This window comes from Lentzea sp. NPDC036955 (assembly GCF_055608005.1).
The window spans coordinates 56,065-110,169 of sequence record NZ_JBVJRC010000008.1 but is presented as its reverse complement, the minus strand read 5'-3'; the positions used below and the strand labels follow the sequence as shown (position 1 = coordinate 110,169).

Sequence of the window (54,105 nt, the reverse complement as noted above, 5' to 3'; positions counted from 1 at the left end):
GCGGACAGCAGGAACGCCACGCGCCAGCCCCACGACATGAACGCCGCGTCGGACAGCGCCACGCCGAGCAGCGCGAGCACGCCGTTGGCCATCAGGTTGCCGGCGGGCGGCCCGATCTGCGCGGCCGACGCCCAGAAGCCGCGTTTCGCCGGGTCGCCGTACTCGCTGGACAGCAGCACCGCGCCGCCCCACTCACCGCCGAGGCCGACGCCCTGGGCGAAGCGCAGCAGCACGAGCAGCACACCGGCCGCGGGGCCGATCGCGGAGTGCGTGGGCAGCAGGCCGATGAGCAGCGTCGCGATGCCGGTGATCAGCAACGTGGTCACCAGCACGCGTTTGCGGCCGATCTTGTCGCCGAGCCGGCCGAACAGGAACCCGCCGAGCGGCCGCGACAGGTAGCCGACCGCGTACGTGGAGAACGCGAGCAGCGTCGCCGTCAGCGGCTCGGAGCTCGGGAAGAACAACGGACCGAGCACCACGGCGGCGGCCACGTTGTAGATGGCGAAGTCGTACCACTCGAGCGCGGTACCGGAAAGCGAGGCCACGAACGCGCGGACCAGCGCGGAACGCGGTACGTCTGTCGTTGCTGAAGCAGGCGGCATGCGGTAATACTGCCTGTATACAACTCGTATGCGCAAGGAGTACCGCATGTCCACCGCTTGCACACTGTCCTTCGAACTCCCCGACGGCACCGTCACCGAGGTCGCGGTGACGACCCTGCTCAACGGCGGGTACGCCGGCCGCAGCCAGGAAGACGTGGCCGCTCACGTGCGCGAACTCGCCGAACTGGGCGTTCCGGCGCCGTCGGTCACGCCGAGTCTCTACCCCGTTTCGCCCTACCTCGCGCAGCAGACCGCGGTGGTGCCCGTGCAGCACGCACGCACCTCCGGCGAGGCCGAGTGGGCGTTGGTCGTGACCGATGACGACGTGCTGCTGACCGTCGCGTGCGACCACACGGACCGCGCGCTGGAGGTGCACGGCGTCGCGTGGAGCAAGAACGCGAGCCCGGACGTGCTGGGCCGCAGGGCGTGGCGGTTGTCCGAGGTCGCCGACCGGATCGACGCGATCGAGCTCACGGCGTGGGCCGACGGCGTGGAGATCCAGCGCGGCACGCTCGCCGAGCTGCTGACGCCGGCCTACTGGGTGGACCGGCTGCGCGAGCTGGGACTGCTGCGGCCCGGCACGGTGCTGCTGTCCGGCACGATCCCGATGCACCACGGCGTGCAGCAGTTCGCGTCGAAGTGGCGCGTCGAGCTGCGCGACCCGGCGACCGGTGACGTGCTGGACTGCGACTACGAGGTGGCGCCGCTGCCGGAACCGATCGGCTGAGCCGCGCGCGCCGGTATGCGTCCCCGGAACCAGGTCGAAATCCCCGGCGCGCAGTCGACGCAGGGGTGACTGACCGACACAGGGGAGGCACCCGACATGGGCAAGGTCTACACCGGCGCCAGCACCTCGATCGACGGCTACGTCTCGGGCCCGGACTTCTCCGGCTTCGACCGGCTGTTCCGCTGGTACGAGTCCGGCGACGTGGCGTACACGATGCCGACCGGCGCGATGACCGTCCACCTGACCCCCGCCAGCGCCGCGCACTTCGACGGCCTCATCCGGGCGACCGGCGCGTTGGTGGTGGGCCGCAAGCTCTACGACCACACGAACGCATGGGGCGGCCGGCACCCGATGGGCGTGCACACCGTCGTGCTCACCCATCGGCCGTTGGAGAACACCGAGCACTTCACGTTCTGCAGCGACGGCATCGAGAAGGCCGTCGAGATCGCCCGGTCGCACGCGGGCGACAAGGCCGTCGGCCTGAACTCCGGCGAGGTCGCCCGGCAGGCGATCGACGCCGGGCTGGTCGACGAGATCTGGCTCGACCTGGTGCCCGTGCTGCTCGGCGGTGGCACGCCGTTCTTCGCACCGGGCCAGGGTTACCAGCTCGAAGGGCCGCTCTCGGTCGTCGAAGGCGTTGAGGTCACGCACCTGCGCTACAAAGTGCACTACGCGGAAGCCGGGTGAGGACGACGCGGTGGGGCGCCGCGGCGGCCTGGGTTCACCGAGGCCGCCGCCGCACTCCCCCTGCGCGCCGGGACTGACATCTCTCAGGCGGAGAGCGCGGCTTTCACGGCGCGGGTGCGCTCGTCGGCCAGCACCTCGTCGTCACCGTTCTCAAGCGCCCGCAGCACCTGCGCGACGACGTCCTGCGGGGTGATCTTGGGCGCGTCGATACCGGTGGTCAGGTCGGTGTCGATGAACCCGGCGTGCACGCCGATCACGCGCGTGCCCTGCTCCCGCAGCGCCTCACGGGAGGACTTGGTGAACGACCAGCCCGCTGCCTTGGAGGCCGCGTAGCCGCGCCACTCCGCCCTGCCGACGAACGACAGGATGCTCAGCACGTTGACGATCGCGCCGCCGCCGTTGGCCTTCAGGACCGGCGCGAACGCGTCCGTCGTGCGGACGAGGCCGTAGAAGTTGACCTCGAACTCCGCCTTGATGCTGTCGACGTCGTCGCCCGCGACGAGGACGCCGGCGTTGTTGACCACGATCGTGGTGTCACCGAGCTCCTTGGCGGCCGCCACGACCGACGCGTCGTCGGTGACGTCGAGCCGCACCGGGACCACGCCCTCGTCGGTGATGGTCTCGACCTTGCGCGCGCCGCCGTAGACCTTCGCGCCCGCCTTGACGAGCTCCTGCGCGAACGCACGGCCCAGTCCGCGGTTCGCGCCGGTCACGAGCACCGTCTGACCCTTGAAGTCCATGACAACCTCCTAAGTTGGTATTTCAAACCAACTGTGGCAGGCCGAGTTTGATTTCCCAACCGACTGATACCGTGGTCACATGGCTCCGCGAACCTGCTCCGTTGCGAACGCGCTGGAGGTCGTCGGCGAGCGCTGGTCGCTGCTGGCGCTGCGCGAGGTCTTCTTCGGCAACCACCGCTTCGACCAGATCGCCGCGAACACCGGCGCCTCCCGCGACGTGCTGACCGCGCGCCTGAAGAAGCTCGTCGCGTGCGGCGTGCTGGAGCGGCGGCAGTACTCCGAGCACCCGCCGCGCCACGAGTACGTGCTGACCGAGTCGGGCCGTGCGCTGAACAACGTGTTGCTGATGCTCAAGGAGTGGGGCGACACCTACGTGACCAAGGGGCCCCTCCCGCTCGTGTGGGAGCACTCGTGCGGCAACGTGCTGGAACCACTGGTCGTGTGCGCGCACTGCGGCCGTGAGGCGACGCCGGAGTCGTTGACGCGGGCCGCCACGACACCGGGCGATCCGATCTCGGCGACCTAATCCGGAACCCGTGGTCGCGCACCGGTCGCCGGTCGCTGTCCGTGTAGGTTGACGACCATGAGTGAGGACGACGAGGACGAGTTCGCCGAGGACGACGAGTTCGAGGACGAGGAAGACCCGGACGACCTCTTCGCCGTCACGCCGGAGCCGCGCACGGTGTGCCATCTGTGCGGGGGCGCGAGCTACATCGCGGCGCCGACGCTGGCGATCATCGGTGGTGCGCCGCGGACCGTCGACAACGGGCGCGAGTGCCCGCACTGCAACGGCGCGCGGACGTTCACCGGGCTGGTGCCGCCGCTTTAGCGCTTGACCGTCACGCGCTGGACGTGGTCGACGAACTCCGCCACCGGGTAGCGGGCGATCTCGTCGCCGATGACGTCGAGGGCCAGGTCGGCGGCGCGGGTGAAGCGCACGCAGGACTTGCCCATGTCGAGCTTCTTGCCGGTGGCGAGGTAGCGCTCGCGGAACGACTCCCCCGGCGCCATGGCCGTGGTCAGGTAGAGCGAGCAGTGGCGTTTCTGGGCGGCCAGCGCGACGTAGCTCAGCGGCTGCCCGTTGTAGGTGGGGCCGCTGACCTCGATCGGCACGTACCAGGTGATCATCCCCCAGAGCACGCCCTCGGCGTAGCCGGCGGGGAGGTGCGCGACGACGACGTCGCGCACGGCGGTGATCTCGGCGCGCTGCTCTGCGGTCAGCTCGTCGAGGTACTCGTCGACCGTGGCGGCCTTGCTCTGCACCATGCGCGTACGGTAGCCGCTCGTGGAGGTCCTGACCCGAGCCGAATGGCATGAGCTGCGCGACCGGCACGTCGCGCGCATGAGGCGCTTCACCGGCCCGCACCTGGAGCGGAAGGCCGGCAAGGAGAAGCACCCCGTCATGGACTTCCTCTTCACTTATTACAGCCATCGGCCCGTGCGGCTCGAACGGTGGCATCCGGGGCCGGGGATCGTCCTGGAGGACGCCGGCGAGTACCTGGAGTTCCCGCACTACCGGGCCACGAGCGGCGGCGTGACGCTCGACGTCGGCAGTTTCGCCGCTCAGCGGGCCAAGACCATCGACTTCGTGCGCGAGCTGCTCACGGCGACGATGCGGCGGCCGGCGCGGCTGGGGTGCTTCGGGCTGCACGAGTGGGCCATGGTCTACCGGCAGCAGCCCGAGGAGGTGCGGCACAACGCGTGGCCGTTGCGCCTGGGCAGCGACGGCACCGACCAGGTGGTCGAGGCCAGCAAGATCCAGTGCGGGCACTTCGACGCCTTCCGGTTCTTCACCGGGCCCGCGCGGCCGCTCAACACCCTGCTGCCCACCCGTGAGGGGCAGGTCGAGAACGAGCAGCCGGGCTGCCTGCACGCCAACATGGACCTGTTCAAGTGGTCCTACAAGCTGGAGCCCGCGACACCGTCCGACCTGGTCGCCGACTGCTTCGAGCTGGCCGTCGACGTGCGGGAGCTCGACATGCGGGCCTCGCCCTACGACCTGGCGGGACTCGGGTACGAGCCGGTCAGGATCGAGACGCCGGAGGGCCGCGCGGAGTACGTGCGCAGGCAGGCGGAGTTCGCCGCGAGGTCGCGGCCGCTGCGAGAACGACTCGTCACCGTGTGCCAGTCGGTACTGGGAGTGACTTCACATCGCTGACCGTTCTCTCCTGTTAGCGTGGCTGCCGGTCGTCGGGGGCCGCTGAGTAGTTGTGAGAGGGATCGATGTCTCGACACCGCTCGCTGCGCGCGAAGGTGCGGCGCGGGATCGCCAAGTGGCCCGTCGCCATCGTGGCCGTCGTCGTGCTGATCGCGCTCGGCTGGGGCGCCTGGTCGTGGATCGGCGGCGTGCTCGACAAGCGGGCGCAGGCGCAGGCCCAGGACTGCAACGAGGGTGACGCGGTGCTGCGGGTGTCCGCGACACCGAGCGTGGCCGAGGCCGTCGCGGAGGTCGCGCGGGCCTGGAGCGCCACGCGGCCCGTCGTCTACGACCACTGCATCGCGGTCGAGGTCACCTCCGCCGACTCCTCCGCCGTGCTCGACGGTCTGACCGGGACCTGGGACGCCGAGAAGCTCGGCCAGCGACCGCACGCCTGGGTGCCGGACTCGATGTTGTGGGCGAACCGGTTGTCCGCGCTCAACGCCAAGCTGGTCGGTGGCACGCCGAAGTCCATCGGCACGTCGCCGGTGCTGCTCGCCGCACCCGAGGCGGGTGCGCCAGTGCTGAAGGACTTCCGCTGGACGGACATGCCCGAGGTCACCGACTGGCAGAGGTTCGGCCCGAACTGGGGCCGGTTCAGCGTCGCCATGCCCGACCCGGCCGCGAACACGGCCTCCGCGCTCGCGATCCAGTCCGCACTGGCCGGCGGCAAGGGCCCGGTCACCGCGGACACGCTGAACTCCGACGCCGCCAAGGCGACCCTGACGAAGCTCGCGGCCACCGTGCCACCCGAGGTGCCCACCACGACGCGCGAGGCGTTGCGGCGGCTCGGGGACAGCGCGACGGTGAACGCGGCGGGCTTCAGCGTGACGCCGGTGTCCGAAGTGGACCTCTACAAGCACAACACCGGCAAGGAGGCACCGTCCAAACCGCTCGTCGGCGTGCTGCCGGTCGGTCCGACACCGGTGGCGGACTTCCCGTACGTGGCGCTGTCCGGCCCCGAGGTCGGTGAGGCGGAGGAACGCGCGGCGCAGGCGTTCCGCGAGTTCATGACCGAGCCAGACCAGCAGAAGATCTTGGCGCACGGCGGTTTGCGTGTCGAGTCCACTCAGGACCGACCGTCCCCCTCTCCTGGTGTGTCGTGGGCGGCGGTGACCGAGAACCTGGTCGCCGCTGACGCGACGACCACGCAGCAGCTGTCGGCGGCGTGGGCGTCGGCGGACCGCGGCGGCCAGGTCGTGACCGTGCTCGCGGACGTGTCCACCTCGATGAAACCGAGGCTGGACAAGGTGAAGGCCGCCCTGCGCGGGCAGGTGGACAGGTCGGTGTCCGGGTCGTTCGGGTTGTGGGAGTTCGCGCGGTCCGTCGACGGCGCCAAGCCCTACAAGCAGCTCGTGGGCACCGGTCCGGTGGTGGAGAAGCGCGAGGCGTTGCGCAGGGCGATCGACGGGCTCAAGACTGTCGACGGCTCCCAGCTCTACACCGCGCTGGGGGCCTGTTATGAGGCGGCGCACGACGGTTTCGTGGCCGGGCGGGTCAACCGGGTCGTGGTCGTCACCGACGGCACCTCGGACGGCGGCATCGACCTGGCGGCGTTGAAGTCCCGGCTCAAGGGCAAGGACCTGCCGGTCAGCTTCATCGCGATCGGCGGTGAGGTGGACAAGGCGGCACTGACCGACATCGCGGAGAGCACCGGGGGCAGCGTGTCCGTGGTGGAGGACGAGAACGGTGTGGAGGCCGCGCTCGGGCAGGTGCTGTCGACCACCGCCTGAGTGGTTGGTTCGGGTTGTGGGATGAGGGCATCGGGGCTGGCGCGGGCATCGGGCGGGCGCGGGCGTCAGGGCGGACGCGGGCGGGGGCGTCGGGGTGGGCGCGGGCGGGGGCGTCGGGGTGGGCGCGGGCGTCGGTCCAGGTTGTGGGCAAGGGCGTCGGTCCGGGTCGTGGATGAGGGTGTCGGGGCTGGCGCGGACGGGGACGTCGGCGCGGGCGTCGGTCCAGGTCGTGGACAAGCGCGTCGGGGCGGGTCGCGGACGAGGGCATCGCGGTAGCGCGGACAGGGACGTCGGTCCAGGTCGTGGACGAGGGTGTCGGGGTGGCTTGGGCGACGGTGGTCGTCGCGCGGTTGGGTGCGGTGGCGGGTTGCCACGCGGGCCCGGCGAGGCCGGGATTCGGCGTCGGGCTGGGCGCGGGCGACGGTGAGTCGTTGCGTGGTTCGGGTGCGGTGGCCAGGTGGTGCGCGGCTGGTGCGGTGGCGGGTTGCCACGCGGGTCCAGCGGGGCCGGGATTCGGCGTCGGGGTGGATGCGGGCGACGGTGAGTCGTTGCGCGGTTCGGGTGCGATGGCGGGTTGCTGCGCAGGTCCGGCGGGACCGGCGTTGGGTGTCGGGGTGGGTGCGGTGGCCAGGTGGTGCGCGGCTGGTGCGGTGGCGGGTTGCCACGCGGGTCCAGCGGGGCCGGGGTTCAGCGCCGGAGCTGGAGTTCGGCGGCGCGGCGGCCTCGCAGGCGCGGCGAACAGTGCCTGAGTGGCCAGGCCAGGACGCTGAAGACGGCCTCCGCGCGGTTCCGTTCGACGGTCAGCTGCCACGCCGCCTCGGCGATGTCGTCGGGGTTCAGCGTGGGGATCTCACCGTACTGGCCGGGGTTTGCGGTGATCATGCGGTGGATGTCGCCGCGCTCGATCAGACCGCCGATGGTGAGCGTGCCCGCGTAGATGCCTTTGTCGGCCAGTGCCGCGTTGAGCGTCACCGCGTAGTTGCGCAGGGCTGCGGCGTTGATCGTGAGCGCGCCTAAGCCGGGCATGGGCACGACTGAGCTGAGGCCGCCTGCGAACAGCAGCGCTCCGCTGCCGCGGTCGAGCATGCCCGGCAGGACGTGGCCCACGACGTCGAGGGCCGGGTACAGCCAGGTCAGCGCCTTCTGGGCGTCCGCGGCGGTGATCTCGGTGATCGGCTTCATCGGCAGGTCTGGGTCGGCCGCGCCAGGGCCGTAGTAGAGCACCTCGACCTCGCCACCGATGCGGTCCAGGGTGGACAGGAGCTGGTCGCGGTCGCGCACGTCAGCGGTGAACGCCTCTGCCTTCACGCCGGCCTGCGCCAGCTCGGCGAGGTAGCGGCTGTGCCGGGTGTCGGTGCGGGACACCAGGGCCACGTCGTGGCCCTCTCGTCCAAACCGGTGCGCGATGGACATGCCGAGACCGGGGCCGACGCCGATGACTGCTGCGAGGGACATGAGCTGCACCTTCCGGCTAATTCGAGGGTGTCCTCGACTTGTGGGAGTGACGGTATCACAGAAGTCGAGGGGAGGCTCGACTTAGGGGGCGTTTGTAGAATGCCGCCATGGCAACCAGGCCCCTGCGCGCGGACGCCGCCCGCAACCGCGCCAAGCTGCTCGCGGCGGCCGTCGACGTGTTCGGTGAGCAAGGGCTCGATGCGGCGCTGGAGCACATCGCCCGCAGGGCCCAGGTCAGCATCGGCACCCTCTACGCGCACTTCCCCACGCGCCAGGTGCTCATCGACTCGATCTTCCCGAGCCGGCTGGCGGTGCTCGACGACATCGGCGCGGCCGCGCTGGCCGCGCCCGACCCGTGGCGGGGTTTCGCGGACTTCGTCGAGGGCACGGTGGCGTTGCAGGCGCAGGACCACGGGCTGAACGACGCGATCGCCCGGCGGCTGGTGCCGTCCGAGGAGGCCACCAGCGCGTGCGGGCGCGGCATGGGGCACGCGGAGCGGATCATCCAGCGCGCCAAGGACGCCGGGGTGTTGCGCGCGGACTTCGAGCTCGCGGACCTCGTGACGCTGACGTGGGCGATGTCGCAGGTGATCAGGGAGTCGGTCGACACCGAACCGGACCGGTGGCGGCGGTTCCTGCGGTTCTACCTCGACGGGCTGCGCACGGCCGGGTGAACCGCGCCACCGGGGACACCGGTGGCTCGGCCGGTGCGGTCACGCGACGTTGAAGCGGTCCGGGTCGGGGCCGGTGCGGGTGCCGTTGTCGAGCTCGGCGATCACGGTCATGTCGTCCTGGGCCAGCTCGAAGTCGAAGATGTCGATGTTCTCCCTGATCCGGTAGGGCGTGACGGACTTGGGGATCGCGACGTTGCCGAGCTGGACGTGCCAGCGCAGCACGATCTGGGCCGGGGTCTTCGCGTACTTCTCGGCCAGGCCGGTGATCTCCGGGCGGCCCAGCAGCGCACCCTGGGCGAGCGGTGACCAGGCCTCGGTGACGATGCGGTGGGTCACGTGGACCTTGCGCATCTCCTCCTGCTGCAGCAACGGGTGCAGCTCGATCTGGTTCACCGCCGGGGTGGTCGGGAACTCGTCGAAGAGGCGCTGCAGGTGGCGGGTGTGGAAGTTGGAGACGCCGATGGCCCGCACCCGGCCGTCGGCGTAGAGCTGCTCCAGCGCGCGCCACGTCTCCGGGTACAGCTCGCGCCGCGGGGTCGGCCAGTGGATGAGGTAGAGGTCCAGCACGTCGCGCCGCAGGCGGCGCGTGCTCGCGTCGAACGCGCGCAACGTCGAGTCGTAGCCCTGGTCGGAGTTCCACAGCTTGGTCGTGACGAACAGGTCCGGCACGCCCGCGATCGCGTCGCCGACACCGGACTCGTTGCGGTAGGCGGCGGCCGTGTCGATGCTGCGGTAGCCGGCCTCGATGGCGGTCGTGACCGCACCGGGCACCTGGTCCTCCGGCACCTGGAAGACGCCGAAGCCGAGTTGGGGGATCCGTACTCCGTTGTTCAGCGAGATCAGCGGAACCATGCGGGTAGCTTCGCACCGTTGTAGAGCCGGTGCATCGCCTCGATCGCGGCCACGACCTCGCGGCGCAGCTCGTCGGGTGCCACGACCTCCACGTCGGGGCCGAACTTGAGCAGGTCGGGCAGGGCGTGCCGGAGCGACTCGGTCGGGAAGCCGAACTCCTCCCCCGGCTGCGGTGCGAGCTGTGCGACGACCCGGGCCTGGTGGCCGCTGAGCAGGTACCGCGCCTTGTCGAGACCGGCACTGGTCATGCGCACGGTGACGCGTTCGCCGTACATGCGGGCCTCGAACTCCTCGGACCACCCGGCCCAGAAGGCGGCGAGGTCGAAGTCGTCCGGCCGGTCGAACGTCTCGTCCAGGACCTCCAGCTCCAGCACCCGCGACACCCGGTAGGTGCGCAGGCTGCCGACGAAGTACCAGGTGCCCGCCTTGAGGACCAGACCGAGCGGGTCGACCTCGCGGGTGACGGTCTGCTGCCCCCACCGCCGGTAGGTCATGCGGACGCGGCGCTGCTCCCAGACGGCGTCGGCGATGGTGGCGAGGTGCGCGGTCGGTTCGTCGCCGCGGAACCACGTCGGGGTGTCCAGGTGGAACCGCTGCCGGATCTGCTCGGCCCTGGCGCGCAGCTCGGTGGGCAGCGCGGCGAGGAGCTTGAGCTGGGCCGCGGCGGCGAACTCCTGGAGGCCCAGCTCCTGGGCGGGACCGGGCAGGCCGGTGAGGAACAGCGACCGCGCCTCACCGGAGGTCAGTCCCGTGAGCCGGGTGCGGTAGCCGTCGACGAGCCGGTAGCCGCCGGCCGGGCCGCGGTCGGCGTAGATGGGGACGCCGGCGGCGCCGAGGGCCTCGACGTCGCGGTAGATGGTCCGGGGCGAGACCTCCAGCCGGGCCGCCAGCTCGTCGGCGGTCATCCGGCCGCGGGACTGCAACAACAGGAGCACCTGGATGAGCCGGCTCGACTTCATGCCACAAACCTGACACGAACTGTCAGGTTCTGCCAGCAGGGTGGGGTCCATGAAGGCAACCGGAACCATCGAAGTGAAGAGCTGGGACGAGAAGACCTGGGACGGCCGGTCCTACCGGGACGTCGAGGGCCGCAAGCTCACCGAGGCGCACGTCCAGTTCGGGTACGCGGGCGACATCAGCGGTACGGGCAGTTGCCGGTACCTCATGTACTACGGCGACGACGTGGCGTGGACGACCGCGATCGAGGAGGTCACCACGGACGAGGGCACGCTGGTGCTGCGGCACGTCGGCGCCTACCGGTCCGCTGTGGAGGGGTCGATCGAGGTCGTCGACGGCACCGGGCGGTTCCTCGGCGCGAAAGGTGCGGTGACCGTGGACTGGGCGGAGGATGGCAGCGGCACCTACGCGCTGGAGTACGAGGTCTGAGCCCATGACCAACGCCCCCGTCTACGACGCCGCCCAGCAGCGCATCACCGAGCTGGTGCGCGGCCGGGACCCGCAGACGCCCGTCGCGGCGACCCCCGGCTGGTCGGTCAAGGACGTGGTGGCGCACCTGGCCGGCGGTCTGCGCGACTTCGCGGACCGCCGGTTCGACGGTGTCGAGTCCGGCGAGTGGGGTGAACGGCAGGTGCGCGACCGCCGCGGCAACTCGCTCGACGACGCCTTCGCCGAGTGGGACGCGAACCGGGAGCTGGCCGCTCCGCTCTTCGACACGCCCATGGGCTCGGTGCTGATCGCCGAGGTCGTGGCGCACGAACACGACCTGCGCGCCGCGCTGGGCGTGCCCGGCGACCGGGACCCGCAGGTGGTGCGTGCGGCGTTGACCCGGCCGTTGCAGCAGCTCGACCAGCGGATGCGGGAGAACGACGTGCCCGCGCTGCGGGTGGTGCTGGAGCACGGCGACCGCGTGCTCGGGCACGGCGAGCCGGAGGGGACGCTGCGCACGACGTCGTTCGAGCTGATGCGGGCCATCGGCGGGCGGCGGTCGGTGGACCAGATCAGGGCGATGGACTGGGACGGTGACCCGGACACGTGGATCTCGTCGCTGGCGTTGTCCGGAAGGCACCGCGCGGAGCCGTTCGAGGAGTAGGTTCCCGGCGTGACCGACTGGCTGGCAGACACCCGCGAGTCCTACGACACGGTCGCCGCCAGTTACGCCGACTACACGCGCGGCCTGCTGGACGGGATGCCGCACCTGCGGGCGGCGTTGCGGCTGTTCGCCGAGGAGGTGGACGGTCCCGTCGCCGACGTCGGCTGCGGCCCCGGCGACGTCACGGCGCTGCTGCACGGGCTCGGCGCGGACGCGTTCGGGATCGACCTCTCCCCCGCCATGGTCGCGCTCGCCCGGCGGAACCACCCCGGGCTGCGGTTCGAGGTCGGGTCGATGACCGACCCGCTCGGCGACCGGGTCGGCGGGGTGCTGGCCTGGTGGTCGCTGATCCACGTGCCGGACGAGCTGGTCCCGGTCGTGCTCGGGCACTTCCGGGACGCGCTGCGGCCGGGCGGGCTGCTGCAGCTGGGTTTCCACGTCGGCGACCGCACGAACCTGAAGACGCGGGGTTACGGCGGGCACCCGATGCGCGTGCACGTCCACCTGCGCCGGCCGGAGCGGGTGGCGGCGTGGCTGCGCGACGCCGGGTTCGCGGTCGAGGCGCAGTGGCTGCTCGGCGAGGACGGCGCGGTGCTGTTCGCCCGGCGCGGATGAGACCATTCCACCGTGGCAGAGGAACAGACGTGCCAGCGGTGCGGTGAGGCCGTGGAGCTGGCCCCGGAGGACTTCGAGCTGTTCGAGCGGATGCACCCGGACTGCTTCCACTTCGCGTTCGAGCACGACCTCACCAGGCCGGGCATCACCGAGCAGGAGAACTGCGGCGACGAGACCTGTCCGGTCGGAGCGTGAGAGGAGGGGCGCGCCCCTGGGTGCGCCCCTCCTCCGCGGTGTGGATCAGCTGCTGTAGGCCTCGAGGGGCGGGCAGGAGCAGACCAGGTTGCGGTCACCCTTCGCGCCGTCGATGCGGCGGACCGGCGGCCAGATCTTCGGAGCACCGGTACCGGCCGGGTACACGGCCTCCTCGCGGGTGTACGGGTGGTCCCACTCGCCGACGGTCACGCAGGCCGCGGTGTGCGGTGCGTTGCGCAGCGGGTTGTCCTCGACGGGCCACTCGCCGGCGCCGACGCGGTCGATCTCGCGCTTGATGGCGATCATGGCGTCGATGAACCGGTCGATCTCGGCCAGGTCCTCGGACTCGGTGGGCTCGACCATCAGGGTGCCGGCGACCGGGAACGACATGGTCGGGGCGTGCAGGCCGTAGTCGGCCAGGCGCTTCGCCACGTCGTCGACCGTCACGCCGGTGGCCTTGGTGATCGGGCGCAGGTCGAGGATGCACTCGTGGGCCACGAAGCCGCCCTCGCCGGTGTAGAGGACCGGGTAGTGCTCGTCCAGGCGGCGCGCCACGTAGTTCGCCGCGGCCACGGCGGTCAGGGTCGCGCGGCGCAGGCCGTCGCCGCCCATCATGCGCACGTACGCCCACGAGATCGGCAGGATCGACGCGGAACCCCACGGGGCCGCGGAGATCGGGCCCACGCCCGTCTCGGGGCCCGCGGTGGGCTGCAGCGGGTGGTTCGGCAGGAACGGGGCGAGGTGGGACTTCACGCCGATCGGGCCGACGCCGGGGCCGCCGCCGCCGTGCGGGATGCAGAACGTCTTGTGCAGGTTCAGGTGCGAGACGTCCGAGCCGAACTTGCCGTAGCGGGCCAGGCCGATCAGCGCGTTGAGGTTCGCGCCGTCGACGTACACCTGGCCGCCCGCGTCGTGGACCAGGCCGCAGACCTCGCGGACGGTGTCCTCGTACACGCCGTGGGTCGACGGGTAGGTGATCATGATCGCGGCCAGGTCGTCGGCGTGCTCGGCGACCGTGGTGCGCAGGTGGCCCATGTCGATGTTGCCCTTGTCGTCGCACTTCACGACGACGACGCGCATGCCGGCCATGACGGCGGACGCGGCGTTCGTGCCGTGCGCGGACGACGGGATCAGGCAGACGTCACGGGCGGAGTTGCCGTTGGCGCGGTGGTAGGCGCGGATCGCCAGCAGGCCGGCGAACTCGCCCTGCGAGCCGGCGTTCGGCTGCAGCGACACGGCGTCGTAGCCGGTGACCTCGGCCAGCCACGCCTCCAGGTCCGACACGATCGTCAGCAGGCCCTTCGCGTCCTCGACCGGCGCGAACGGGTGCAGCGTCGAGAACTCGGGCCAGGTGATGGACTCCATCTCCGCGGTCGCGTTCAGCTTCATCGTGCAGGAGCCGAGCGGGATCATGCTGCGGTCCAGCGCGACGTCCTTGTCGGACAGTGCGCGCAGGTAGCGCAGCAGCGCGGTCTCGGAGCGGTGCGCGTGGAACACCGGGTGGGTCAGGTAGTCCGAGGTGCGGCGCAGGTCCGACGGGATGCCGTCGGCGGTGTCGGTGTCGATCGCGTCCACATCGGACCCGGTCACGCCGAACGCCTCCCACACGGCGACGACGTGCGCACGCGTGGTCTTCTCGTCGCAAGCGACCGCCACGACGTCGGCGTCCACGAGGCGCAGGTTGATGCCGAGCTCGCGGGCCTTCGCGACGACCTCGGCGGCACGGCCCTCGACGCGCACCTGCACGGTGTCGAAGAACTCGCCGTGCACGACGTCGAGACCGGCCTCGCACAGGCCCGTCGCGAGGACGGTGGCCAGGCGGTGCACGCGGGTCGCGATGGCGCGCAGGCCCTCGGGGCCGTGGTAGACCGCGTACATCGACGCGATCACGGCGAGCAGCACCTGCGCGGTGCAGATGTTCGAGGTCGCCTTCTCACGGCGGATGTGCTGCTCGCGGGTCTGCAGCGCCAGGCGGTAGGCCAGCGAGCCGTCGACGTCGACGGAGACGCCGACGAGGCGGCCGGGCAGCTGGCGCTCCAGGCCGGAGCGGACGGCCATGTAGCCGGCGTGCGGGCCGCCGAAGCCGATCGGCACGCCGAAGCGCTGGGTGGTGCCGACGACGACGTCCGCGCCGATCTCACCGGGCGGGCGCAGCAGCGTCAGCGCCAGCAGGTCGGCGACGACGACGGCCTGCGCGCCGGCGGCGTGGATCTCCTCCACCAGCGCGGCCTGGTCGCGGACCACACCGGACGCACCGGGGTAGGACAGCAGCACGCCGAAGAAGTCACCGCCCAGGCCCAGGCCCTCGATGCCCTGCGACAGGTCGGCGACGACGACCTCGATGCCCAGCGGCTCGGCGCGGGTCTCGATCACGGCCAGCGTCTGCGGCAGCGTGTCGGCGTCCACGACGAACTTGTTCGACTTCGCCCTGCCCGCGCGGCGCACCAGGGTCATGGCCTCGGCGGCGGCGGTCGACTCGTCCAGCATGGACGCGTTGGCCATCGGCAGGCCGGTCAGGTCGCCGACCATCGTCTGGAAGTTCAGCAGCGCCTCCAGGCGGCCCTGCGAGATCTCCGGCTGGTACGGCGTGTACGCGGTGTACCAGGCGGGCGACTCCAGGACGTTGCGCAGGATCACGCCCGGCGTCACGGTGTCGTAGTAGCCCAGGCCGATCATCTGGGTCATCGGCCGGTTCTGGGAGGCGAGCGCGCGCAGCTCGGCCAGCGCCTCGGTCTCCGTGGCGGGCGCCGGCAGGTCCAGCACCAGGTCGCGCTCGTGGATGGACGAGGGCACCGCGTGCTGCGCCAGCTCCTCCAGCGATCCGACACCGATCACGTCGAGGATGCGGGCGAGCTCGGCGGGGCGCGGGCCGACGTGCCGGTCCGCGAACGGGGTGCCGTGCTCGAGAGCGGCGAGCGGAATGCGGTCCTGCGTCATCTAACGCCTCCGGGGGGCTGCGGGCACACGTGTCCTGGTGCCCTCCCCGCTCTGTCCGTACCCGGCATCGGGCGCCTGAGAGGTTCACCCGCCACGAGAGCGGGCTTTCACCGTCGGCGGGATCTCGAGAGATCCGCTTTCCAGAGGCGTCTCGCTCACGCGGTCCTGGGTGCCTGAGAGGTTCCCGGGGAGGAACTTGCTCCTTCGGCGCCGGGTGCAGCACCCGGTCTCTCCCGCCTGAGTTCAGCGACTACCCGTGAAGAGTACCCGCAGGCAGGCCCGCCAGTCCCCACCGACGCGACCTACGTCTCAGCGACGGAACCGGCTGAGCCGGCGACAGCGGGTCAGCCGGTGGCGCGCTCCCGGCGGCGGCGGGTCAGCTCGTCCTCGGTCATCGGCGCGATCTCCACGCCGTCCGCACGTTCGGCCGGGAACTCGTGGATGGTCCCGCTGATCTCCCGCATCGCACCGCTCACCGCGATGCCGAACACGCCCTGCCCGCCCTGGAGCAGGTCGACGACCTCCTCGGGGGAGGTGCACTCGTAGACGGTCGTGCCGTCGGAGAAGAGCGTGATCCGCGCCAGGTCCTGCACGCCGCGGCGGCGCAGGTGGTCGACGGCGACCCTGATGTTCTGCAGCGAGACCCCGGTGTCCAGCAGCCGCTTCACGACCTTCAGGACGAGGATGTCCTTGAAGGAGTAGAGCCGCTGGCTGCCGGAGCCGTGCGCCATCCGCACCGTCGGCGCGACCAGGCCGGTCCTGGCCCAGTAGTCGAGCTGCCTGTAGGTGATCCCGGCGATCTGGCACGCCGCGGGTCCCCGGTAGCCGACGAGTTCGTCCGGCAGCGAGGAGTCCGGGAACAGCTCACCCTGCTGCCCGGATTCGGCCCGCAAGGGCGCTTCCTCGACCACGCCTGCCTCCCCTCGCCAACGGCCACGAAAGTCGGGGCCGTCAAGCCGCCTGGTCCACTCGCGCAGACCGGCGACGTCCACTCGAGTTCGACGGTAAGACCGCTCCGAGGGCAGGTCAACGCGACGCGCGGGGAGTGTTGGCCCCCAACCTGAGGCGGGGGTCCGCACCGTCACCCGAACTAGGACGTTCAGGTGACGTTTAGTGATTGTTTAGCGGCCATGATGTGCGGAAAGTAGTCCGATCGAGGGACACCCCACCGATCGGCGCCGGGTCCGAACAAGACGGTCAGCGACAGTCGGGGGAACTCAGGTGTCGGCGCCCCGGAAGTCCTCGGGGGACACGGAGTCGAGGAACTCGCGGAACTTCTCGACCTCGTCCTCCTGCTCGTCCGGGATGATCAGACCGGCCTCCGCCAGCACGGACTCCTCCGCGTGGATCGGCACGCCGACGCGCAGTGCGAGGGCCACCGAGTCGGACGGGCGGGCGGACACGCGCACGTCGCCGTCGAACACGAGCTCGGCGAAGAACGTGCCCTCCTGCAGGTCGGTGATCCGCACCTGTTCGAGGTTGCGGCCCAGCGCCCCGATGACGTCCTTGAGCAGGTCGTGGGTGAGCGGGCGGGCCGGTCGCACGCCCTGCTGCTCCAGCGCGATCGCGGTGGCCTCGACCGAGCCGATCCAGATCGGCAGGTACCGCTCACCCTCGGTTTCGCGCAGCAGGAGGATCGGCTGGTTCTGGGGCAGCTCCACCCGGACGCCCACGACACGCATCTCGCTCATCGGGTCTCGCCTCCCTCTGACTCGTTGGGGAGTACCCGGAACGTCTCCGAGCATCCCCCGGCACACGCGTTCGACGCTACCCGCCAAGCGGGCCGTGTGCTCAATCGTTGCGGGCAGAACGTGATCAAGACGATGGCCGCTCGAACCCGCTCTTCCCCGCACCGGGTACAACGAGCGGAAGAGGCCGGCCGATTCCCGGAAAGCACGGCGAACCGGCAGGAGTTCCGCGCAAAGGCGGTCAGCGCACGAGTGCGTTCGGGCTCGACGCAGGAAAACTCCCGCGGAGCGCGGCGAACTGCTCAATGGCGCAAAACAGTGGAGAAGACGGCAACAGCACTGCACGGTGGAACTCGGGGCGGAGCTGCGTGAGCACCGCCCCGACGCTCGTCATCCCGCAGACCCGGGACCGGCAGGCCCCGGACCGTCAGGCTCCCGCGGAGCCGGGACCGGTCAGGAAGACCAGGCGGAACTTGCCGATCTGGACCTCGTCGCCGTTCGCGAGGACGGCCTGGTCGACCGGCTCGCGGTTGACGTAGGTGCCGTTGAGGCTGCCCACGTCGATCACGACGAACTCGCCGCCCTCCCGGCGGAACTCTGCGTGGCGGCGCGAGACCGTCACGTCGTCGAGGAAGATGTCGCTGTCGGGGTGGCGCCCCGCGCTCGTCGTGTCGCGGTCCAGCAGGAACCGCGAACCGGCGTTCGGGCCGCGCTTCACCACGAGCAGCGCGGAACCGGCGGGAAGGGCGTCGACACCGGCAACGGCCGGCTCCTGTGCGGGCGCCTCGGCGCCGCCTTCCATCTCCTGGAGGAAGTCCGCCCGGAAGACGGAGGTCCGCTCCGGGGACTGCTCCGGCGGAACGCCTGGGCCGTCGTTCGTGCTCACCTGAGCTCTCCTCCTGCTGCTGGGTCCGTCGTTTCCGGTAAAACCTATCGCGTTCGAGTCGCCCCCCGAGGAGCGCCTCCCCTTCCGGCCGAAGATCCGGCGAAAGATCGACGTCACTCCTTCTCCACCAACGCCTTGTACCCGTCGGCGTCCAAGAGCCCCTCGACCGCCTCGGGGTCGTTCAGGCGGAGCTCGACCATCCAGCCCTCGCCGTACGGGTCGGAGTTGATGGACTCCGGCGACTGCACCAGGGCGTCGTTGATCGCGACGACCTCACCGTCGAGCGGCGAGTAGAGGTCCGACACGCTCTTGGTGGACTCGACCTCGCCGAACGTGTCGCCGGCCGAGACGGTGTGGCCGACCTCGGGCAGCTGGACGAAGACCACGTCACCGAGTTGTTCCTGGGCGTAGTCGGTGATGCCGACGCGCACGGTGTTCTCACCTGTTGTGGCGACCCACTCGTGTTCCTCGGTGTAACGAAGCTCCTCGGGAATCAACTGACTGCGCTCCTCGTGCTGAACCTGTATGGGGTGATCTTTTCACGCGGCCTTTCCGGGAGTGACCCGCAGGGCCGAGAAGAACTGGTAGACGTACAAAAGCGCCGACCACAGGTACAGCGCTGCACCCCACGCGGTGAACGCGTAGGCGAACGGGAGTGCGAGCTGCGCCCACGCCGAGTCGCCCTGCGCGAGCAGCAGCAGGGGGAACGCGTACAGCAGGTTGAAGGTCGCGGCCTTGCCCAGGTAGGTGACCTCGAACGGGCCCCAGCCGCGCTGCCGCAGGACCAGCAGGCAGATGCCGACGACGACCTCGCGCCCGACCAGCACGAGTGCGATCCACAGCGGCACGATGTCCCTGACCACGAACGCCAGCAGCGTGCAGAACACGTAGAGGCGGTCGGCGGCCGGGTCGAGCAGCGCGCCCAGCCGGCTCATCTGGTTCAGCCAGCGGGCGAGCTTGCCGTCCAGCCAGTCGGACAGGCCCGCGAAGACGAGGACGAGCAGCGCCCAGCCGTCGGCGCGGGGTCCGAGCAACAGGTACAGGAAGAGCGGAACACCGGCCAGCCGCAACACGCTGAGCAGGTTCGGAATCGTCAGCAGGCGATCAGCCGGGTCACGCACACCCGCACTCTAAACGAGTGGCCGCGCACGGGCTGCCGGATGGCGTCACGGCACGCGGTGCGGGTGGTCGCAGGAGCTGCGCGGCCGGTCGGGGGACGGGGCCCGGTGGGGTGGGGGGAGCTCAGGCCGTCCGGGTGAACGTCCAGCCGCGGCGCTGCATCTCGGCACCGGTGAGCGAGCACGGGCGACCGCGGTCGTCGCGGCCCACCCAGCGGGCGCGGAAACCCTCGAGCACGTACGCGTGACCCCGGCTCCACACCACGCTGCACGGCGCGGTGGGCAGCTGCTCGGCCGGCTGCGGCTCGGTCTCCATGGCGGTTCTCATCTCAGTCCCTCCGTGACATCAGGGATGTCGGCCACCGGGGCTCCGGCGTTATCCCTGTGAACGAATTCTGGCTGACTGTGGTTCAGAACACGTGTCCGTTCCGGGTCCGGAGCGTTAACTGGATCAAATGCCGCGCCGAGCTGTTCGGGGCCGAAGCGCGGCGGATGGCCACGTCGTTGCTCGCGCAACCGTTCGTCGTGCGCCGATGACCACCCATCTCGTCAGTCCGATCGGCGCGGCCTAACGTGTCCGCGTGGACCAGGTGAAATTCGGGCCGGAGCTCCTCTCCCGGTTGCTCGACCACCTCGGCGCGCAGCTCGACGGCTGCCGCGGGGTGGGCCTGTCGGTGTGGCCCGACGGGGCGGTGCTGCGGGCGGTCGGCGTGGCGCAGGAACTGGACCGGGCGCAGGTGGAGGCCGGGGAGGGACCACTCGTCGACGCCTCCCGCGACGAGCGGCAGGTGACCGCCGAGCTCGGCGGTCACCACGTGGTGGCGGTGCCGGGGAGCTGGGGTGACAGCGGACCGATAGTGCTGACGGTTTACCTGGACCACCCGGCTGGCATCGAGGACCTGAAGGTGGTCGAGGAGATCGAGCCGCTGCTCGCGACGGCGGCCGCGGTGGTGCAGTTCTGCGCCGGCGAGGTCCTGCGGGCCGACCAGATGGTGCGGATGGTGCAGCACCGGCGCTACATCGAGCAGGCCAAGGGGCTGCTGGTGGGTGCGCGGGGATGCCGGCCGGGCGAGGCGTTCGAGCTGCTCGTGCGGGCCAGCCAGCACGCGAACGTGAAGCTCCGCGACGTCGCGGCGGCCCTGGTGCTCGTGGTCGGCGGGGACCTGGAGGACACTGGTGAGGACGTCACGGTGCCGCCGCGGACCGCCTATGACACCGCTCGCGAACTTTGGGCGGAGTTGCAGGTTTGAGTCTTCGGCGACCGGGGTACGGAAGCGGCGACCTGTCCTGTCGAGCGACCTCTCCCGTACGGTGATGTCGCAGCGGTTGAGCCAGCAGCCGCGTGGTGGGGACCGCTGCTGTGGCGGCTCCCCGTGGTCCGAGTAGGGAGAAGATCGGTGACTGTGCAGGACCCGCAGACCATTGAGCTGTCGGCCCGGCAGCCGTCCGACGGCGTCACGGTGCTCGCCGTGTCCGGCGAGGTGGACATGGTGTCCGCGCCGACGCTGCGCGACGCCCTCGTGAACGGCCTCACCGACGGTGGCACCTTCGTGGTGGACATGACCGGCGTGACGTTCCTGGGTTCCGCCGGACTCGCCGTGCTCGTCGAGGCGGCGCGGCTGGCCCCCCAGCGCAACGCGACCCTGAAGGTCGTGGCGACCAAGCGCGCGGTGACGCGTCCGCTGGAGGCCACCGGGCTGGGCGAGGTGCTCGCCGTGCACGACTCGGTGGACGCCGCCCTGAGCTGAGACCACCTGACCTGGGACGAACCCGGCCCGGGACGACTACGACGACTGCGCGTGCCGGCCTGAGCCGAGACCCATCGGGCTCAGGGGGCTTGCGGGGCTTCCGGCACCACGGTGAGCCGGTTGCCCGCCGCGGCCAGCGCCGACGCGACCTCGGCCAGTGCGTGCGCGATGCCTTCGCGCCGCGGGCCGAGACCGCTCAGGTCGACGGTCAGCGGCACGGTGCCGCCGCGCGCGGCGGTGACCAGCCTCCGCCGCAACGACGGTCCCGCCTCGGCGGGCGCGTCACCGCGGACCACCGCCACCACGCCCGAGGAGGTCTCGTAGGCATGCACGTGGCAGTCGGGTGCGGTGTCGTACGTCGCGGGCACGGGCGACCGGGTTCTGCGCAGCCGCACGGTGGTGCCGTTCGGCGAGCGGTGGATCTCGACGTCGTCCACGCTCTCCCGCATGAGCAGGAGTCCCCTGCCGCGCGTGGTGAGCGCGGGTGGTGGCACGCGCCACCGGCCGTGGTCGATGACGTCCACCACGGTCGTGCCGTCGCTCTCGATGCGGGCGCGCACCTCGACCGTGCCGTGCTCGGAACCGGGGTAGGCGTGCTCGACGGAGTTGTTGACCGCTTCGCTCACCGCGAGGACGAGGTCGTCGGCCTCGTCGTCGGTGAACCCGCCGCCTCGCAACCAGTCACGCAGCCGGTGCCGAACGGGCCCGACCTCGTGTGCGTCCGCGGGGAAGCGGAGGGCCAGGAAGTCCTCTCGCACCAGCACGACTCTCCTCCCCTTGAGCTCCTGCCTCCAGCAGGTGATTTCCCTGGGCACGGGGTCAGTACACGTGTGAAATGAGATCGGTTCGGGTAAGGCAGTGACATGCCGGCCCAGAGAGCCTTCAGAGCAGAACGGACTACGAGGTGGGTGTGACGCAATTGTCAGGGGTCGAACTGCGGATGGCAGTGGACCCGACGCAGCTCTCCATCGCGCGCGCGGTAGCCGCGGACATCGCGATGCGGCAGGACTTCGACCTCGACGCGATCGAGGACCTCAAGCTCGCGGTCGACGAGACGTGCTCCACGTTGATCACGCTCGCCGCCGACGACGCGGTCCTGAGCTGCCACTTCGCGGTCGACGCCGCGGGTGCGGTCCGGGTGAGCGCGAAGGTGTCGGCCAAGGCGGCAGCGGGCCCGGACGAGGGCAGCTTCGGCTGGCGCGTGCTGACCGCGCTGGTGGACTCGGTGGAGACTTCCGTGAAGGACGACGCCGCCGAGACCGAGGGGTTCGTGGTCCACATCGACCTCGTGAAGTCCTCGGCAGGGGCGGTGGATGAGTGACCGGCTCCGAAGAGGCGACCGCCACGGCCTCGGAGACCGCTGAGAACGCGCAGGGCACGGCGGCCACGACCGAGCCGGCCGAGGTCGCCGAGTCCTCGACCGGGTCGACGAGCGGCAAGGGTGGCGACTACGACCACCTGGCGCCGTTGTTCGCCGAGCTCGCCGCGACGCCCGCCGGCCCGAAGCGCGACACGTTGCGGGACCGGCTCGTCACCGAGCACCTCCCGGTCGCCCAGCACATCGCGCGCCGGTTCGGCCACCGCGGTGAGCCGCACGAGGACCTCGTGCAGGTGGCGACGGTCGGCCTGATCAACGCGGTCGACCGGTTCGACCCCGAGCGCGGCAGCGACTTCCTGTCGTTCGCGGTGCCCACGATCATGGGTGAGGTGCGGAAGTACTTCCGCGACTCGTCGTGGTCGGTGCGGATGCCGCGGCGGCTCAAGGAGCTGCACCTCGCGATCAACGCGGGCACCTCGCGGCTGTCGCAGTCGCTGGGTCGCGCGCCGACGCCGTCCGAGCTGGCCGAGCACCTGGGCCTGAGCCGCGAAGAGGTCCACGAGGGGCTGGCGGCCGGCAACGCCTACCAGAGCGCGTCCCTGGACGACATGCTGATGTCGGACGACTCGTCGATCTCCCTCGGGAACACGATCGGCGAGGAGGACCCGGAGATCGCGATGATCGAGCAGCGGGAGGCGTTGCACCCGCTGCTGCAGAAGCTGCCCGAGCGCGAGCGCAAGATCGTGATCATGCGGTTCTTCGGCAACATGACCCAGACGCAGATCGCGCAGAAGGTCGGCATCTCGCAGATGCACGTGTCGCGGCTGCTGGCGAAGACGCTGCGGCAGCTGCGCGACGTCCTGGAGGAATGACCGGTTACAGCTGTTGTTCCCACGGCCCCGCGTCCTCGTTCCGAAACGAGGGCGCGGGGTTTCGTCATCACTTGCCCCGGAAGACGCAAAGCAGACTTGCGGTCGCGGCGAAGCTAGGCGGCGCGGACACGGCGGCGGGCCGCCGAGATGATCTGACGGCGTTCGTCCTCGCCCATGCCACCCCACACGCCGTAGGGCTCCTGGGACTCGAGGGCGTGCGCACGGCACTGCGCGAGCACCGGGCAGTGCGAGCAGATGGCCTTGGCCTTCTCCTCACGCGCTGCCCTGGCGTACCCGCGCTCGTTGTCGGGGTGGAAGAAGATGGCGCTGTTCTGGCCGCGGCACAGCCCCTCCATCTGCCAGTCCCACACGTCGGTGACCGGTTTGGGCAGGCGGGTCGTGCAGGTCATCGCGACTCCCTAAGGCTGGGGCGGAAGAGTTGCGATCACTGCGTACCTCTGCTCGTGCGGCGGTAAACCTGTTCGGCCCAGGTCACAACCGCTCGGGGGCGGAAATTCCGAGCAGGTCGAGACCCAGGGTGAGCACGCGGCTCGTGAGGGCGAGCAGGTGCAGGCGCGAGTCCTGCAGCTCCTGCGTCTCCGCCTTCATGACCGAGCAGGTCTCGTAGAACGTGGACAGCGCCGTGGCCGTGTCGAACAGGTAGGCCGTCAGCTTGTGCGGCGCCAGGTCCTCGATGGCCGCCCTGACCGCCGTGGGCAGCTGCAACAGCTTCAGCGCCAGGTCGCGTTCGGCCTGTTCGGCGAGCGTGATGGCGGCGTCCTGCGGGGCCGTACGACCGACCTTGCGCGCGATGGAGTGCGTGCGCGCGTTGGCGTACTGCACGTACACGGACGTGTCGCCGGTCTTGGCCAGCATCTTCTCCCACGAGAAGACGTAGTCCTTCTCGCGGTCGTTGTGCAGGTCGGCGTACTTCACCGCGCCGATGCCGAGGACGCGGGCGAGCTCCTCGCGTTCCGCACCCTCCACTTCGGACGTCTCCGGGATGGCCTTCTCGGCGTGCTGCACGGCTTCGGTCAGCAGGTCGACGAGCTTGATCGTGCCGCCGGCGCGGGTGCGGATGGTCTTGCCGTCCTCGCCCAGGATCGTGCCGAACGGCGTGTGCACCGCCGTGTGCGCGTCGTCCAGCCACCCGGCCTGCCGGGACGTCGCGAAGATCATCTGGAAGTGCAGCGCCTGCGGCGCGCCGACGACGTAGATCAGCTGGTCGACCTCGCGCTCGCGCACCCAGTACCGCACGGTCGCGAAGTCGGTGGTCGCGTACCCGTACCCGCCGTCGCTCTTGCGCACGATCAACGGCTGACGGTCGCCCTCGCGCCCCTTGAAGCCGGGCGGGAACACGCACAGCGCGCCGTCGGACTCCTCGACGAGCCCCTTCTGCCGCAGCTCGGTGATCGTGTCCGCGAGGAACGGGTTGTAGAAGCTCTCGCCGTAGGTGTCGGCGGCGGTGAGCTTGATGCCGAGCACGTCGTAGATGTGGTCGAAGTGCCGCTGCGACTCCGCGACGAGCTCCCGCCACAGCTTCAGCGTCGCCTCGTCCCCGCCCTGCAGCAGCACGACCCGCCGCCGCGACCGGTCGGCGAACGCCGGGTCGCTGTCGAACTTGACCCGCGCTGCCTGGTAGAAGCCGTTGAGGTCGCTGATCTCGAACTCGTCGTCGAACCCGAGGTCCACGAGGTGCTCGATCAGCATGCCGAACGGCGTGCCCCAGTCGCCCAGGTGGTTGTGCGGGATCACCTCATGGCCCGCGAACGCCAGCAGCCGCGACAACGCGTCCCCGATGACGGTCGACCGGACGTGGCCGACGTGCATCTCCTTGGCCACGTTCGGGCTGCTGTAGTCGATCGCGATCCGCCGCGGCTCCTCCACGACCGGCACACCGAGCCGGTCGTCCCCCTTCAGACCCGCGACCTGCTGCTCCAGCCACCCGCGGGTGAGCCGCAGGTTGATGAACCCCGGCCCGGCGATCTCCGGCGTCTCCACGGCGTCGGCCGAGTCGAGGTGCTCGACGATCAGCTGCGCCACCTCGCGGGGGTTGCGGCCGACCTTCTTGGCGAGGCTCATGGCCACGTTGCACTGGTAGTCGGCACCGTCTCGGTTGGACGGTCGGATCAGCGCTTCCTCCGCGGTGATGTCCACGTCCAGGGCGGCGCGCAACGCCCGCGCCACCCGCTGGCCCAGCTCGAGCCCGACATCCCCACGCAGCACTGAACCCACCTCTCGACCGCGGCTTTGCCTCCCAGTATTTCACCCGCCGCAAACGAGAAGGGCACCGAGGCTTCCGGCTGCCCGCGCGTCACCACCGCCCGAGCAGCAGCGCCCCGCCCCCGACCAGCGCCGCCAGGCTCACCGCCCCGAACACCGTCACCCACCCGAGCGCCGGCACGCCGGTCAGCCACGCCAGCACGTCCGCGTCGGAACGCGGAGCCTGCCGCCGCCAGCGCTTCACCTGCAGCTCCCACACCGGGCGCACCCCGCCGAGCAGCAGGAACCACGCGAACACGTACGCGGCGGTGTCGCGCACCTCGGGTGGGGCGTAGAAGGAGATGAAGAAGAACGCGCCGCCGGTGACCACGACGGACAGCACGCCGAAGACGTTGCGGATCATGATGAGCATCGCCGCGAGGAACGCGATGGTGATCCAGAGCATCAGGCGGATCTGGTCGTTGGTGATGAGCAGGGCCGCGCCGAACCCGAGCAGGGACGGGGCGGTGTAGCCGGCCAGTGCGGTGAAGACCATGCCGGGGCCGCGGGGTTTGCCGCGGGAGACGGTGAGGCCGCTGGTGTCGGAGTGCAGCTTGATGCCGCTGAGGCGGCGGCCGGTGAGCACCGCGACCAGTGCGTGGCCGCCTTCGTGGGCGATGGTGATGACGTTGCGGGTGAGGCGCCAGACCGCGGACGGGGCCACGGCCAGGAACGCGGCCAGCGCGGTGCCCCACGTGATCAGGACCTCGTGCGTGAGCAGTTCGTCCGAGAGCATCGCGACATCGAAACAGACGCGCCGTGAGAGCCGCATGTGGGCTGCTCACGGCGCGTCGGCTCCGGACAGTGCGTGTGGGAGTCCGTCCGTCCGGATGGGAGTTGTGGCTAGTGCTTGATCCGGTCGGAGATCTTGTCGCGGTCCACGCGGTCGGTCTTCGGGTCCACCACGGCCTGCTCCTTCGTGATGGGCTCCTGCGTGCGCGGGCTGACGGCCGGGTCGACGGGCTCGATCCGGCGGTCGTCGCCGAGGTGGTCGTGCGCAACCGTGCCGGGGACGTGGTCGTGGCGGTTGTCGTGCGCCTCGCGCGGCTCCGGCAGCTCGGGCTCCTCCTCGATCAGCTTGCGGCGGGCGGGCATGACCGCGAGCAGCAGGCCGAACAGGGCGAGGCCGAGGTGCAGCCAGTTGTCGTTCGTGTTGAGCGCCAACGGGTTGCCGGCCGCGGACACGGGGTTCTGCGCGACGATCCCGGTGATCATCAGGCCCCACACGAACAGGGCGCCGTAACCGAGGAAGAGCAGCCACCCGTACAGCCGGGCGAGGCCGGAACCGAGTGCCATCACCAGGCCGAGCACGCCGACGACCACGTGCACCAGGTTGTGCAGCGCGTTCACGGAGAACCCGAGCACGAACGAGTGCGCGGTCCAGTCGCCGATCCCCGTGCGGGTGAAGCCCACGACGCCGAACACGATGAACGCGATGCCGGCGAGCGCCGCCAGCACCTGCACCGGTTGCAGACCGGCGACCTTGACAGTGACGCGGTGGGTCATGACGCCCTCCAGGCTCCGTACTTGGTCGCCGGAGAACTACCCCGCCATCACCTCGGCCAAACCGTGCGCGGAGACGCCGGGCACCCCGTTGCGCGGCACCACGACGTTGCGCTTGGCGACGTGCACGACGCGCGCACGCGCGGGGTTGACCAGCACGGTCGCCTCGGCGTCGAGGTCGGTGTGGACGCGGACCTCGACCTGCGAACCGCGTGCGGCGGCGTTGCGCAGCGCGGCGGCGAGGGTGTCGAGGTTCCACGGTTTGACGAGCCGGAACTGGAACTCGTCGACGTGCAGGACGGCCCACAGCTCGGTGCCGGTGGGAGGATCGGTCGGGTTCATGCGGCGGTCTCCTCGGTGGTGGGCCCCGCGTGACGCGGCTGAGGTGCAACGGCTCCGGTGCGCGCGGCGAGCAGCGCGTCCTGCCCGTCGATCGCCGCGTCGTCAACGTCGATGCCGACTCGCACGTACTCAAAGAGGACAGCACGGGTCGTCAGATACGGCCGGGCACCGCCTGCGGCTTGCGCCCGATGCCCGCGTACGCGCCAGGGACCACGCACGGCGCCTCGACCTCCAGCCCGTCCAGCAGCGCCTCGACCGGCTGCGGGTGGGAGACGACGAGGAAGCCGCCCGCGGGCAGCGCGTGCCGGTAGCGGCGGACCACCCGGCCGGGGCCGGTGGCGTCGTCGACGTAGCGCAGGACGTCCACCATCAGCACGGCGTAGGGCTCGCGCAAGTCCAGGTGGGACAGCACGCCGGGGTGCCGCAGCACCTGCTCCGGCCGGCGCAGGTCGGCCTGGATCGCGCACGCCCGCGGCTCGCCGCGCAGCAGGCCGCGGGCGAACGTGGCGGTCACCTGGTCGGAGTCGACGTAGACCACGCGGGCGTCGGGCAGCGTCTGGTGCGTCGCGCCGCACGTCGGGATGCCGGAGCCCAGGTCGAGGAACTGGCGGACGCCGGACTCCCAGCAGTGCCGGACGGCGTGGCGCAGGAAGAGCCGGTGGGCCCTGGTGACGAGCGGCAGCTCCGGGTCGATCCGGACCGCCTGCTTGGCGAACGCGCGGTCGGCGGCGTAGTTGTGCGCGCCACCCAGGTAGTAGTCGTGGATCCGCGCGGCGTTCGGCCGACGTACGTCGACCTCGTAACGCGCGAAGGCGGGGACCGCAGCCATTCGCAGAGCGTAACTGGCGCCTAGACCATTCGGGCGAAGTTTTCGAAGATTCTTTGGGTCCGTCTGACATTCACCCGGTTGACGGCGGGCCCGGTCCACCCCACGGAGACCGGGCCACGTAGCGCGCACGGGAATCGAACCCGTGTTTCCGGATTGAGAGTCCGACGTCCTGACCACTGGACGAACACGCCGAGGACGAGCATTAAAAGAAATGCTCGAAGGTAATTCGTAGAAGGCGTTTCAGCTGCTCACAGCTTGGCCGGAGCTCCGGTCCATTCATCTGCTCGGATCATGCAACAATCATGACCGACCACCTGACGGCGCCGCAAAGGAATTAATCGAGCCACGTCAGCGCGAGCCACAGCGCGGCACGCGCGTCGGCTGACCCGAGGTCGCGGCCGAGCAGCCGTTCGACGTGGGCGATGCGGTGCCGGACGCTGTTGCGGTGCACGCCGAGCACCTCGGCGGTGCGGTCCCAGCTGCCGTGCCGGCCCAGCCAGGCCCTCAGCGTCTCGACCAGCTCCGGCCTTCCGAGCAGCGCCGCCAGCTCCCTGCGGGCGAACGCGGCCGCCACCGCCGGGTCCAGCAGGGACGTCAGATCGGACGCGGGCAGGGCGGGGGAACCGGTCGCCACTGCGCGTGCCAGCAGCCCCGAGGCCTCGGCCGCGGCGGCACCGAAGGCCGCGGCGGACGGCACGCCGGCGGGCACCGGCGAGGAGACGCCGACCGGACCGGACACCGCGAACCCGGCCGGCACCAGCGCGAGGAACCCGTCCCCGAGCTTCGACACCAGCGGCCCGTACCGCCGGGCCAGCACGTCGTGGTCCTCCCGCGACCGCCCCGCCACCACCCGGTGCGGGCCAGGCCCCAGCACGTCCTCCACGCCGGTGGCCTCCGCGCGCAGCAGGGCCGCCGCCGCGAGGCGCGCGATCCGCCCGCGCTCCCCCTCGACGTCGCGGCGCAGCAGCCCCAGCAACGCGAGCGCGACGGCGACGACGGCCCGTTCGGCCGGCGAGAGCGCCACCGGTCTGCGCACCACGAGCACCGCGGCCTCGACCGGGTCGAGCGTCACGTGGTCGTCACCCACCCTGGTGGAGGCAGAACGGGGGCCGGTGCCCGACGCGACCCGGTCCACGAGGGACGCCACGTCGTCCGGTGCGGTCGCGGGGTCCACCAGCTCGGCGCGGCACCCCAGCACGGTGGCGAGCACGGCCAGCACCGACTCCACCGGCCGCACGCGGGTCGCGGCACGGGTGAGCGCGCGCTGGCCCTCGGCCAGCATCCGCTGCTCCCGCACGGTGATCTCCGCGAGCAACGCGCCCAGCGCCCGCGACACGGCCAGGAACGGCGTCGACGGCGGCACGGCCAGCAGCGGCATCCCCTGGTCCGCACAGGCTCGCACCAGCGACGGCGGCACCGCCGGGAACTCCGGTTCGACGCCGAACCCGATCGCGGTGACACCGGAGGACACCAGCCCGGCCACGTAGGCGGGCACGTCGCCTGGGAACCGCACCCCGGCCGTGAGCAGCAGCTCCTCGCCGACCAGGTACGGCGCCGGGTCGGCCAGCTCGGACACGTGCGCCCAGCGGACCGGCCGGTCCAGCCCGGACGATCCGCACAGGACGGTCAGCCCGAGCTCGGCACGCGCCACGAGCGCCCGCAACGGGACGGTTTGCACAACCACAAGCCCGGGATTGTGCAGAGCAACCGCTTACCGGCGCCAGCCCGCGTTCCTACTGTTGCAACCCGAGGAGTTCCGGCAGTGGACCTCGACCACGCGGTGATCGCCGCTCACGTGCTCGGGATCTCCGGTGGGTGGCAGGACGCGCAGCAGGGAAGGAACTGGTGAAGCCATGATCGGCCCCGTCGACTCCTCGCAGGTCCCCCGGTACGCGGGCCCGGCGACCTTCGCCCGGCTGCCGCGCCTGGACCAGGTGGCGCACGCGGACGTCGCGGTGGTCGGGGTCCCGTTCGACACCGGTGTCTCCTACCGGCCGGGCGCGCGGTTCGCCCCGGCGGCGGTGCGAGAGGCGTCCCGGCTGCTGAGGCCCTACCACCCCGGCCTGGACGTGTCGCCGTTCGAACGCGTGCAGGTCGCGGACGGCGGGGACATCGCGGTCAACCCGTTCCACATCGGCGCGGCGATCGAGACGATCGAGGGCGCGGCATCGGCGTTGCAGGCCGAGGGCACCCGGCTGGTGACCATCGGCGGTGACCACACGATCGCGCTGCCGTTGCTGCGGGCGGTGTCGCGCATCCACGGACCCGTTGCGCTGCTGCACTTCGACGCGCACCTCGACACCTGGGACACGTACTTCGGCGAGCCCTACACGCACGGGACGCCGTTCCGCCGCGCGGTCGAGGAAGGGGTCCTCGACACGGAGGCGATCTCCCACGTCGGCACGCGCGGGCCGTTGTACGGCAAGAAGGACCTGGAGGACGACCGGCGGCTCGGGTTCGGCATCATCACGTCGTCGGACGTCCTGCGGCGCGGTGTCGACGAGACGGTCGACGCGCTGCGGCACCGCATCGGGGCACGACCCGTGTACGTGTCGATCGACATCGACGTGCTGGACCCGGCGCACGCACCCGGCACCGGGACGCCCGAGGCGGGCGGGATGACGTCGCGGGAGCTGCTGGAGGTCCTGCGCGGGCTGCGGGGGCTGAACCTGGTCGGCGCGGACGTGGTCGAGGTCGCCCCGGCCTACGACCACGCGGACATCACGTCTGTGGCAGCCTCGCACGTGGCTTACGACCTGGTGTCGCTGATGTCGTTGAAGGAGAGCGCGTGACCGTGTCCCGCACCGGCGGTGATGTCGTCGTCGAGACGTTGGAGGCTCTGGGCGCGAGCACCGTCTTCGGCATCCCCGGCCAGCACGCCCTCGGCCTGTTCGACGCGGTGCGGCGCTCGAAGCTGCGGTACGTCGGCAGCCGGACCGAGGTCAACGCCGCGTTCGCCGCCGACGGCCACGCGCGGATCACGAGGTCCGTGACGCCGTTGCTCGTGTCGACCGGGCCGGGTGCCCTGCAGACGTTGGCCGGTCTGCAGGAGTCAGCGGCCGCATCGGCGCCCGTGCTGGGCATCTCGTCGCAGATCCCGTTGGCGGGCCTTGGTGGCGTGCGCGGCGGGTACCTGCACGAGCTGACGGACCAGCTGGCGTCGTTCCGCCACATCGTGAAGCACGCGCGCGTTGTCCGGCGTGCGTCGCAGATCCCGTCGGCGTTGATCGAAGCGTGGGAGATCGCGCTGACGGCACCGCACGGGCCCGTGTGGCTGGAGATCCCGCAGGACGTGCTGCTCGGACCGGCCGGGGTTCCGCCGGTGACGTCGGTGTCGTGGTCGCCGCGCGCGCTGCCCCCGCGGCCGGAGCTGGTCGCGGAAGCGGTGCGGTTGCTGGACGGTGCTGAACGGCCGGTGATCCTGGCCGGCGGTGGAGCGTCCGGGCCGGAGCTGGTGGAGCTGGCCGAGAAGCTGCGCGCGCCGGTCGTCAGCACGTTCGGCGGCAAGGGCAACTTCCCGTGGGAGCACCCGCTGTCGGCGCAGTCGTGGCTGGAGGACCGGCACACCACGGAGTTCCTGGCCGACGCGGACGTGCTGCTGGTGGCCGGCTCCGGCCTCGGCGAGCTGTCCAGCAACTACCGCACGTTCCGGCCGCGCGGCACGGTGGTCCAGGTCGAGGCGGACCTCGGCAAGCTGGAGGCGAACTACCCCGCGCTGGGCATCCACGCCGACGCACGCCTCGCCCTGCGCGCGTTGGTCTCCGGTGTCACGGCCAGGGCCGCCGACGGCGTTGCCGAGCGCCGCGTCGCCGAGCTGCTGTCCTGGGTGCGCGAACGCTTGCGCGGTCAGGACCTCGACCTGGAGCTGGAGGTGCTGCACGCGGTGCGCGCCGCCGTGCCCGACGGCACCCCGACCTGCTGGGACATGACGATCCTCGGCTACTGGGCCTGGTCGGCCTGGGACCCGCGCGGTGGTGCGCAGTTCTCCGCCCAGGGCGCGGGCGGCCTCGGCTACGGCTTCCCCGCCGCACTCGGGGTCGCAGCGGCGGGCGGCGGACCGGTGCTCGCGGTCTCCGGCGACGGCGGTGCCATGTACGGCATCTCCGAGCTGGCGGTCGCCGCCCAGCACGGGTCGCGCGTGGTGTGGCTGATCGTCGACGACGGCGGCTACGGCATCCTGCGCGAGTACATGACCGACGCCTTCGGCCAGGCCACCGGCACCGAGCTGGCCCGCCCGGACTTCGTCGCGCTGGCCGCGTCGTTCGGCGTGCCCGCCACCCGCAGCACCCCCGGGACGCTGCGGGAGGACCTCGCCAAGGCCTTCGCGGACGGCGGACCGCACGTGGTGGTCCTGCCCGCCGTGCTGCGCATGTTCGCCCCCACGCACCTGGAGCACCCGTGATCGTCGCGAACCTCGTCAACGGCACCTCCGCCCCGGCCGCGGCCACCTCGCCGCTCGTCGACCCCGCGACGGGCCTGGAGACCGGCCGCGCCGCCGTCTCCCGCGCCGCCGAGGTCGACGCCGCCGTCGCTGCTGCCGCCGCCGCGTTCCCCGGCTGGTCGCGCACCACCCCGGCGGACCGCCAGCGGGCCCTGCTGGAGCTCGCCGACCTGGTCGAGGCGAACGCGGACGCCCTCGCCGACGCCGAGGTCCGCGAGACCGGCAAGATCCGCTCGGTGCTGCTGGACGAGGAGGTCCCCCAGTGCGCCGACCAGCTCCGCTTCTTCGCGGGCGCCGCCCGCGCGCTGGGCACCGCCGCGGCCGGCGAGTACCTGCCGGGCCACACCTCCTACCAGCGCCGCGAGCCGGTCGGGGTGATCGCGCAGATCACCCCGTGGAACTACCCGCTGATGATGGCCGTGTGGAAGATCGCCCCGGCGCTGGCCGCGGGCAACACGGTGGTCCTCAAGCCCGCCGACACCACCCCGTCGTCCACGGTGCTGCTCGCGTCGCTGGCCGCACAGGTGCTGCCGCCGGGCGTGTTCAACGTCGTCCTGGGCGACCGCGACACCGGCCGGCTGCTGGTCGAGCACCCGGTGCCGGCGATGGTGTCGCTGACCGGCTCCACCCGCGCCGGCGTCGAGGTGGCCCGGTCCGCGGCCACGACGGTGAAGCGCCTGCACCTGGAGCTCGGCGGCAACGCGCCGGTGCTGGTCTTCGACGACGTGGACGTCACCGCGACGGCGGAAGGCGTTGTGGCAGCGGCGTTCTACAACGCCGGGCAGGACTGCACCGCCGCGTCCCGCGTGCTGGTGCACACCGCGGTGCACGACGAGCTCGTCACGGCGTTGGTGCGGGCCGCCTCGGCACAGGTGCCCGGAACGGACTTCGGGCCGCTGAACTCGCAGGCCCAGCTCGACCGCGTGCTCGGGCTGCTCTCCCGGACCACCGGGACGGTCCACTGTGGAGGGAAGCGGCACGGCTCTGCCGGGTTCCACCTGGAGCCCACGGTGGTGTCCGGCCTGTCCCAGGACGACGAGCTCGTCCAGGAGGAGGCGTTTGCGCCGGTGATCACCGTGCAGCCGTTCACCTCCGACGACGAGGCCGTGGCGCTGGCCAACGGCGTCCCGCAGGGGCTGGCGTCGTCCGTGTGGACGCGGGACGTCGGCCGTGCCACCGCGGTGAGCGCCCGGCTCGACTTCGGCATCGTGTGGGTGAACACGCACGGGCTGGTGGCCTCGGAGATGCCGCACGGCGGGTTCGGGGCTTCCGGTTACGGCAAGGACCTGTCGATGCACAGCCTGGAGGACTACACGCGCATGAAGCACGTGATGATCGCGCACTGACGCGCTGTTGACCTCCACTTAGCTGGAGCTCCTAGCGTTCGTGCCATGTTCGCGATTCGGCAGCACGAGTTCGGTCCGGCGGAGAACCTGCGCTTCGAGGAGGTGCCCGACCCGGAGCCCGGTCCCGGTCAGGTGCGCGTCACCGTGGCCGCCGTCGGCGTCCACTTCGTCGACACCATCATCCGCAAGGGCGGGTTCGGGCCCGTCGACTTCCCGACGACCCCGGGGCGCGAGGTCGCGGGCGTCGTCACCGCGGTCGGTGCCGGGGTGACGAGCGACTGGGTCGGGCGCCGGGTCGTGACCCACCTCGGCATGGGCGGTGGCGGGTACGCCGAGCTCGCCGTCGCCGCGGTGGAGGCGCTGCACCCGGTGCCCGACGACGTCTCGTTCGAGGCGGCCGTCGCGATGATCGGCACCGGCCGCACGGTGGTCGGCGTGCTGGACGTGGCCCGGCTGACGGCGGACGACGTGGTGCTGGTGACGTCCGCGGCGGGCGGCATGGGCACGTTGTTCGTGCAGGAGGCGCGCGCCGTGGGTGCCCAGGTGATCGGGCTCGCGTCGGGCACGAAGCTCGACCACGTGATGGCCAACGGCGCCGACGCCGCCATCGACTACACCCGGCCCGGCTGGGGCGACGCGCTCAAGGACATCACCGTCGTGCTCGACGGCGTCGGCGGCGAGGTCGGCACGGCGGCGCTGAGGACGCTCGGCGTCGGCGGACGCACGATCATCTACGGCTGGGCGTCCGGAACGGCCACCGACACCGGCGTCGACAACCTGTACCCGAAGTCGCTGACCGCGGTGGTCGCGCTGGGGCCGGGGCTGCTGCGGCGCGGGCTGCGGGCGCTGGAGGACGAGTCGATGGCCGGGCTGGCGAGCGGGCGGTTCGTGCCCGCGGTCAACCCGCCGTTCGCGCTCAAGGACGCGGCACGGGCGCACGAGGCGCTGGAGTCCCGTGCCACCGTGGGCAAAGTGGTGCTCAAGCCGTGAAGCAGGGGCCGTTCCCGCGAACGGGAACGGCCCCTGCACCAGCGCTCCGTCAGGCCTGGACCGGCACCTCGACGAACTTCTTGCCCGCGGTGTTCTCGACGACGACGGACTTGACGTCGTTCGGCGCGACCAGCGCGGAACCGTCGAGGTTCGTGCCCTCGGCCGCACCCTTCTTCGAGACGAGCCAGGAGCCCGCCTCCTGCCGGGTGCCGTCCTTGGCCACCACGAAGATGCGGCACTTCTCGCCCTCGGGGATGCCCGCGATCGCGAAGTTGGTCCGCACCCAGCCGGTGGCCGGGACGACCTTCACGGTCATCGACGCACCGGTCACCGCGTCGGTGGCCGTGGCGAGCTTCGTGCCCGCCGGGTCGGGGGCGACGCTCTGGGTCGGCTGGGCGATGCCGCCGTCGCCGCCGGGCGAGGTGGCCTTGCCGACGAAGACACCGGCACCCAGGACCAGGGCGGCCACCACCGCGGCGGCGGCTCCCAGGGTGATCTGACGACGGCGGGCGACACCGCCGCGTTCCGAGCGCACCTGGCGCAAGGTGCGCTGCAACACCAGATCTCCGCCCTCCGGCGGGCCGTCGAGCATCGCCTCCGGTGGCACCTCGCCGAGGAAGGCCTCCATGGCGCGGAGGTCCTCCAGCTCACGGGTGCAGCCGGGGCAGGACGCCAGGTGCTGTTCCACCTCGCGCACCTCCTGCTCGTCGAGTGCTCCGAGGACGTAGGCACCGAGCAGCTGCGGATCGTGCTGCGTGGTCATCCGGCCACCCCCTTCAGTGCGACCTGCTGACCGCCGAACGTCTCCCTCAGGGCCCGCAACGCGTAATACGACCTGGACTTCACCGTTCCCGGTGGCACCCCCAGGGCCTGTGCCGCCTCCGTGACGCTGCGGCCGCGGAAGTAGATCTCCATCAGCACGTCCCGGTGGTCGGACGACAACCGGTCGAGCGCTTCGAGCACCACCACCGAGTCGACCACCTGGTCCGCGTGGTCGCGCTCGACCGGGGGCGTGGCCGGCGACTCGGCCACCTCCTGCGGGCGCGCCGCCTTCGCGCGCACCCGGTCGGTGACGATGTTGCGCGCGACGGTCAACAGCCAGCCGCGCACCGATCCCTTGCCGTTCACGAGGGCGTCGGGGTGGCGCCACGCGCGGACGAGGGTCTCCTGGACCACGTCCTCGGCCGCCGCCCGGTCGCCGGTCAACCGCGTCGCGTACGCCAGCAGCGCCCGACCGTGCTCCTCGTAGAGCGACCGGATCAGTGCCTCGTCGGCCGCTGTCTCCCGTTTGCGGGAGAACAAAGCCGCCATCCACCCACTCCTCCCCGCCCACGAACACCTCGTGTGGGCGTCCTGTTCCAAGACCTCAGCCGACACACGAGCGGGCACGGGCTTCGGTTCAACGGAGTTCCGACGAAAGTGAGGCGGATGGTAGCGGTGGCGGTGCCGCGGCTCACCGCATCCGGTTCAGGTGCGCGGCCAGCTCCCGCATCGCCGCGTCGGGCATGACGTTGATGAACATGCCGTGGTCGGTCGCCGGGTCGCGCAGCTCCTCGGCGAAGCTGTCGACAGCGAACGGGCGGCCCGCGGGGATCTCGTAGCCGACGGTGACGTGCAGGCGCGGAACGGGGAACGTCTTGGGCGGGCACGCGCCCCCGGCCGACGCGAACACCACGTGCGTGCGGTGCGAGGCGCTGTCGGTGTTGTTGCCGTCCCAGCAGCTCGGGAAGTCGTAGGTGCGCAGGGTCCGCACGCCCGGCGCGCACAGCGGGTACTTCGTCGTGTACCGGTCCGGCTGGTCGGCGCAGCCCCACCTGGCCCGCGCGTTCGAGCCGTAGCCGGTGGTGAACGCGGTCGGGTCACCGGTGATCAGGCGCAGGAACCGCGGCATCGGCAGCACGTCGCTGACCGGGCTGCCGTCGTAGCGGACCTCCACGCTCGCCGGGGGCAGCACCTCGCCGGTGTTGCCGTGCAGGCCACCGCCGTCGGCGTGCGCGTCGTGACCCGTTCCGTCGGTGAGCCGCAGCACCGGCCAGTAGTAGGTGGAGCGGTCGTCCTCCTCGCACGTGGACGAGGCCTGCGCGAGAGAGGCGTTCGTCGACATCGCGTCGGCCGACTCGTTGCCCACGTACTCGTGGGTGTGGTGCGCGCCGAACGGGATGCCGGGCGACACGACCGGGTTGTCGGCGTTGAGGTGGCGCTTCTCGTTGGTGCCGCAGCGGATCACCACGCCGGGGGTGTCCGGCTCGGTCCACGCGTGGTCGAGCTCGCTCACGAACATGTCGGCGCCGGGCGTGCCGTTCGAGGTGCCGCCCAGGAGCACGACCCCGGCGGCCACGACGACGATCACCGCGAGCACCGCGACGACGACGGTCGTCGGTCTGGTCGGTGCCACGGCACCAGCCTGCCCTGTGCGGTGCGGCGGCGACAGACCGGGGTTCCGCCCCGGGGTCTCCCACACCGGCCGGGTGGCGTGGGAGATCCGCCCGTGCGGTCAGGAACGCCGAGGTCAGCCCGCCGTGATCAGCGGCTGCCGGTCGTGGTCGACCACGCTCACCCCGGACACGTCCGCCGCGCGGACCATCGCCGACCCGGCCAGCGTGACCTCGCCCTCGTCCGCACGCCAGGAGCCGGCGGTGAACGTCCGGCCGTCCTTCGTGTGCACGACCAGCCAGCAGGCCTTCCCGTCCGGCACGCCGTCGACCGTCGCGACGAGCCGCAGCCCGCCCTCGGTGTCGGTGACCGCCACGGCCAGATGCGCCCCCTCGGACGAGGTGCCCCGCAGGACCGCGTCAGCGGCCTCGGAGCCGTGTCCCAGCCACACTCCCCCAGCCAGCACACCCGTGACCACGAAGGTCGTCGTCAGTGCCGTGATGCGTCCTCGGCGCCGCACGGCGTGATCTCTCTCTTGGCGGACCGTGCCCAACGTGCGCTGCAGGACGTGGTCCGCGTTCGGCGGTGGACCGTCGAGCGAGGCCTCCGGTGGTGGCTCATCCCTCGGCAACGGGCACGGAACGCGGGAACGCCGCACTTCTTCTCCTCTTCCGCAGTACCGCGCTCTCGCGGTGACCGACACCTTCAGAACGGGTCGCGGAGGAAGTTGGTTCACCGTGGACACAGAAAGGTGATCAGTCCCGAAGTGCGTTCTTGACCGGGCCGCTGAGCAGGCCATACGGTGTCATATATGATATATGACCGGCCGGGAGCACCTCCCGCGTCGCGCACGGACTTCGTTCTGGAATCGATCAAAGAAGCGATTCTCAACGGAAACCTGAAGCCCGGTCAGGCGCTCGTGGAAACAGATCTCGCCGCGTGGCTGAGCGTGTCGAAGACGCCGGTGCGGGAGGCGCTGAAGACCCTGGCCGGGTCCGGGCTGGTCGTCCAGAGCCCGTACAAGGGCGTCGCCGTGCGCACGGTCGACGCCGCGCTGGCCACCGCGGTGTACGACGTGCGGGTGCAGCTGGAACCCGAGGCGCTGCGCCGCGCGGTGGTGCTCGGGGCGTCGTTCGAGGAGGCCGGGCTCGCGCTGGAGGACACCGGCGACCTCGCGCGCCGCAGCCTCGCCAACCGGCGGTTCCACCGCGCCCTCTACGCCGGCTGCGGCAACCCGCTGATGGTGCAGATCCTCGACGGGCTGCACGACCAGGCGGCGCTCGTCACCGTCGCCGGGTGGGGCATCCGCCCGACCTGGGAGGCCGAGGCCGCCGAGCACCGCGCCGTCCTCGCCGCCGCCGTGGCCGGTGAGAGCAGCCGCGCCGCCGTGCTGCTGCGCGACCACCTGAAGACGTTCGCCGACCGAGTGACCCAGGAGCTCGCCGATGTCGTTCGATGACCTGTCCGAACAGCTCGCGTCCGTCGTGGCGGTCACGGTGACGCCGTTCGACGCCGAGGGGGCCGTGGACGAGAAGGCCTGCGCGACCGTGGTCGACCGGGTGGTCGACGGCGGGATCACCGTCGTCACGCCGAACGGCAACACCGGCGAGTTCTACGCGTTGTCCCCGGCGGAGACCGAACGCGTGCTGCGGGTCACCGTCGACACCGCCGCCGGACGGGCCTCGGTGCTCGCCGGTGTCGGGCACGACCTGGACACCGCCGTGCGGGCCGCCCGGTTCGCCGACGCGCACGGCTCGAACGGGGTCATGGTCCACCAGCCGGTGCACCCGTACCTGTCGCTGGAGGGGTGGGTCGGCTACCACCGGGTGATCGCGGACGCCGTGCCCGAGCTGAGCGTGGTGCCGTACGTGCGGGACCCGCGGATCGGCGGCGAGCAGATCGCCGCGCTCGCGGACGCGTGCCCGAACGTGGTGGGCGTGAAGTACGCGGTGCCGGACCCGGTGCGGTTCGCCGCGGTGGCGCGGGACGCGGGCCTGGACCGGCTGACCTGGGTGGCGGGGCTCGCGGAGCTGTCCGCACCGGGCTGCTTCGCCGTCGGCGCAACGGGTTTCACCTCGGGGCTCGCGAACGTGTCCCCGCAGCTGGCGGTGCAGCTGCTGCGCTGCCTGCAGGCCCGTGAGCCCGGTGCGGCGATGCAGCTCTGGGAGTTCGTGCGCGGGTTCGAGGAGCTGCGGGCGGCGGACGGGTCGGCGAACAACGTGTCCGTGGTGAAGGAAGCGCTGGCGCAGCTGGGTGTGTGCCGCCGGGACGTGCGCCCGCCCGCGAGCGTGCTGGACGAGGCAGGCCGGTCGGCCGTGGGTGTGGTGCTGAGCTCGTGGAGCCTGCTGTGACGCCTTCCGGGAGGAGGTTGCGCAGCGCCGCGTGGTTCGAGGGCGAGGGGCTGCGGGCGTTCTCGCACAACGCCCGGATGCGCCAGCTCGGGCTGAACGCGCAGGAGCACCTCGGCAAGCCGGTCATCGCGATCCTGAACACGTGGAGCGGCATCAACCCGTGCCACATGCATCTGCGCGAGCGCGCGCAGCAGGTCGAACGCGGCGTGTGGCAGGCGGGCGGGTACCCGGTGGAGTTCCCGGTGTCCACGCTGTCGGAGACGTACCAGAAACCGACGCCCATGCTGTACCGCAACATGCTGTCCATGGAGGTGGAGGAGATCCTCCGCTCCTACCCGGTCGACGGCGCGGTGCTGATGGGCGGGTGCGACAAGACCACGCCGGCGTTGCTGATGGGGGCGGCCTCCGCCGGTCTGCCCGCGATCTTCGTGCCGGCCGGGCCGATGCTGCGCGGGAACTGGCGCGGGCAGCGGCTCGCCTCCGGCACCGACATGTGGCGGTTCTGGGACGAGAAGCGCGCGGGGACGATCACGGACGCCGACTGGGCGGAGATCCAGTCAGGGCTCGCCCGCTCCCCCGGCACGTGCATGACGATGGGCACGGCGTCGACGATGACCGCGGCGGCGGAGGCGCTCGGCCTCACGCTGCCCGGCGCGTCGTCGATCCCGGCCGTGGACTCGGCGCACCACCGGATGGCGGCCGCCGCCGGTCTGCGCGTCGTCGAGATGGTCGGGGAAGGACTGGCGATCGGTGACGTGCTGTCGCGCGAGGCCTACGAGGACGCGGTGCGCACCGTGCTGGCGCTCGGCGGGTCGACGAACTCGTGCATCCACCTGATCGCGATGGCCGGGCGGTCCGGAATCCCGTTGTCGCTGACCGACTTCGACCGGCTGTCGCGCGAGGTGCCGGTGCTCGCGTCCGTGCAGCCCGCCGGCGAGCACCTCATGGAGGACTTCCACTACGCCGGTGGGCTGCGCGGACTGCTGTCGCGGTTGAGGGACACCCTGCACCTGGACCGGACCACCGTCACCGGCCGCACGTTCGGCGAGGACCTCGACGGTGCCGAGGTGCACGACCCGTCGGTGATCCGGCCGCTCGACGACCCGATTTCACCCGAGGGCGGGCTCGCGGTGCTGCGCGGCAACCTCGCGCCGGACGGTGCGGTGATCAAGTACGTGGCGGCGGACCCCGCGCTGTGCAAGCACACCGGTCCCGCCGTGGTGTTCCACGGGTACGAGGACCTGCGGGCGCGCATCGACTCGCCCTCGCTGGAGGTCGCGGAGGACTCGGTGATCGTGCTCGCGGGAGCCGGCCCGAAGGGCGGGCCCGGCATGCCCGAGTACGGGATGCTGCCGATCCCGGACAAGCTGCTGCGGCGGGGCGTCCGGGACATGGTCCGCGTGTCGGACGCCCGGATGAGCGGAACTTCCTACGGTGCCTGCGTTCTGCACGTCGCACCGGAGGCCCACGTCGGCGGGCCGCTGGCGTTGGTGCGCGACGGCGACCTCGTGACGCTGGACGTCGAGGCGCGGGTGCTGCGCGTCGAGCTCCCCGACGAGGAGCTGGACCGGCGGCGGGCCGCCTGGGTCCCGCCGGCGCCGACGTTCGAACGCGGGTACGGCGCCCTCTACTACGAGCACATCACGCAGGCGAACGAGGGCTGCGACTTCGAGTTCCTGGCCCGCCCCGGCACCACCCCCGACCCGAACGCCCACTGACCCCCTGCTCCGCCGGCATCCGCAAGTACCACCAACTCAACATCAACAGGCACTTTTCCACTACCGACAGCGCTTCCGGGCAGGGGGTCAGGGCTTGGAGACGATGGTGCCGAGGGCGGCCGGGAGGCGGTTCTGGGCGTCTTGCCAGTCGTTCATGCCGTAGAGCTCGGTGCGCAGGTAGGCCACCACGAGCTCGCGGACCGCCTGCACGCGCTGCGGGTTCTCGTCGGTGGTCTCGGCGACGTCGTAGCCGGAGACGCCACCGAGACCGTGCTCGCCGCCGGCGAGCGTGAGCAGCGCTTTGCGGCCGGGCGCCAGGTGGTACGGGTCGGCGTGCCACGACGGACCGGCGGTGGTGAGGTGCTCGGAGCCGTCGTTGTCCCCGGCCACCACGAGCGCGGGGGTGGTCATGCCCGAGAAGTCCGCGGTGGCCATGAACCCGTAGTGCTCCTTGACGAAGTCGGTCAGCGCGTCACCACCGCCGGTCGCGGCGAGCAGGACGCCGGCCCTGACCCGCTCGTCCCTCAGGCTGACGCCCTCGGTGGTCATGCCGAGCAGCAGGCTCGCGGTGTGGCCGCCCATGGAGTGCCCGACGACGGCGACGCGGCCGGTGTCGAGGCGGCCCTCCAGCTGCGGCACGGCCTTGACGACCTCGTCGAGCCGGTCGAGCAGGTGCGACAGGTCCTCGGCCCTGGAACGCCAGAACAGCGGTGCCCCCGGCGTGTCCGCGGGCAGGTCCAGGGTGCGGGAGCTGAGGTGCGTCGGCTGCAGGACGACGAAGCCCTGCTCGGCCCAGTGGTCGGCCAGCGGCGCGTAGCCGTGCAGCGAGGACAGGTGGTTCGAGTAGCCCTGCCCGTGCGACAGCAGGATGATCGGCAGCGCGGTGCCCTCGGTCGGCGCGGAGACCTTCAACTGCAGGTCAACGGGCCTGCCGGGGATCTGGAGCACGACGGGGCTCACCGTGAGGACGGTCATGGGTTTCCCTTCGAGTAAGCTTCAGCCGCGTAATCGGAGCGACGTTCCGGAACGATACGGAGCACTGTTCCGCTTTGTCAACCGTGCCTCGGAGAGGAGTGCCGTGCCACCACGCAAGCGGTCCGACGCCGTGCGCAACGAGCAGACCCTGCTCGCCGCCGCGGCGGCCGTGTTCGTCCGTTCCGGCGTCGACGCCCCGATCAGGGAGATCGCGGCCGAGGCCGGCGTCGGCATGGGCACGATCTACCGCCACTTCCCCACCCGCGCAGACCTCGTCGTGGCCGTCTACCGCCACCAGGTCGAGTCGTGCGCGGCGGCGGGCCCGGAACTGCTGGCCGCCGCGGACTCCGCGTTCGTCGCATTGCGACGGTGGGTCGACCTGTTCGTCGACTTCCTGGTGACCAAGCACGGCCTGGCGCAGGCGCTGCAGTCCGACGACAGCGGGTTCGCCTCGCTGCACGCCTACTTCCTCGACACGCTCGGGCCGGTGTGCCACGCGCTGCTGACCGCGGCGGCCGACGCCGGGGAGGTTCGCGGGGACGTCCAGCCGTACGAGCTGATGCGCGGCATCGGGAACCTGTGCATCGGGCAGGCCGACGAGCGGTACGACCCGCGGCGGCTGATCGCGCTGCTGCTGGACGGGCTCCGCCGGACCTGACTCCCCGCACCGCCCCCGCCGGGACTTGACGCCGACCGCCCTCCGCACCCGTCATGATGGGCCCAACCGGCAGCTGAGGGCGAGGTACCAGTGGCAGTCACCATCCGCGACGTGGCACGCAGGGCGCACGTGTCGGTCGCCACCGTGTCGCGCGCGCTGACCTCACCCGAGCTGGTGCGGCCGGAGACCCGGTCGCGGGTGCTGGCCGCCGCCGCGGAGCTGGGGTACCAGCCCAACCGCGCGGCACGGGGGTTGATCACCGGCAAGACGGGCAACATCGGCATCGTCGTGCCGGACCTCGACAACCCGTTCTTCACCGGTGTGCTGAAAGCGGTGCAGGCGCGGGCTTTGCAGGCGGACTACGCGGTGTTCGTGGCCGACAGCGACGAGGACCCGGTGGCCGAGGCGCGGCTGGTGCACGCGATGGCCAAGCAGGTGGACGGGGTCGTGCTGTGCGCGCCGGGGCTGGAGGACTCGCAGGTCTACGAGGTGGCGGGGGCGACGTCGCTGGTGCTGCTGAACCGGCGGCTGCCCGGGGTGCCGTCGGTGCTGATGGACTCGGCGGGCGGGATGCAGGCGGTCGTCGACCACCTGGTCGCGTTGGGACACCGGCGGATCGCCTACCTCAACGGGCCGCGCACGTCGTGGTCCAACCAGGAGCGCCGGCGCGGGCTGCTGACAGCGGTGGCACGGCACGGGATCGAGCTCGTCGACCTCGGCCCGTTCGCGCCGCGCTACGAGGGCGGGTTGCAGGCGGCGGACCTGGCGGTGGCGGCGGACACGACGGCGGTGGTCGCCTACAACGACATCATGGCGCTCGGGGTGCTGGCGCGGTTGCGGGACCGCGGGATCTCCGTGCCGGGCGAGGTGTCGGTGACCGGGTTCGACGACCTCACCTACGCGGCGCTGTGCTCGCCCGCGCTCTCCACCGTCGCGATGCCCGTCGCACAGGCCGGGCGGACCGCGGTGAACCTGCTGCTGGACTGGTTCGACTCCGACCACGACGAGGTGCCGCAGGTCGTGCTCGGCACGCAGCTGATCGTGCGCGGGACCACCACACCGCCGAAGAAGTAGGGCCCGGCAAGCAAAAGGCGGCCCCGGCCAGCGCCTGGGGGGAGTGCGCTGAAAGCCGGGGCCGCGAGAGCGGCTGGGCCCGAGGGGGGAGGGGGCCGTGCGCCGCTGGTGCACCACTCTGCCCTGGGATCGGGAAGAAAGCCAGGGTGGATGTACCTGTTTTTGGATTTCTCGTACGTACGGGTTACGCGTAGAGACCTTCGTACAACGGGGAGTGAAGGCGGTGCACCACGGACCGCTTGACCTTCAACGTGGGCGTGAGCTCACCTTCCTCCTGCGACAGATCCCTTGCCAGCAGCACGAACTTCTTCATCTGGGAAACACCGGCGAAGTGCGAGTTCGCTTCGTCGACGACTTCCTGCACGAGCGCGCGCACGTCCGGGTGAGCCACCAGTGACTCGATGTCGCCGGGAAGTCCACGCGACGCCGCCCACGGACCGATCTCGTCCGCGTCCAGTGTGATCAGAGCCACACAGTACGGTTTGCGGTCGCCGTACAACACCGCGTGCGAGATCCACCGGGACTGCCGCAGGGCGTTCTCCACGTTGGCGGGCGCGATGTTCTTGCCGCCCGCGGTGATGATGATGTCCTTCTTGCGCCCGGTGATCGTCACGAAACCGTCCTCGTCGATCTCGCCGAGGTCGCCGGTGTGCAGCCAACCGTCCTCGATGGTCTCCGCCGTCGCCTCGGGATTGCGCCAGTAGCCCGCGAACACGTGCGGGCCGCGCATCAGCAGCTCGCCGTCCTCCCCCAGCCGCATCTCCAGCCCCGCGATGCCGGTGGCACCGACCGAGCCGAGCTTGAAGCGCTCCAAGGTGTTGATGGTGCCGATCGCGGTCGACTCGGTCATGCCGTAGCCCTCCAGCACCGGCACCCCGGCCGCGTGGAAGAACCGCAGCACCTCGGTGGAGATCGGCGCGGCACCGGACAGCGCCTGCTCCAGCCGGCCGCCGAACACCGCGCGCACGTTCGCGAACAGCGCGTCGGCCTGCTCGAACGCCGCCGCCATCTCGGCGGGCACCGGTTCGCCCGCGGCCCTGCGGCGCCGCACCTCCAGGCCCAGCGCGACCGCCTGGGACAGTTGCGCGGGTTCGACGGCCGACGTGACGAACGTGTAGATCTTCTCGAAGATCCGCGGCACCGACGGCAGGAACGTCGGCCTGACCTCGGCGAGCTCGGGGATGACCGCCTTCATGTCGCCGCCGAAGTAGGCGAGCTCGCCGCCGCGGTACATCGTGCTGAACATGACGATCTGCGCGAAGACGTGCGCCAGCGGCAGGAACAGGTAGACCGTGCCCTGCATGGCGTCGATCCGGGTCTCCTCGGCCAGCAGGCACAGGGCGACCCAGTTGCCGCTGGTCAGCACGCACCCCTTGGGCGGGCCGGTGGTGCCGGAGGTGTAGATGATCAGGCTCGGGTCGTCCGGGTGGACCGCCGCGCGGCGGGAGTCGAGCTCGGCGGCCAGCGGCGAGGTGCGGCCGGTGTCGCCCAGCTGCGCCACCGTCGGCCGGTCGCCGGCGGGCTCGATCGTGAACACCGCGCGCAGCTCGGGCAGCTCACCGCGCACCGCCTCGACCTTGGCGCACTGCTCCTCGTTCTCGGCGACCACGACGGACGCACCGGAGTCGCCGATCACCCAGGCGATCTCCTCCGGCGTGCTGGACGGGTAGATCGGCACGACGATGCCGCCCGCCGCCAGCACGGCCAGCTCGACCGCCACCCACTCGTACCGGGTGCCGGCGAGCACGCACACCCGGTCCCCGGAGGACAGTCCCGCGTGGACGAACCCGGACGCGAGCTCCAGCACCAGCTCCGCGACCTCGGCGAAGGTCCGCTGGTGCCACCGGCCGTCCTCCTTGTACCGCCACGCCACCGCGTCGCCGTACGCCTGCTCCGCGAGGAACGGCAGGTCGGCGGTGCGGCGGACGGCTTTCAGGGCGTTCGGGCTGGTGACTCCTGCGGTCATTGCGGCTCCTGCGCGCGTCGGGGTGGGGGGATCAGGCGGGAACGACCTGGACGCGGGTGCCGTTGAGCACGGCGGTCCCGGAGAGCGGGTCGATCCGGAGGTCGTCGGTGAGGAGGTTGACGTTCACGCCGGCGTGCTCGCGGGCCACGGACATCCGCGTGCCGGGCTGGTCGTGGCCCCAGCCGTGCGGCATCGACACGACACCGGGTGCGATGTCGGCGGTGACCTCGACGAGCACCTCGACCTTGCCGACGCGGGAGGTCACCTGGGCGGTGCCGCCGTCGGTCAGCCCGATCCGCTCGGCGTCAGCGGGGTTCACCTGCAGCGTGCACAACGGCTTGCCCTTCACCAGCGCGGGCACGTTGTGCATCCAGGAGTTGTTGGTGCGCAGGTGCCTGCGGCCCACGAGGACCAGGTCGGTCTCGGGCGCGGTGAGCGCGGAGAGCACGCGCGGCAGGTCGTCCACGACGGCCTGCGGGGTGAGCTCGACCTTGCCGGACGCGGTGCGCAGGACCTCCGGCAGGCGCGGGGTCAGCGGACCGAGGTCGATGCCGTGCGGGTTCTCCAGCAGCTGCCGCAACGACACCCTGTACGCGCCGGTGCGGAGCTTGAGGTCCAGCAGGCGTTCCTCGCGCGTCTCCCCCTCTGGCTCGAAGTCGGCGCCGGCCTTCTCCTTCAGCCCCGCGAGCTGGACCGCGGCCACCGCGTCGAGGTCGGCGTCCGGGCCGAGCCCGCTGAGGATGGTCGCGAGCCGGAAGAAGATGTCCGCCTCGTCGACGCGGTCCTCCTCCAGCGGGATCGGTGCGCGCGAGTACTTCACGACGTTGCGCACGGAGTTGCTGAAGAACGCGAGGTCGTAGTGCGCGCGCCGGGACGGCGGCGGCGTGGGCAGGATGACGTCCGCGTGCCGGGTGGTCTCGTTGAGGTACGGGTCGACGCTGACCATGAACTCCAACGACGCGAGGGCGTCGCTCACGCGTGCGGAGTTCGGCAGCGACAACGCGGGGTTGCCGCCGATCGTGAACAGCGCGCGCACCTGGCCTTCGCCGGGCGTCTCGATCTCGTCGACCATCGTGACGGCGGGGAACTCCCCCATCACCTCGGGGTGGCCCTTGACCCGGCTGTGCCAGCGGCCGACGCCGAACCCCTTGCCCCGTCCGGGGCCGCGCCGGGTGTGGGCGGGCAACGGCCACATCACGCCGCCCGGCCGGTCGAGGTTGCCGGTGAGGACGTTGAGCGTGTCGATCGCCCACGACGCGACCGTGCCGAACTCGACGGTCGTGGTGCCGATGCGCCCGTAGACGGCGGCGCGCTCGGCAGCGGCGAGCTGCCGGGCCAGGGCGCGGATGGTCGCCGCGGGCACGCCGGTGCGCTCCGCCACGGCGTCCGGGCCGAAGCCGGCGACGAGCGCGCGGACCCGGGTGTGGTCGGTGACGTGCTCCGCGAGGTCCTTGAGGTCGACCAGGTCCTGCGCGAACAGCTCGTGGACGAGGGCCAGCAGCAGGAACACGTCGGTGCCCGGCCGGATCACCACGTGCTGGTCGGCGGCAGCAGCGGTGCGGCTGCGGCGCGGGTCGACCACGACGAACGACCCGCCGCGCCGCTGCAGCTCGCGGAACCGGCCCGGCACGTCCGGCACCGTCCACAGGCTGCCGTTCGAGGAGAACGGGTCCGCGCCCAGCACGAGCATGAAGTCGGTGCGGTCGATGTCGGGCACCGGGATCGAGAAGACGCTGCCGTACATGTGGCCGCACTGGACCTGCTTGGGCATCTGGTCGACGGTGCTGGCGGTGAAGACGTTGCGGCTGCCGAGCGCCTTGCGCAGCGGTCCGGCGTACAGGCCGCCCGCGAGCGAGTGCACCACGGGGTTGCCCAGGTACATCGCCACGGAGTCGCGGTCGGGGAAGTCCTTCAGCCGCTCGTCGACGTGCGCGAACGCCTCGGCCCACGTGACCTCGACGAACTCGCCGTCCCGCTTGACCAGCGGCGCCCGCAGGCGGTCCGGGTCGGCGTCGAGCGCCCCCAGCGAAGCGCCCTTGGGGCAGATGAAGCCCCTGCTGAACTCGTCGTCGCGGTCACCGCGCACCTTCGTGATGCGGTCGCCGTCGACCGTCAGCTCCAGCCCGCACGTCGCCTCGCACAGCGGGCAGGTCGTGAACACGGTGCTCATGCGTCCCCTTGTCCGGCTTTTTTCCCCAACGCGTACCGATCGGCGGCCACCGGGCGCAAGCGCCCTGCCGAGGTCAACCCGAACAGCTCACTGACCGCCCCCGCAATCATGTCGGGCCGGCGCAGGGTGTGCTCGAAGCGGAAGCCGACGACCGCGCGCGAACCGCCGAGCAGCCCGGTCAGGTGCACCGACTCGTCCTGGTCGGGGCCGTGGCAGACGACCCGCCCGAACGGCGCCAGAGCGGCCAGGGAGGCCTCCAGCGCGCCGCCGGGGTCGAGCACGACGTCGACCCGCTGGTCCTCGTTCGCCCGGACGAGCCGCGCGGCCAGACCGTCCCGGCCGGAGTCGACGGCGACGTCCGCGCCGAGCGCCACCGCTGTTCGCCGACGCTCCTCGCTCGATTCCGTGGCGATCACACGGCCCGCTCCGAAGCTGCGCGCGAGTTGGACGGCTATCGCACCGACCTCGCTCATCGCGTCGTGCACGACGATCGTCTCGTCCGGCCCGAGGTGCGCGCACGTGCGGAGGAGGTGCCACGCCGTCGTGCCCGCTCTGGCCAGCACCAGTGCTTCGTCATCGGTGACACCGGCGGGGACGGGCAGGTGCACCCGGCCGGCGATGACGACGACCCGACGGCCACCGTCCTCGACCCGGACCTCGTCGACCGCCGCCGCTGTGCGCATGAACCCCATCTCAGGGGTGCGCGGCGCCGGGCTGTAGTGCGGCTTCCACAACAGCTAAGGAACCGGCGCCCCGGTGCGGCCGGGTGAGCCCACCACCCGGCTGGGAACCCGGCTCAGCGCTGCTGCCGGGCGTCCAGGACGCGGGCGAGCTCCAGCCGCGACGACACGTGCAGCTTGGCGTAGACGCGGGACAGGTAGACCTCGACCGTGCGCGGGCTGTAGTGCAGGGCGGCGGCGATGTCCCGGTTGCGCATCCCCTGCTGCACCAGCCGCGCCACGTTCTCCTCGGCCTCGGTGAGCAGCCCCGGTGCCTTCGACCGCGCTCGCGGCACCTTGGCGCCCAACGCCCGCAGGCGCGTTCCCGCCCGGCGGCGCAGACCGTGGACGCCGAGCCGCTGGAACGTCGTGTACGCCTGCACGAGCGCCGGCACCTCGTCGCCGGTGACCTCGCCGAGGGCCAGCTGCGCACGGGCCTTCTCGAACTCCAGCCCGCCCAGCGCGGCCTCGGCCACGGCCTCCCGCACGGGGTCCGGATCGCGGTGCACCAGGCCGGTGACTCGCCGCAGGGTCGTGCGCGACCACGGTGACACCCGCTGCGACGAGACGGCGGTGAGCCGGTCGAGGGTGTCGAGCGCGCTGTCCGTGCGGCCGCGGTCCAGGTCGAGCTCGATGGTGCGCGCGACGAGGACGCACGAGTAGGGGGCCTCGAACCGGTCGCCGACGTCGGTCAGCAGCAGCGCGCAGGCGTCCTGGACGGCACCGCGGGCGACGAGGTGGTCGGCCAGCGCGATGGTGTGCAGCCGCGCCATGTTCACCGACCCCGGCGCGGGCAGCTCCGCCAGCCGCGCGGCCACGTCCAGCTCGCCGCGCCACGTGCGGATGGAGAGCTCGACCGCCTGCAGCACGCCCAGCGCCTGGTCGGCCCGCGCGGCCTCGACGTCGGCCCGCCAGCGGCCGATGCCGTCGAGCGCCGCGTCCCAGCGCCCGCCGAGCCAGTCGAGCATCACGCGGGCGGAGGCCCGTTCGGCGCGGAACCCGTGCGAGCCCACCTGGTCGACGAGCTCCTCGGCCCGCCGCAGCCGCCACGACGCGTCGTGCACCAGCCCGGTCAGCGCGCTGGTCGAGGCGCACACCGACAACGCCTGCAGCTCCAGCATCGGCTGCCCCGCGCTGCACGCCAGCGCGCGGTTCGCGTACTCGACCGTCTCGTCGTGGCGGAACAGCAGCGACGTCAGCATCGCGAGGTGCTCGTTGACGATCACGCCCTCGGCCGGTGAGCCGACCGGCACCGCCGCGACCCGCGCCACCTCGGCCGCCGCGTCCGCGTGCCGCCCGGTGTGGACGAGCAGCACCGCGCGCTGGGCCTGCAACGTCGCGGGCGCGCCGGTGCCGGCCACCTCTCGGTCGGCCAGCTCCATCGCCTCGGCAATGCGCCCGACGGAGAACAGCGAGGAGATCACGGCCGTGGCGACGCGGGCGCGTTCCGTCCCCGCCGGCAGGGTCTCCAGCGCGGCCAGGCCGGGACCGACCGCGAGCGCGGGCCGGGACGCCCGCGCGAGCACCCTGCACTGCAGCGCGAGCAGCTCACCGCGTTCGGGTGCGTTGTGCGGCAACAACTGCAGCGCCCGCCCGCACAACGCGGCCGCCGTCTCGGGTGCCGTGGACCGCGCGAGCCCGGCGGCCTCGGCGAGCACCGCGACCGCGGCCCGGTCACCGGGCGCGGCGGACTCGGCGAGGTGCCACGCGAGCTGCAGCAGGTCGACGGGCAGGCCCTGCGCGCGGTCGTCGAGCAGCCGCGCGGAGATCAGGCTGTGCAGGTGGCGGCGCTGGGCAGGGCCGACCTCGTGGTAGAGCGCCTCGCCGACCAACGCGTGCGAGAACCGGTACCCGCGCTCGTCGTCGTGCACCACGATGTGCGCGCGCAGCAACTCGTCGAACGCCTCGACGACCGTGAGCTCCGGCAACGACGCGACCCTCGCCAGCAACGGGATCTGGTCGAGCCGCACGCGCCGGAACACCGACACGGCCCGCGCGACCACCCGCGTGTCGTCCTCCAGCGGCGCCACCCTGCGCAGAACGGCCTCCCGCCGGGTCAACCGGATCGCGTCCGGCGGCACGGACAGCCGCACCCGCCCGCCGTCGAGCGCCACCAGGTCGAGCTCCCGCAGCGACCGCGCGATCTCGGTGACGAAGAACGGGTTCCCGTCGGCCCGCTGCTGGACCTCCCTGGCCAGTGCCTCGTCCACGGGTGCCTGAAGCACCGCCGCCACGATCCGCGCGACGTCCGCGTCCGGCAGCGGGGCCAGCTCGATCCGCACGACCTCCGCGTGCTGCTCGACCCGGTCCAGCAGGTGCTCCGCCCCCGGCTCGCCGACGTGCGACCGGCTCGCGGTGACCAGCACGAGCGGGGCCGCCGCCACCCGCCGCAGCACCAGCCCCAGCAACGCCAGCGAGTCGTCGTCGACGTGGTCGAGGTCGTCGACCAGCAGCGCCGCGGGCCGCGCGGCGGTGAGCTCGGTCAGCAACCGCACGACCTGGTCGCAGGCGCGCCCGAACCAGGCACCGGAGTCGTCGGTGACCTCCAGCGCCGCCAGTGCTTCCGCGTGCGCGCCGACGGCCGGCGTGCCGGTGCCGGGGTCGAGGCTCCGCACCGCGGCGAGCACCGCGCCGTACGGGATGCGCTTGCCCAGCACGTCGGAGGCGGAGGTGAGGACGCCGCAGCCGCGTTCCCGCAGGCGGCGGGCGAGCTCGGTGAGGAGGCTGGTCTTGCCGATGCCCGGTTCACCGGTGATCGCCACCGCGACCGTGCCGGTGGCCGGGGCGTGCTCGACGCAGGTCAGGACGGCGTCCAGCTCGGCGGCGCGGCCGAAGAACCGCGGGGTGGCGCGCAGCGGAGTGTCGGGGATGACGGCCTCCTGGGTCGGGCAGGGCTGCTCCGCAGTGTTCCACGGAGGCGGGACGGCGGGTGCGATCCGGTTGCGGGGCCGGGTGCACGGGGTAGGAAGGGGGTATGGATCCGGTCAAGGCGTTGAAGCAGGTGGCCTTCCACCTCGAACGAGCGGGCGAGCCGACCTACCGCGTCCAGGCCTTCCGCAACGCGGCCGCCGTGCTGGCCGAGCTCACGCCGGAGGACGTCGAGGAACGCGCGCGGCTCGGCACGCTGACCGACCTGAAGGGCGTCGGGAAGTCCACCGCCGGCGTCGTCGCCGACGCCCTCGCGAACCGGGAGCCGCGGTACCTCGCCAAGCTCCGCCACGTCGACCTCACCGGCGGCGAGGAGCTGCGGGCGCGGCTGCGGGGCGACTGCCACGTGCACTCCGACTGGTCCGACGGCGGCAGCCCGATCAGGGACATGGCGGAGGCGGCGCGCGACCTCGGGCACGAGTGGATGGTGCTGACCGACCACTCGCCGCGGCTGACCGTCGCGAACGGACTGTCGCGGGAGCGGTTGCTGAGGCAGCTCGACGTCGTGGCGGAGCTGAACGCGGAGCTGGCGCCGTTCCTCGTGCTGACCGGGATCGAGGTCGACATCCTCGACGACGGGTCGCTCGACCAGGACGACGACCTGTTGGAGCGGCTGGACGTCGTGGTCGCGAGCGTCCACTCGAAACTCAGGATGCCGCGCGCGGAGATGACCGAGCGGATGCTCACGGCCGTGGCGAACCCGCACGTCGACATCCTCGGCCACTGCACCGGACGGCTCGTCGTCGGCAAGGGGCGGCCGGAGTCGCAGTTCGACGCCGAGCGGGTGTTCGAGGCGTGCGCCGAGCACGGCACCGCGGTGGAGATCAACTCACGGCCGGAGCGGCTCGACCCGCCGCGGCGGCTGCTGTCGCTGGCGGTCGACGCCGGGTGCACGTTCTCGATCGACAGCGACGCGCACGCGCCCGGCCAGCTGGACTGGCTGAGCTACGGCTGCGCGCGGGCGCAGGAGTGCGGGGTCGACCCGGACAGCGTGATCAACACCCGACCGGCAGCGCTGCTGACAGCCGGGTGAGGTGCTCGTAGCAGGACACCGGCGGACCGGTGCCGCGCGGCACAGCTCGCACACCGGTTCCGGGTCCCAGGCGCCGACCAGGTCACGCGCCGGTTCCACCGCCCCGTCGCGCGCCGGTCGGGGTGCCCAGCGCGTACCGCTACACCGGCAACGGCCTCATCCGGTCCGGCATGTGCGCCCGCAGCGCGTCGTGCAGCGACGACACCCCGGCGGCGTCCAGCACCAGGGAACCACCGGCGCAGGCCAGCTCGGCCTCCCCGGTCCGCTGGTCCGGCACGTACGTGAGCTCCACGTCCGGCACCGAGCACGACTCGGCCGCGCGGATCGCGACCAGCAGCTCCGACACCCGCTCGTACCCCAGCCGCGTGCTCCACCGCACCGCGGCCGGGGGACGGACGAACAACCGGAGCCCTCCTGCGGCACGGCGAACTTCCACGCACGTCAACACCGCTGCACCCTTCCTGCAACCCTGTTTCACGGCGAGACTAGCCACGACCGCGCCGCATCAGATGCCGCCATCACCCGTTCGGTTCACCGGCAGCAGGGCTTCTCGAACTCGGAATTCCGTGCGGTGGAGAAGTCCTCCACCAGCGGGACTCCGGTCGGGCGGCGTCGCCGGGCTCGCGGACGAGCGTCCGGCGGAATGTCGCGTCCTGGGGCGAAGCGGAAAAACCATCTGCACCCGAAGGAAGCATGCCCTCGCGGTCCACGGGTGATGTCGCGATGCGCGGACAGCACGCACGTCATCACTCCGAGTGACCGTCCGAAGTGGACTAAGCCCGATGTGTAACACCGGGAGCGACGGGTACTCACCCTTCGACGACCCAATCTGAGGAGGAGGTTTCGTGACCACCATTGAGAAGTCGGTGGACGTCCACGTGCCGGTGAGCACGGCGTACAACCAGTGGACCCAGTTCGAATCCTTCCCGGCGTTCATGGACGGCGTCGAGAAGATCGACCAGATCACGCCGACCAGGACCCACTGGACCACGAAGATCGGTGGTGTCGTCCGCGAGTTCGACGCGGAGATCACCGAGCAGCACCCCGACGAGCGCGTCGCGTGGACGGCCGTCGAGGGCACGCCGCAGGCCGGTGTGGTCACGTTCCACCGGATCGACAACGACACGACGCGGGTGCACGTCCAGATGGAGTTCACCCCGGAGACCATCACCGAGAAGGCCGGAGCGGCGCTCGGCGTCGTCGGCCACCGGGTGGAGGGCGACCTGAAGCGGTTCAAGGAGTTCATCGAGAACCGCGGTGTCGAGACCGGAGCGTGGCGGGGCGACGTGACGCCGCCGCCCCAGGTCTGATCGTGGTGCCCGTTGACGCCAGA

59 protein-coding genes, 1 tRNA gene and 1 riboswitch (2 of these 61 cut by a window edge) are annotated in these 54,105 nt (G+C 71.6%); of the genes, 27 read left to right on the top strand and 33 right to left on the bottom strand.

Annotation, left to right across the window (positions count from 1 at the left end):
• Nucleotides 1–602, bottom strand: partial view of an MFS transporter gene (locus ACZ7CF_RS27305; RefSeq protein WP_360392374.1) — the 5' end (the start) only. 730 nt of this gene lie to the left of the window's left edge; the window shows 602 of its 1,332 coding nt (coding positions 1–602); the start codon lies at nt 600–602; the stop codon falls past the left edge of the window.
• 46 nt (nt 603–648) lie between these two features.
• Here ACZ7CF_RS27305 and ACZ7CF_RS27300 point away from each other — a divergent pair, with 46 nt between their 5' ends.
• Together ACZ7CF_RS27300 and ACZ7CF_RS27295 are read left to right on the top strand one after the other, a co-directional pair.
• Entirely contained in the window at nt 649–1,329 is a 681-nt protein-coding gene (locus ACZ7CF_RS27300) for a DUF2848 domain-containing protein (protein WP_360392376.1), read from the top strand.
• Between the two features lie 96 nt (nt 1,330–1,425).
• Nucleotides 1,426–2,016, top strand: coding sequence for a dihydrofolate reductase family protein (locus ACZ7CF_RS27295; protein ID WP_470370892.1), 591 nt, complete (start codon nt 1,426–1,428; stop codon nt 2,014–2,016).
• An 83-nt stretch (nt 2,017–2,099) separates the two neighbouring features.
• Here the strand turns inward: ACZ7CF_RS27295 and ACZ7CF_RS27290 are convergent, their stop codons facing one another.
• The gene (locus ACZ7CF_RS27290) at nt 2,100–2,756 is read right to left on the bottom strand and encodes an SDR family oxidoreductase (RefSeq protein ID WP_470370891.1); all 657 of its coding nucleotides are present in this window, start codon (nt 2,754–2,756) and stop codon (nt 2,100–2,102) included.
• 79 nt (nt 2,757–2,835) lie between these two features.
• Between ACZ7CF_RS27290 and ACZ7CF_RS27285 the strand changes: the two genes are divergently transcribed.
• Together ACZ7CF_RS27285 and ACZ7CF_RS27280 are read left to right on the top strand one after the other, a co-directional pair.
• A complete protein-coding gene (locus ACZ7CF_RS27285) occupies nt 2,836–3,282 on the top strand; it encodes a winged helix-turn-helix transcriptional regulator (RefSeq protein ID WP_360392383.1) in 447 nt (148 codons plus the stop codon).
• Nucleotides 3,283–3,339: 57 nt separating this feature from the next.
• Nucleotides 3,340–3,585: a hypothetical protein gene (locus ACZ7CF_RS27280; protein ID WP_360392385.1), complete on the top strand. Its 246-nt coding sequence runs from the start codon at nt 3,340–3,342 to the stop codon at nt 3,583–3,585.
• Here ACZ7CF_RS27280 and ACZ7CF_RS27275 read toward each other — a convergent pair.
• Entirely contained in the window at nt 3,582–4,022 is a 441-nt protein-coding gene (locus ACZ7CF_RS27275) for an iron chaperone (protein WP_470370890.1), read from the bottom strand. The two genes, ACZ7CF_RS27280 and ACZ7CF_RS27275, sit on opposite strands and share 4 nt — an antisense overlap.
• Before the next feature lie 19 nt (nt 4,023–4,041).
• Here ACZ7CF_RS27275 and ACZ7CF_RS27270 point away from each other — a divergent pair, with 19 nt between their 5' ends.
• Together ACZ7CF_RS27270 and ACZ7CF_RS27265 are read left to right on the top strand one after the other, a co-directional pair.
• Nucleotides 4,042–4,914, top strand: coding sequence for a 3-methyladenine DNA glycosylase (locus tag ACZ7CF_RS27270; protein WP_458430962.1), 873 nt, complete (start codon nt 4,042–4,044; stop codon nt 4,912–4,914).
• A gap of 65 nt (nt 4,915–4,979) precedes the next feature.
• Nucleotides 4,980–6,686: a vWA domain-containing protein gene (locus ACZ7CF_RS27265; RefSeq protein ID WP_470370889.1), complete on the top strand. Its 1,707-nt coding sequence runs from the start codon at nt 4,980–4,982 to the stop codon at nt 6,684–6,686.
• A gap of 687 nt (nt 6,687–7,373) precedes the next feature.
• On the opposite strand, the gene ACZ7CF_RS27260 is transcribed toward ACZ7CF_RS27265, so the two are convergent.
• Nucleotides 7,374–8,141: an SDR family NAD(P)-dependent oxidoreductase gene (locus ACZ7CF_RS27260; RefSeq protein ID WP_470370888.1), complete on the bottom strand. Its 768-nt coding sequence runs from the start codon at nt 8,139–8,141 to the stop codon at nt 7,374–7,376.
• A 107-nt stretch (nt 8,142–8,248) separates the two neighbouring features.
• Here ACZ7CF_RS27260 and ACZ7CF_RS27255 point away from each other — a divergent pair, with 107 nt between their 5' ends.
• Nucleotides 8,249–8,815 carry a TetR/AcrR family transcriptional regulator gene (locus tag ACZ7CF_RS27255; protein WP_360392395.1) on the top strand — a complete coding sequence of 189 codons (567 nt, stop codon included), beginning with the start codon at nt 8,249–8,251 and terminating at the stop codon, nt 8,813–8,815.
• A gap of 39 nt (nt 8,816–8,854) precedes the next feature.
• Here the strand turns inward: ACZ7CF_RS27255 and ACZ7CF_RS27250 are convergent, their stop codons facing one another.
• On the bottom strand, nt 8,855–9,667 hold the full coding sequence (locus ACZ7CF_RS27250; protein ID WP_470370887.1) for an aldo/keto reductase: 813 nt from the start codon (nt 9,665–9,667) through the stop codon (nt 8,855–8,857).
• Nucleotides 9,655–10,626 carry a helix-turn-helix transcriptional regulator gene (locus ACZ7CF_RS27245; RefSeq protein WP_458430958.1) on the bottom strand — a complete coding sequence of 324 codons (972 nt, stop codon included), beginning with the start codon at nt 10,624–10,626 and terminating at the stop codon, nt 9,655–9,657. The genes ACZ7CF_RS27250 and ACZ7CF_RS27245 overlap by 13 nt, the downstream gene beginning before the upstream one ends.
• A 49-nt stretch (nt 10,627–10,675) precedes the next feature.
• Here ACZ7CF_RS27245 and ACZ7CF_RS27240 point away from each other — a divergent pair, with 49 nt between their 5' ends.
• From ACZ7CF_RS27240 to ACZ7CF_RS27225, 4 genes are read left to right on the top strand one after another with little or no spacing between them, the layout of a single operon-like run.
• Nucleotides 10,676–11,053 carry a DUF3224 domain-containing protein gene (locus ACZ7CF_RS27240; protein ID WP_360392403.1) on the top strand — a complete coding sequence of 126 codons (378 nt, stop codon included), beginning with the start codon at nt 10,676–10,678 and terminating at the stop codon, nt 11,051–11,053.
• A 4-nt stretch (nt 11,054–11,057) separates the two neighbouring features.
• Entirely contained in the window at nt 11,058–11,717 is a 660-nt protein-coding gene (locus tag ACZ7CF_RS27235) for a maleylpyruvate isomerase family mycothiol-dependent enzyme (protein WP_360392406.1), read from the top strand.
• Nucleotides 11,718–11,726: 9 nt separating this feature from the next.
• Entirely contained in the window at nt 11,727–12,332 is a 606-nt protein-coding gene (locus ACZ7CF_RS27230; protein ID WP_458430956.1) for a class I SAM-dependent methyltransferase, read from the top strand.
• A 12-nt stretch (nt 12,333–12,344) separates the two neighbouring features.
• Nucleotides 12,345–12,527: a hypothetical protein gene (locus ACZ7CF_RS27225; protein WP_360392411.1), complete on the top strand. Its 183-nt coding sequence runs from the start codon at nt 12,345–12,347 to the stop codon at nt 12,525–12,527.
• A 45-nt stretch (nt 12,528–12,572) separates the two neighbouring features.
• Here ACZ7CF_RS27225 and gcvP read toward each other — a convergent pair whose 3' ends face one another.
• The 7 genes from gcvP to ACZ7CF_RS27190 form a co-directional block, all read right to left on the bottom strand.
• Nucleotides 12,573–15,464, bottom strand: a complete 2,892-nt coding sequence (gene gcvP, locus ACZ7CF_RS27220; protein WP_470370886.1) for an aminomethyl-transferring glycine dehydrogenase — start codon at nt 15,462–15,464, stop codon at nt 12,573–12,575.
• Nucleotides 15,465–15,614: 150 nt separating this feature from the next.
• A riboswitch (glycine riboswitch) is annotated at nt 15,615–15,710 on the bottom strand.
• Between the two features lie 98 nt (nt 15,711–15,808).
• Complete coding sequence (locus ACZ7CF_RS27215; RefSeq protein WP_360392417.1) at nt 15,809–16,375, bottom strand: MerR family transcriptional regulator; 567 nt, start codon at nt 16,373–16,375, stop codon at nt 15,809–15,811.
• 306 nt (nt 16,376–16,681) lie between these two features.
• Nucleotides 16,682–17,155 carry a bifunctional nuclease family protein gene (locus ACZ7CF_RS27210; protein ID WP_030468959.1) on the bottom strand — a complete coding sequence of 158 codons (474 nt, stop codon included), beginning with the start codon at nt 17,153–17,155 and terminating at the stop codon, nt 16,682–16,684.
• A gap of 424 nt (nt 17,156–17,579) precedes the next feature.
• Nucleotides 17,580–18,038, bottom strand: coding sequence for a glycogen accumulation regulator GarA (garA, locus tag ACZ7CF_RS27205; protein WP_360392419.1), 459 nt, complete (start codon nt 18,036–18,038; stop codon nt 17,580–17,582).
• A 113-nt stretch (nt 18,039–18,151) separates the two neighbouring features.
• Nucleotides 18,152–18,535, bottom strand: a complete 384-nt coding sequence (gene gcvH, locus ACZ7CF_RS27200; RefSeq protein ID WP_360392422.1) for a glycine cleavage system protein GcvH — start codon at nt 18,533–18,535, stop codon at nt 18,152–18,154.
• A 42-nt stretch (nt 18,536–18,577) separates the two neighbouring features.
• Complete coding sequence (locus ACZ7CF_RS27195) at nt 18,578–19,159, bottom strand: CDP-alcohol phosphatidyltransferase family protein (protein WP_360392425.1); 582 nt, start codon at nt 19,157–19,159, stop codon at nt 18,578–18,580.
• Nucleotides 19,160–19,280: 121 nt separating this feature from the next.
• Nucleotides 19,281–19,484, bottom strand: a complete 204-nt coding sequence (locus ACZ7CF_RS27190) for a hypothetical protein (RefSeq protein WP_360392427.1) — start codon at nt 19,482–19,484, stop codon at nt 19,281–19,283.
• 253 nt (nt 19,485–19,737) lie between these two features.
• On the opposite strand from ACZ7CF_RS27190, the gene ACZ7CF_RS27185 reads away from it, so the two are divergent.
• Together ACZ7CF_RS27185 and ACZ7CF_RS27180 are read left to right on the top strand one after the other, a co-directional pair.
• Nucleotides 19,738–20,406, top strand: coding sequence for an ANTAR domain-containing protein (locus ACZ7CF_RS27185; protein ID WP_360392430.1), 669 nt, complete (start codon nt 19,738–19,740; stop codon nt 20,404–20,406).
• Nucleotides 20,407–20,553: 147 nt separating this feature from the next.
• Entirely contained in the window at nt 20,554–20,904 is a 351-nt protein-coding gene (locus ACZ7CF_RS27180; protein WP_360392432.1) for an STAS domain-containing protein, read from the top strand.
• An 80-nt stretch (nt 20,905–20,984) separates the two neighbouring features.
• On the opposite strand, the gene ACZ7CF_RS27175 is transcribed toward ACZ7CF_RS27180, so the two are convergent.
• Nucleotides 20,985–21,668 (bottom strand): ATP-binding protein, encoded by a 684-nt coding sequence (locus ACZ7CF_RS27175; RefSeq protein ID WP_360392435.1) that lies wholly within the window; start codon nt 21,666–21,668, stop codon nt 20,985–20,987.
• Nucleotides 21,669–21,814: 146 nt separating this feature from the next.
• On the opposite strand from ACZ7CF_RS27175, the gene ACZ7CF_RS27170 reads away from it, so the two are divergent.
• Entirely contained in the window at nt 21,815–22,225 is a 411-nt protein-coding gene (locus ACZ7CF_RS27170; protein WP_458430953.1) for an ATP-binding protein, read from the top strand.
• Nucleotides 22,226–22,362: 137 nt separating this feature from the next.
• Nucleotides 22,363–23,094, top strand: coding sequence for a SigB/SigF/SigG family RNA polymerase sigma factor (locus ACZ7CF_RS27165; protein ID WP_360392696.1), 732 nt, complete (start codon nt 22,363–22,365; stop codon nt 23,092–23,094).
• A 113-nt stretch (nt 23,095–23,207) separates the two neighbouring features.
• Here the strand turns inward: ACZ7CF_RS27165 and ACZ7CF_RS27160 are convergent, their stop codons facing one another.
• The 9 genes from ACZ7CF_RS27160 to ACZ7CF_RS27120 form a co-directional block, all read right to left on the bottom strand.
• Nucleotides 23,208–23,504 (bottom strand): WhiB family transcriptional regulator, encoded by a 297-nt coding sequence (locus tag ACZ7CF_RS27160; protein ID WP_360392440.1) that lies wholly within the window; start codon nt 23,502–23,504, stop codon nt 23,208–23,210.
• An 82-nt stretch (nt 23,505–23,586) separates the two neighbouring features.
• Nucleotides 23,587–25,320, bottom strand: a complete 1,734-nt coding sequence (gene argS, locus ACZ7CF_RS27155) for an arginine--tRNA ligase (protein ID WP_470370885.1) — start codon at nt 25,318–25,320, stop codon at nt 23,587–23,589.
• 88 nt (nt 25,321–25,408) lie between these two features.
• Entirely contained in the window at nt 25,409–26,092 is a 684-nt protein-coding gene (locus ACZ7CF_RS27150) for a M50 family metallopeptidase (RefSeq protein ID WP_360392445.1), read from the bottom strand.
• A 107-nt stretch (nt 26,093–26,199) separates the two neighbouring features.
• Nucleotides 26,200–26,862, bottom strand: coding sequence for a DUF4383 domain-containing protein (locus ACZ7CF_RS27145; protein WP_470370884.1), 663 nt, complete (start codon nt 26,860–26,862; stop codon nt 26,200–26,202).
• A gap of 36 nt (nt 26,863–26,898) precedes the next feature.
• Complete coding sequence (locus ACZ7CF_RS27140; RefSeq protein WP_470370883.1) at nt 26,899–27,201, bottom strand: hypothetical protein; 303 nt, start codon at nt 27,199–27,201, stop codon at nt 26,899–26,901.
• Nucleotides 27,198–27,326: a hypothetical protein gene (locus tag ACZ7CF_RS27135; RefSeq protein WP_360392453.1), complete on the bottom strand. Its 129-nt coding sequence runs from the start codon at nt 27,324–27,326 to the stop codon at nt 27,198–27,200. Before ACZ7CF_RS27135 ends, ACZ7CF_RS27140 begins: the two co-directional genes overlap by 4 nt.
• A gap of 26 nt (nt 27,327–27,352) precedes the next feature.
• Complete coding sequence (locus ACZ7CF_RS27130; RefSeq protein ID WP_360392455.1) at nt 27,353–28,030, bottom strand: SAM-dependent methyltransferase; 678 nt, start codon at nt 28,028–28,030, stop codon at nt 27,353–27,355.
• A 119-nt stretch (nt 28,031–28,149) separates the two neighbouring features.
• Nucleotides 28,150–28,221 (bottom strand) — tRNA-Glu (locus ACZ7CF_RS27125).
• Between the two features lie 143 nt (nt 28,222–28,364).
• Complete coding sequence (locus ACZ7CF_RS27120; RefSeq protein WP_470370882.1) at nt 28,365–29,714, bottom strand: PucR family transcriptional regulator; 1,350 nt, start codon at nt 29,712–29,714, stop codon at nt 28,365–28,367.
• A gap of 169 nt (nt 29,715–29,883) precedes the next feature.
• Here ACZ7CF_RS27120 and speB point away from each other — a divergent pair, with 169 nt between their 5' ends.
• Genes speB through ACZ7CF_RS27100 form a run of 4 tightly spaced genes read left to right on the top strand, consistent with a single transcriptional unit; the run spans nt 29,884 to nt 34,807 of the window.
• A complete protein-coding gene (speB, locus tag ACZ7CF_RS27115; RefSeq protein ID WP_360392462.1) occupies nt 29,884–30,822 on the top strand; it encodes an agmatinase in 939 nt (312 codons plus the stop codon).
• A gap of 2 nt (nt 30,823–30,824) precedes the next feature.
• Nucleotides 30,825–32,432 carry a thiamine pyrophosphate-binding protein gene (locus ACZ7CF_RS27110; protein ID WP_470371060.1) on the top strand — a complete coding sequence of 536 codons (1,608 nt, stop codon included), beginning with the start codon at nt 30,825–30,827 and terminating at the stop codon, nt 32,430–32,432.
• Nucleotides 32,429–33,817 (top strand): aminobutyraldehyde dehydrogenase, encoded by a 1,389-nt coding sequence (locus ACZ7CF_RS27105; protein ID WP_360392464.1) that lies wholly within the window; start codon nt 32,429–32,431, stop codon nt 33,815–33,817. Before ACZ7CF_RS27110 ends, ACZ7CF_RS27105 begins: the two co-directional genes overlap by 4 nt.
• A 45-nt stretch (nt 33,818–33,862) precedes the next feature.
• Nucleotides 33,863–34,807, top strand: a complete 945-nt coding sequence (locus ACZ7CF_RS27100) for a zinc-binding dehydrogenase (RefSeq protein WP_470370881.1) — start codon at nt 33,863–33,865, stop codon at nt 34,805–34,807.
• 49 nt (nt 34,808–34,856) lie between these two features.
• Here the strand turns inward: ACZ7CF_RS27100 and ACZ7CF_RS27095 are convergent, their stop codons facing one another.
• From ACZ7CF_RS27095 to ACZ7CF_RS27080, 4 genes are all read right to left on the bottom strand, one after another.
• On the bottom strand, nt 34,857–35,570 hold the full coding sequence (locus ACZ7CF_RS27095; RefSeq protein ID WP_360392470.1) for an anti-sigma factor family protein: 714 nt from the start codon (nt 35,568–35,570) through the stop codon (nt 34,857–34,859).
• Nucleotides 35,567–36,118: a sigma-70 family RNA polymerase sigma factor gene (locus ACZ7CF_RS27090; RefSeq protein WP_360392473.1), complete on the bottom strand. Its 552-nt coding sequence runs from the start codon at nt 36,116–36,118 to the stop codon at nt 35,567–35,569. Before ACZ7CF_RS27090 ends, ACZ7CF_RS27095 begins: the two co-directional genes overlap by 4 nt.
• Nucleotides 36,119–36,260: 142 nt before the next feature.
• A complete protein-coding gene (locus ACZ7CF_RS27085; RefSeq protein ID WP_470370880.1) occupies nt 36,261–37,202 on the bottom strand; it encodes a DUF1996 domain-containing protein in 942 nt (313 codons plus the stop codon).
• A 114-nt stretch (nt 37,203–37,316) separates the two neighbouring features.
• The gene (locus ACZ7CF_RS27080) at nt 37,317–37,838 is read right to left on the bottom strand and encodes a hypothetical protein (protein WP_470370879.1); all 522 of its coding nucleotides are present in this window, start codon (nt 37,836–37,838) and stop codon (nt 37,317–37,319) included.
• A gap of 153 nt (nt 37,839–37,991) precedes the next feature.
• Here ACZ7CF_RS27080 and ACZ7CF_RS27075 point away from each other — a divergent pair, with 153 nt between their 5' ends.
• Genes ACZ7CF_RS27075 through araD form a run of 3 tightly spaced genes read left to right on the top strand, consistent with a single transcriptional unit; the run spans nt 37,992 to nt 41,249 of the window.
• The gene (locus tag ACZ7CF_RS27075; protein ID WP_470370878.1) at nt 37,992–38,639 is read left to right on the top strand and encodes a GntR family transcriptional regulator; all 648 of its coding nucleotides are present in this window, start codon (nt 37,992–37,994) and stop codon (nt 38,637–38,639) included.
• Nucleotides 38,626–39,531, top strand: a complete 906-nt coding sequence (locus ACZ7CF_RS27070) for a dihydrodipicolinate synthase family protein (RefSeq protein ID WP_470370877.1) — start codon at nt 38,626–38,628, stop codon at nt 39,529–39,531. The genes ACZ7CF_RS27075 and ACZ7CF_RS27070 overlap by 14 nt, the downstream gene beginning before the upstream one ends.
• Nucleotides 39,528–41,249, top strand: coding sequence for an L-arabinonate dehydratase (gene araD / locus ACZ7CF_RS27065; protein ID WP_470370876.1), 1,722 nt, complete (start codon nt 39,528–39,530; stop codon nt 41,247–41,249). The genes ACZ7CF_RS27070 and araD overlap by 4 nt, the downstream gene beginning before the upstream one ends.
• 87 nt (nt 41,250–41,336) lie before the next feature.
• Here araD and ACZ7CF_RS27060 read toward each other — a convergent pair whose 3' ends face one another.
• Nucleotides 41,337–42,224 carry an alpha/beta hydrolase family protein gene (locus ACZ7CF_RS27060; RefSeq protein WP_470370875.1) on the bottom strand — a complete coding sequence of 296 codons (888 nt, stop codon included), beginning with the start codon at nt 42,222–42,224 and terminating at the stop codon, nt 41,337–41,339.
• 103 nt (nt 42,225–42,327) lie between these two features.
• On the opposite strand from ACZ7CF_RS27060, the gene ACZ7CF_RS27055 reads away from it, so the two are divergent.
• On the top strand, nt 42,328–42,882 hold the full coding sequence (locus ACZ7CF_RS27055) for a TetR/AcrR family transcriptional regulator (RefSeq protein ID WP_458430941.1): 555 nt from the start codon (nt 42,328–42,330) through the stop codon (nt 42,880–42,882).
• Between the two features lie 90 nt (nt 42,883–42,972).
• On the top strand, nt 42,973–43,956 hold the full coding sequence (locus ACZ7CF_RS27050) for a LacI family DNA-binding transcriptional regulator (protein ID WP_458430940.1): 984 nt from the start codon (nt 42,973–42,975) through the stop codon (nt 43,954–43,956).
• A gap of 184 nt (nt 43,957–44,140) precedes the next feature.
• Here the strand turns inward: ACZ7CF_RS27050 and ACZ7CF_RS27045 are convergent, their stop codons facing one another.
• The 4 genes from ACZ7CF_RS27045 to ACZ7CF_RS27030 all read right to left on the bottom strand — a co-directional run bounded on the left by ACZ7CF_RS27045 (nt 44,141) and on the right by ACZ7CF_RS27030 (nt 51,666).
• Nucleotides 44,141–45,922: an AMP-dependent synthetase/ligase gene (locus tag ACZ7CF_RS27045; RefSeq protein WP_470370874.1), complete on the bottom strand. Its 1,782-nt coding sequence runs from the start codon at nt 45,920–45,922 to the stop codon at nt 44,141–44,143.
• Between the two features lie 31 nt (nt 45,923–45,953).
• Nucleotides 45,954–48,092 carry a molybdopterin oxidoreductase family protein gene (locus ACZ7CF_RS27040; protein WP_470370873.1) on the bottom strand — a complete coding sequence of 713 codons (2,139 nt, stop codon included), beginning with the start codon at nt 48,090–48,092 and terminating at the stop codon, nt 45,954–45,956.
• Nucleotides 48,089–48,775 (bottom strand): zinc-binding dehydrogenase, encoded by a 687-nt coding sequence (locus tag ACZ7CF_RS27035; protein WP_470370872.1) that lies wholly within the window; start codon nt 48,773–48,775, stop codon nt 48,089–48,091. Before ACZ7CF_RS27035 ends, ACZ7CF_RS27040 begins: the two co-directional genes overlap by 4 nt.
• Before the next feature lie 113 nt (nt 48,776–48,888).
• Nucleotides 48,889–51,666, bottom strand: coding sequence for an ATP-binding protein (locus ACZ7CF_RS27030; RefSeq protein ID WP_470371059.1), 2,778 nt, complete (start codon nt 51,664–51,666; stop codon nt 48,889–48,891).
• A gap of 119 nt (nt 51,667–51,785) precedes the next feature.
• Between ACZ7CF_RS27030 and ACZ7CF_RS27025 the strand changes: the two genes are divergently transcribed.
• Complete coding sequence (locus tag ACZ7CF_RS27025) at nt 51,786–52,772, top strand: PHP domain-containing protein (protein WP_360392505.1); 987 nt, start codon at nt 51,786–51,788, stop codon at nt 52,770–52,772.
• Nucleotides 52,773–52,911: 139 nt separating this feature from the next.
• Here ACZ7CF_RS27025 and ACZ7CF_RS27020 read toward each other — a convergent pair whose 3' ends face one another.
• Nucleotides 52,912–53,175, bottom strand: a complete 264-nt coding sequence (locus tag ACZ7CF_RS27020) for a hypothetical protein (RefSeq protein WP_360392507.1) — start codon at nt 53,173–53,175, stop codon at nt 52,912–52,914.
• Between the two features lie 442 nt (nt 53,176–53,617).
• Between ACZ7CF_RS27020 and ACZ7CF_RS27015 the strand changes: the two genes are divergently transcribed.
• Complete coding sequence (locus tag ACZ7CF_RS27015; RefSeq protein ID WP_360392510.1) at nt 53,618–54,082, top strand: SRPBCC family protein; 465 nt, start codon at nt 53,618–53,620, stop codon at nt 54,080–54,082.
• 12 nt (nt 54,083–54,094) lie between these two features.
• Nucleotides 54,095–54,105: the 5' end (the start) of a SigB/SigF/SigG family RNA polymerase sigma factor gene (locus ACZ7CF_RS27010; RefSeq protein ID WP_360392512.1), read on the top strand. 709 nt of this gene lie beyond the right edge of the window; 11 of the gene's 720 nt are visible here — the first part of the coding sequence; the start codon lies at nt 54,095–54,097; the stop codon falls past the right edge of the window.

Bases quoted from the DNA above. Each gene is read 5' to 3' on its own strand.
- ACZ7CF_RS27300 (WP_360392376.1), top strand. From the start codon at position 649: ATGTCCACCGCTTGCACACTGTCCTTCGAACTCCCCGACGGCACCGTC.
- ACZ7CF_RS27295 (WP_470370892.1), top strand. From the start codon at position 1,426: ATGGGCAAGGTCTACACCGGCGCCAGCACCTCGATCGACGGCTACGTC.
- ACZ7CF_RS27290 (WP_470370891.1), bottom strand. From the start codon at position 2,756: ATGGACTTCAAGGGTCAGACGGTGCTCGTGACCGGCGCGAACCGCGGA.
- ACZ7CF_RS27285 (WP_360392383.1), top strand. From the start codon at position 2,836: ATGGCTCCGCGAACCTGCTCCGTTGCGAACGCGCTGGAGGTCGTCGGC.
- ACZ7CF_RS27280 (WP_360392385.1), top strand. From the start codon at position 3,340: ATGAGTGAGGACGACGAGGACGAGTTCGCCGAGGACGACGAGTTCGAG.
- ACZ7CF_RS27275 (WP_470370890.1), bottom strand. From the start codon at position 4,022: ATGGTGCAGAGCAAGGCCGCCACGGTCGACGAGTACCTCGACGAGCTG.
- ACZ7CF_RS27265 (WP_470370889.1), top strand. From the start codon at position 4,980: ATGTCTCGACACCGCTCGCTGCGCGCGAAGGTGCGGCGCGGGATCGCC.
- ACZ7CF_RS27260 (WP_470370888.1), bottom strand. From the start codon at position 8,141: ATGTCCCTCGCAGCAGTCATCGGCGTCGGCCCCGGTCTCGGCATGTCC.
- ACZ7CF_RS27255 (WP_360392395.1), top strand. From the start codon at position 8,249: ATGGCAACCAGGCCCCTGCGCGCGGACGCCGCCCGCAACCGCGCCAAG.
- ACZ7CF_RS27250 (WP_470370887.1), bottom strand. From the start codon at position 9,667: ATGGTTCCGCTGATCTCGCTGAACAACGGAGTACGGATCCCCCAACTC.
- ACZ7CF_RS27245 (WP_458430958.1), bottom strand. From the start codon at position 10,626: ATGAAGTCGAGCCGGCTCATCCAGGTGCTCCTGTTGTTGCAGTCCCGC.
- ACZ7CF_RS27240 (WP_360392403.1), top strand. From the start codon at position 10,676: ATGAAGGCAACCGGAACCATCGAAGTGAAGAGCTGGGACGAGAAGACC.
- ACZ7CF_RS27235 (WP_360392406.1), top strand. From the start codon at position 11,058: ATGACCAACGCCCCCGTCTACGACGCCGCCCAGCAGCGCATCACCGAG.
- gcvP (WP_470370886.1), bottom strand. From the start codon at position 15,464: ATGACGCAGGACCGCATTCCGCTCGCCGCTCTCGAGCACGGCACCCCG.
- ACZ7CF_RS27210 (WP_030468959.1), bottom strand. From the start codon at position 17,155: ATGAGCGAGATGCGTGTCGTGGGCGTCCGGGTGGAGCTGCCCCAGAAC.
- ACZ7CF_RS27190 (WP_360392427.1), bottom strand. From the start codon at position 19,484: ATGAGAACCGCCATGGAGACCGAGCCGCAGCCGGCCGAGCAGCTGCCC.
- ACZ7CF_RS27160 (WP_360392440.1), bottom strand. From the start codon at position 23,504: ATGACCTGCACGACCCGCCTGCCCAAACCGGTCACCGACGTGTGGGAC.
- ACZ7CF_RS27150 (WP_360392445.1), bottom strand. From the start codon at position 26,092: ATGCTCTCGGACGAACTGCTCACGCACGAGGTCCTGATCACGTGGGGC.
- ACZ7CF_RS27145 (WP_470370884.1), bottom strand. From the start codon at position 26,862: ATGACCCACCGCGTCACTGTCAAGGTCGCCGGTCTGCAACCGGTGCAG.
- ACZ7CF_RS27140 (WP_470370883.1), bottom strand. From the start codon at position 27,201: ATGAACCCGACCGATCCTCCCACCGGCACCGAGCTGTGGGCCGTCCTG.
- ACZ7CF_RS27130 (WP_360392455.1), bottom strand. From the start codon at position 28,030: ATGGCTGCGGTCCCCGCCTTCGCGCGTTACGAGGTCGACGTACGTCGG.
- speB (WP_360392462.1), top strand. From the start codon at position 29,884: ATGATCGGCCCCGTCGACTCCTCGCAGGTCCCCCGGTACGCGGGCCCG.
- ACZ7CF_RS27100 (WP_470370881.1), top strand. From the start codon at position 33,863: ATGTTCGCGATTCGGCAGCACGAGTTCGGTCCGGCGGAGAACCTGCGC.
- ACZ7CF_RS27095 (WP_360392470.1), bottom strand. From the start codon at position 35,570: ATGACCACGCAGCACGATCCGCAGCTGCTCGGTGCCTACGTCCTCGGA.
- ACZ7CF_RS27090 (WP_360392473.1), bottom strand. From the start codon at position 36,118: ATGGCGGCTTTGTTCTCCCGCAAACGGGAGACAGCGGCCGACGAGGCA.
- ACZ7CF_RS27075 (WP_470370878.1), top strand. From the start codon at position 37,992: ATGATATATGACCGGCCGGGAGCACCTCCCGCGTCGCGCACGGACTTC.
- ACZ7CF_RS27070 (WP_470370877.1), top strand. From the start codon at position 38,626: ATGTCGTTCGATGACCTGTCCGAACAGCTCGCGTCCGTCGTGGCGGTC.
- ACZ7CF_RS27060 (WP_470370875.1), bottom strand. From the start codon at position 42,224: ATGACCGTCCTCACGGTGAGCCCCGTCGTGCTCCAGATCCCCGGCAGG.
- ACZ7CF_RS27045 (WP_470370874.1), bottom strand. From the start codon at position 45,922: ATGACCGCAGGAGTCACCAGCCCGAACGCCCTGAAAGCCGTCCGCCGC.
- ACZ7CF_RS27040 (WP_470370873.1), bottom strand. From the start codon at position 48,092: ATGAGCACCGTGTTCACGACCTGCCCGCTGTGCGAGGCGACGTGCGGG.
- ACZ7CF_RS27035 (WP_470370872.1), bottom strand. From the start codon at position 48,775: ATGCGCACAGCGGCGGCGGTCGACGAGGTCCGGGTCGAGGACGGTGGC.
- ACZ7CF_RS27025 (WP_360392505.1), top strand. From the start codon at position 51,786: ATGGATCCGGTCAAGGCGTTGAAGCAGGTGGCCTTCCACCTCGAACGA.